Genomic DNA, 57,671 nt, shown 5'->3' on the forward strand with positions numbered 1-57,671 from the left:
CCCGCAGGTGCGCATGATTGAAATCAAGATGAGCCAGGGTGCCAAGCCCGGCCATGGCGGGATCCTGCCCAAGCACAAGGTCACCCAGGAAATCGCCGACACCCGCGGCATCATGATGGGCGAAGACTGCATCTCGCCGTCACGCCACAGTGCGTTTTCCACGCCCATCGAACTGATGCACTTCATCGCCCAATTGCGTGAACTGTCCGGCGGCAAACCCGTGGGTTTCAAGTTCTGTCTGGGCCACCCGTGGGAATTCATGGGCATCGCCAAGGCCATGCTCGAAACCGGCATCCTCCCCGACTTTATCGTGGTCGATGGCAAGGAAGGTGGCACCGGCGCAGCCCCCGTGGAGTTCACCGACCATATCGGCGTGCCGCTGCGTGAGGGTTTGCTGTTTGTGCACAACACCCTGGTGGGCCTGAACCTGCGCGACAAAATCAAACTCGGCGCCAGCGGCAAGATTGTCAGTGCGTTCGATATCGCCAGCGTCCTGGCCATCGGCGCCGACTGGGCCAACTCGGCACGTGGCTTCATGTTCGCCATTGGCTGCATCCAGTCCCAGTCATGCCACACCAACAAATGCCCGACCGGCGTGGCCACGCAAGACCCACTGCGCCAACGTGCCTTGGTCGTGCCGGACAAGGCCCAGCGTGTGTTCAACTTCCACCGCAACACGCTGCACGCCCTGGCCGAAATGCTTGCCGCCGCGGGCCTGGATCATCCGTCGCAGTTGTCGGCCAAGCACTTGGTGCGACGCATGTCGGCAACAGAGATCAAACTGTTCTCGCAGCTGCATGTGTTCTTGAAGCCCGGCGAATTGCTCACGGGAGACGTGAACGGCGAGTTCTATTCGCGCATGTGGCAGATGGCGCGAGCAGACAGTTTTGAGCCCCATGAAACCGCTGCTGCCTGAAGGACGCCTACCATGTTGAAAGTCATCGCTGAAGACTTTATCAAGCCCGAGCACCTGGAAACCGTGCGCCCGTGGTACGCCGAACTGGTGGAAAAAACCCGCCAGGAACCGCTGTGCGTTGCCTACGATCTGTTTGTCGATCAAAAAGACCCAGGGCATTTTATCTTTATCGAACAATGGCCTGATCAGGCGGCGCTGGATGCGCACTGCCAGACCGAGCACTTCAAACGGTTGGTGCCGCAGATCAACGCGTATCAGGCCAAGCCGTGCCGGGTTTTGCTGATGGCCCCTGTCTGAAAACAGCCCCGCACTGTCAACTCTGACAGTAGATGATCCTGCTCGGATGCAAAATACTTGAAGGCATACACCCTGCCCATGGACGGCGCAACCATGCCTTTAAGTTTAGCCTCATTACTACTCGTCTCCCTCCCGCTAGTGGCCGTAGCCCAGAATGATCCGGTCGAGGACCTACTAGCGAAAATGAGCCTTGAAGAAAAAATCGGCCAGCTCAGCCAACTCAGTATCCAGAGCACGCCTACCGGCCCCGTCATTGATCAAGGCGAACAGACGCAGATGCCAGTGGCCCTCGTGGGCTCGGTACTGGGGGCCAGCAGCGCGCAAGCTACCCGTCAGTTGCAGGAGCAGGTGGTTAACGGTTCCCGGCTGCATATCCCCTTGTTATTCGCTTATGACGTCGTGCACGGTTTTCGTACAGTGTTCCCGGTCTCCCTGGCGCTAGCCTCAGCCTGGGACCCGGACTTGGCCCAACGAACCGCTCGCGTGGCGGCCGTTGAGGCCACCGCCAGTGGCGTGCATTGGACCTTTGCGCCCATGGTCGATATTAGCCGTGACCCGCGTTGGGGCCGCGTGGTGGAAGGTGCTGGCGAAGATCCGTTCCTTGGCTCTGCATTGGCCGCCGCACTTGTGCACGGGTTCCAGGGTGCAGGTGCACCTGACATCTCATCCATGCTCGCTACGGCAAAACACTTTGTCGCCTACGGGGCTGCCGAAGGCGGTCGAGACTACAACGTCGCCGATCTGTCGGAGCGGACACTGAGAGAGGTTTACTTGCCTCCCTTCCAGGCAGCCGTCGCGGCCGGCGTCGATGCAATCATGCCGTCGTTCAACGAGCTGGCCGGCGTTCCCATGCACAGCCATACCGCCCTGCTGACCGGTCTGTTGCGCAAGCAGTGGGGGTTCGCCGGCTTGCTGGTCAGTGATTTCAATGCTGTCTGGGAACTGGGGCCACAAGGTATCGCCGGCACGCCAGCCGACACCGCACGACTGGCGTTCAATGCCGGGGTGGATATCGAGATGGCCAGTCAATCCTATCGCCTGCACCTGCCGACACTGGTGCGCAACGGCCAGGTGTCGCGTAAAAACCTGGATGACGCTGTGCGTCGCGTCCTCAAAGCCAAGCAGCGTCTGGGACTGTTCGATGATCCCTACCGGTACAGCGACGAAGCCCGCGAGCAGGCCAGCCAGCTAACGCCACAGCACCGTGCCCTGGCTCGAGAATCGGCACAGAAATCTATCGTCTTACTAAAAAACAACGACGCGCTGCTGCCGCTCTCCAAACAACCGGGCAAGGTCCTGGTGGTCGGCAGCCTCGCTTCGGACGCCAGCGCCACCATCGGCCCTTGGGCCGGGGCTGCCAACCCCGAAGACTCCGTCACGGTCTTGCAAGGCCTGCGCAATGCGGTAGCCCCTGGCACCGAGATTACTTACCTGCCCGGCGCTTCGCCCGTCAGCCCGCACCTCCAGGACATCACGCGGGTCGAAACAATCGCGCGTGACAGCGACCTGATAATCGCCGTACTCGGAGAAACCGCAGAACAGAGCGGCGAAGCCCATAGCCGCGCCGAACTCGGTCTACCGGGCGGGCAAAATGCGCTACTAAACTCATTACTGGAGACAGGGAAACCCTTGGTCATCGTCCTCATGAACGGCCGCCCCCTAGTGCTCGATGCTTCAGTGCAACAAGCCCATGCATTGCTCGAAACCTGGTTTTTGGGCAGCGAAACCGGAAATGCCGTGGCCGATGTGCTGTTTGGTGACGTCAACCCCAGCGGCAAGCTGCCAATGACCTTCCCTCGCCATGTGGGGCAGATACCCATTTACTACGCGCATAAAAATACAGGCCGCCCACCCAGCGGTGATGGCAGTTACGCATCCGCCTATATCGATGTGCCCTGGACACCGCTCTATCCATTTGGCTTCGGCCTGAGCTACACCTCGTTCAGCTACTCCTCCCCTCGCCTTAGTCACACTCGACTGGCGTCCACACAAACGCTGGGGGTTGAGGTCACCGTCACCAACACCGGCAAACGGGCAGGCGATGAAATCGTCCAGTTATACCTGCGCGATGACGTTGCCAGCGTCACCCGCCCAGTGCGCCGACTACGGGGTTTTCGCAAAATTCATTTGGCACCGGGCGAAAGTCGCAGCGTCAGTTTCTCCCTGGGCCAACAGGACTTTGCCTTGCTCGACGAGCATTTTTCACCGAAGGTCGAAGCTGGCGGTTTTACCGTCTTCGTCGGGCCGGATTCGACTACTGCCAACCAGGCGCATTTCGAGGTGAGCGATACGCGTCAGTTGCCTATCCGAGGCCAATCAGTCCCACCGGCGGTGCCAAACTGAATATGCCCACAGGTTGTTTCCTTACCCTCTCATCACTCACCGACAGCGCTCTTGGGACTGTGCTTGCTCGCCACTACAAATCACATAGAGCGCAAGCACATTATCTCCGGCAGCCTTACTCCAGAGGAGGCGCCAATCTGCAGGAATACGAGCTGCATCTGATTCAAATGCATGGTCAAAAGCCAACCACCATACTCGTTGCGCGCTCTTCAATGTTTGCAGGTTATCGAGATAAATTTCATCACTAAACTTCATTAAGGGCGCGTGAAAATCATTAAAGCCAGGACGGCCTGAGCGACCTTCCTTGAGCGGTGGCGTGTAAAACAGTACCGTTACTGACTTCCCGCTATAATATTCAGCGGCATAAAACAGGTAGACATCGCTTGCGACTAAGATGTCACCAGCGGCGACACCACTATTAAAATCTGCCATTAGTTCAGCTACCCTATTATCCGCCACACGCGAGGGGTTATTCATCGTATGAAAACCATTATAATTATTCCTCAACCCTGCAATTTCCAAACAAACACACACCCCTAAAACCACAGAAAAGACTAATTTATTTTTTATTCCCACTAGAGCAATAGCGATAACCATCGGCAACATCAGCGCAGCAAAAAACAGGTAGCGCTCAACAAATAGTGGGGTCCACAAAGATATTCCAATTGCCCCCAACAAGGTCGAAAACAGACATAGCACCATCAATAGACCAAATTTATGATGACTGCTATCCCCTCGCACGACCACTCCCCCCAAAAAAACTATGATTATCGGCAACAACCAATAAACTAATGAACTATACGTCAACCCATCATTCAGGGTGATAAATCGCCAGAACGCAGACGGCAGACTATAAACCGTCACCGGTTGAATCCAGCCCAGCGTTCCCTTGGCGATATGTTTCGTTAATGAGGGTACCCACGGCATGTAAAGCAATACGATCGCTATATTCGCCATCCACCAATCGAGGCGAAAAACGTAGCGCTGTCCTCCAAAAATACGGCAGCGTACTAGAAGGAGATATAACCAGTGGGACCCGACACAAAATATGGAAAAATAATGAGTATAAAATGCGGCCACTACGGCCAATACATAAACAATCAAATAACGTGCTCGCTCTGGATTACGCACCCAGTAAACCAAGGCCAGCGTGGCACTCGTCAGCTCCACGCCCAACAGACTATACATCCGGACGTCCTGACTATAACGTACAGCTATTGGCAAAAGTGCTAATAACAAACCGGCAACAATTGCGGCTCGCCCATTAGAAACCAAGCGCACCAACCAGATCCCCAACGCTACATTCAAGACCCCTAATGAAGCACTTAGACCACGCATCCAGACCAACTCATCCCCCCCCACCAACATGATCCATCCATGCAAGATCAAATGATAAAGTGGCGGATGAACGTCAAATCCGCTCAACAACCAAATATCCGACAACGAGCATGTAGCCAAAATCAAGCTAAACCCTTCATCTGACCAAATAGAGGCGTCCGTAAGATGATAAAACCGAACCAACCCAGCGACACACAGAACCGTAAACAGAAGCAATGCCCTGTACGTTATATTGCCTACATATTGCACACTCGCACTAGCGGATTTCATGGTTCCGTTCCCGTTGCACTGACGCATCCTGAAAGTTCAAACTGCGCACGGTATTTTTGACCACATACCGCGGCCGATGCTTCGCCTCTATATAAATCCGCCCTATATATTCCCCCAATATCCCAATCCCAATCAGTTGCACCCCGCCCAAAAACAAAATCGCAGTCATCAACGACGGATACCCCGGCACGTCATTGCCAAACAACACCTTGTCCACAATCAAAAACCCGGCATACACCAACGCCAATAACGAAATTGCGCCGCCGATATAACTCCACAACCGCAACGGCAAGGTACTGAACGAGGTAATCCCGTCCAGCGCCAGGTTCCACAGTTTCCAGCCGTTGAACTTGCTCTGCCCCGCAGCTCTGGGAGCACGATCGTATTCAACGATGGCCACCGTGAACCCCGCCCACGACAGCACGCCTTTCATGAACAGTTGCTGTTCCGGCAGCGCCTTGATCACGTCCACGACCTTGCGGTCCATCAACCGGAAGTCACCGACGTTTTCTTCGATATGGGTATAGGCGATAAGGTTGAGCAAACGGTAGAACAGCGACGCGGTGTTACGCTTGAGGTAACCGTCGCTGGAGCGGTCGCGCCGTTTGGCCAGCACCATATCGGCGCCCCGCTGCCACTCGGCGATCAGCCGTGGGACGACGTCCACCGGGTCCTGCAGGTCCACATCCATCGGTACCACCGCGTCGCCCGTGGCGTATTCCAGCCCGGCGAACAAGGCAGCTTCCTTACCGAAATTGCGTGAGAAGTTGATCAGCATTACGTCGTGATCAACCAACGCCAGCGTCTCGGCGGCTTCGGCAGTACCGTCGGTGCTGCCATCGTTGATAAATACGATTTCAACGGTGTGGGCCTGCAACGACGGTTCTTGCCGAACCGCACGGTAGAAATCGGCCACCGTCTGTTCCTCGTTGAACACCGGTACCACCAACGAGATCTTCATTGGCCACGCTCGCGAAACACCACCCACCGTGACAGCAGAAAACCGCACAGCAGGCTGACCAGTGAAAACACCAGCACAGTGATAAGCCCTGGCATGTGCAAATGATCACCCAGCCAACCTACCCCCAGGCTTAGCACTCCCATGCACGTCATGAACAGCAGGTAGCGGCCCAGGGAAACCGGCATGTCAAAGGTGAACAAGGCATTCACATAAAACGAGAAGGATGCCGCCACACAGAATGCCAGAAGATTGCTCAGCGCCTGGCTGAACTCAAACCCTGCCCGCAGCATAAAAAACAACTGCCAATGGATCACCGTATTGGCGACACCGATCACTGTGTAACGAGTGAAACCTTTCCATAGCCGGGCCATACCGTCGTCCTTTGCGGTTGCGTGTTAGCAAGCCACGGCGCGCCTTTTGCGTCTACTGTCAAGGTTGACAGGTGCCCTTATCTACAACTGAGACATTCAGTAATACCCAACCTTTGCAATTGCTTACAAATACCGCCAACCTGCGCCCGCTCGACGTGCCGCGTACGACAACGCGCGCGCTCACCTATCGTCATTCAACTACTTGTTCAAGAGCCCGCTGCCATGCTGAACGGACGCGACCCGCGCATCGATTTTTTTCGGGGCCTGGCGTTGATCTTCATTTTCTGGGATCACGTCCCCCACAACCCTCTTGGCCTGATCACTCTGCGCAACTTCGGCTTCAGCGACGCGGCGGAGGTCTTCGTGTTTCTCGCCGGGTTCGCCTCGGTGCTGGCCTACGGCAAGGTCATGCAGCGAGAAGGTTATTGGATGGCCTGCCTGAAAATCCTGCGCCGCACCTGGGTGTTGTATGTGGTGCATATTTTCCTGCTGGCCATGCTGATGGGTATCGTGTTCTTCGCCAACAACCATGTAGAAACTCGCGACCTGGTGGCGGAGATGGGCCTGACGCACTTCGTCACCCACCCGCAACAGGCACTGACCGACGAACTGCTGTTGCGCTTCAAGCCCAACCTGATGGATCCGTTGCCGTTGTACATCGTCTTGCTGGCTGGTTTGTCCGTGGTGCTGCCGCTGATGGTGCGCGCGCCCTGGGCCGTGGTGAGTGTCTCGCTGGTGGTATACCTGATGGCGCCGTGGATGGGCTGGAACCTGCGCGCCATTGCCGATGGCGTGTGGTATTTCAACCCTGTTACCTGGCAATTGCTGTTTGTGCTGGGGGGCGCCGCGGCGATTTACAGCCAGCGGCCCAGCGCGCCCGAGACACGCCCCTTACAGCGCCAGCCGCTGTTCGTCGCGGCGGCGCTGTATGTGGTGGTAGCCGGCGTGATCACGCTGTCGTGGCTCTGGCCTGAAATCCATGATGCGGTGATGCCCACCACGCTCAGCAACCTGCTGTACCCCATCAGCAAGACCAACCTGTCACCGGTGCGTCTCGTGCACTTTCTGGCGCTGGCCTATGTCACCGCCAAGCTGTTACCAAACCCGCAATGGACGCAAAACCGTCTGGCTGAACGGATTTGCCAGATGGGCCGTTATTCCCTGGAAGTGTTCTGCCTGGGCGTGGTGCTGGCGCCACTGGCGGACATGCTCAATGCCCAGGCGGATGACGCCGTGTTCATGCAACTACTCACCGCCTTGCTCGGTGTGGTGCTGATGTCAGCCCTCGCGGCCTGGATGGAGTTCAACAAACACCTCAACCAGACGCCACGCCCCTTGAAGCGAGACAAGCCAAATAGTTAATGCCCGCCTCGCTGCGCAGGAGCAAACGGCCCGGGCGATGATCTGACGTTGTAGTCATAAGCCAACAGGTTTCTCTTTTCGACGCCCCAATTGTGCAATCAGGTAGGCGACGGAGTCGGCGTTGTTAAGCACCGTAAGGATGCGTTTAAGCGGATCGGTACGGAAAACTCGCCGGGCATCGACGAGGGTCTGGGTGCCTGTGACGCTGAGCAGCCTGTCAAGCACATGCTGTGTTGACGTGCCCTGGGCAGGGTCTGATTTGAGGCCGGTTGCAACATCGACAACCTGGAACAACTCATGGGTCGGAGTATTGAGCGACAGTCTTGAAATATGGCGCTTTTCCAGGGCTGCTTTTGTGTTACTGCCCTCAGGGGTTTGCGGATCAATCAGGTCATCAAACGGATGGCCTGAATGCACGTAAGCCAAGTCCAACGTCGCACAGACATGATGAGTGACTTCGTGAATGAGGGTGGTCGCACGGGCGTGGGCGCTGACATAGAACGGCTTGGTCAACAAATGACTGTATTTCAGACCCGGGTTGAAAAACGTCTCGGTCAAGTACACCAGTTGAAGGGGGTCGGGGACAATCGTAAAGGCCATCAACGTGTGTCCACCCTGAGGAGCCGGCAACCGCGATCGGCCAATGACAAATCGCGTTGAGTCCGAGGAGGTCAGTGAGGGCTCCATCAACGCAGTGCAGACCGTATCGACGATCTCCTGAGTTTTTTCAAGGTGTTCGACCTCGAGCGTCTGCAAGCCGAAAAACGTTTTGATCTGTTTGACCAGCTCAGGGGCAGCAAGGGGAGTTTGTGTGATCAGGCGCAAATTTTCCTGGGCGTTCTTTGCATAAAACGTCGCCAAGGCAAGTGCATCGATGATAAGCCAGGATTCCCGAGCGTAAAGCGCTCGTATCTCGCGCATCCCGCTGGCCAATACATTCATACTCGAGCGCGCAAATGGCTCGGAGTAGAAGCGATTAAGCAATCGCGCAATTGTCCGTCGCCCCGTCAGCACTGGGCCAGCGCTACTGAGCATCCACTGTTGTCGAGGGTTGCGCTGTACCTCAGGACCGACTTCGCCATCACCGATGATGCGCCAACCCTGGCCATGCTTGATGACTTCGAACACCTTCCCTGCCACCGCCGCGTAGTAATGGTTGGAGGTCGATCGATAAAGGTTGAGTGAGGTGTCTTTGATCAGGCTGGCCAAGCTCGGCTCAAGGACTTCGAAACGCTGGAGCCGGGTGCGGGAAGCAGCGGTAATGTCCAGCGCGGGCCAGGACACCACAGAGGTCGCAGGTGTGGAAGGCGGCGGGATCGGCTCGGGTGCCGGGGGCATGCCGCCCTCTGATACGGGAGGCATGGAATCGCTCAAATCGGCCAGCGCGGCGACACCACCGATGAAATGACCCAGTGCCTCATGCCATTGGTGGCTTTGCAGCTCCTCGGCAGAAGCCTTGAACAGTTTATAGCTCTGCCAGACCACCAGGGGGTAGGCCAGTTTGCCGGCAAAAAATACAGTGGCCGCCTGCACGCCCTCAGAGAACACGGCCTTGGCCGTATCCCAGGCATTTCCTGCATCAGCGGCTTTTTGGCAGCCCAGCAGCGTTGTCAGCAGCTCGACATTGTCGGTGAACAGCTGTTTGAACAGCGGCGTGTTGATGGGGTTGCTTGCCAGCTGCAGGGTGGTGCTGGCCAGGGGTTGCTCCAGTGCGCTTGTCAGTGCCGCTTGGTCAACAGCCGGGCCCCCCAGCCGAACCCATCGCTGTAAGGCGCCGGCGGCTGTCAACTCAGCACGGAACGCGGCCTCAACGGTATATTCCTTGAGGGTGTAGCCTGGACTATAGGGGGCATAAAGGATTTGAGGCCCCTCGTCACCGGAGGCGGAGCCGATCAAATAAGCCCCGGGAATCTTGATGGTTTTCTTCCCGTCATCCACCAGCAGTTCCAGAGGGCGGATCATGGCGTTGGCATTCACTACTGTCGCACGGGCGATCGCATCGGGCATATCCATGATCTGTTGAATGAGCCCGAAGGCCGTTGGTGAAAGCTGGTCTTGCAACCTCATGCCGTGAGCGTATTGCATCAATTGCCACGGCAGTTGCTTGGCGAATCGCGTATAGCGTTGCTCGAAGCCCGGGCTGGCAGGGCCCAGGAAGGACTTGATGTATGTTTGGTAAGCCACGTTGATGTTCAACGCCTGTATCCGCGTTTTCAGCGTCTGCGCATCCAGGGTGGATGGCAACGGCGTTGTACCGGTGCTGGCGAAGAGGGGCACCTCATCCTTCCAGTACGACTGATGACTCAAGGCATAGTCCAGCAGCGACTGGTTGCGGGCAGGTGTACTGCCCTGCGCCGGTAGCCCGACTTCGACTTCATCAGGTGTGACGCTGTCCTGAACGTCAAGGTCCTTGAGTAACGTGCTGAGTTTCTTGAGCGTGAACTGAGCCAGTGAGTCGACCCCGTGCAGGTAATCCTGATGGTCGGTGACGTTGTTTCGATACTGCTCCAGCAATTCGACGTACAGCTGTTGATCCACAGCATGGGCTTTGCCCAACCATTGCAAACCCTGTTGCTGGATCATGGCCTGGACCATGTCCTTGGCACGCTGCACGTTGGTGGGCGCCAGGCTTTGTGTGGCTTGAACCTGCCAGAGCTTACGCAACTGATCGACCGATAGCTGCATGGACAGGATTTGCGCCAGTTCACGGTCTTTTTGTTGAGCGTAGGTTCGTTGCAAGTGCTCAACGAGGTTGTCTTCGATCAGTTCAAGGGAACTGAATGCATAGCTCGGTTGTGCCTCCCAGTCCGGTGGCGCCAGGTTCGCCAGGAAAGCCTGTCGCTCGTTCGGGATTGCCAGGCGTCGATCCATCTCTGCTTTGAAGTCATTCAATGAGCAGAAGCTTTCCAGGCCCAACGCGGGCGTCCACAGCAGCGTGCGGCCCGAATATCGAAGATCAAGCCCGCCGCGCTCGGTCAGCACGAAACAGTTATTGAGTACCAGCGGGGTATTCTGCCCAGTCGGTACGACCTGCAAAGAAAACGCATCAGGGCGGAACCCATTGACGCCAGGGCGTAAGTCTCTGGCGTAAATACCTAACACGGTCAAAAGCACTTCGTAGTCGAGGGGCAATAAAGCGTTGTTCCAAAGCCTGACTTGCACTTCCCCTGTCAAGCCCATCTCCATTGCCTTTCTCAGCAAGGGCTGCATGTTGGGGGACACGCTGTGGGTTCTACGCAGGTACTGTTTAAACCCACCGACTGCACTGTTGATCAGCGTATTGAACGTAGCGGCGTCCATACCTGAGACCTTGGTGGCGGGTTTGCCAGGAGGGGTTGAATAGACGTGAGTGTTAAGCGGATCGATGAGTGGACCCACTTCGCCACATAAGCGCGCCAGAAAATAGTCAACCATACTGCTCGATGAGAGCAGTTGAGGTTTGTCAGTGCCATTTGAAGGGTTGCTGTATTGGCGTACCGAGAGGCACGCGGCCTGCAACTCTTGCTGCTTGATAGCGTACAGTTTGGTATTGAGATAGGTGATAACGGAACGCTCCAGCGAGGGGCGAAACGATAGGTGTTGTTCGATTTCGGCAGTGACGTTTTCGAGTAAATGCACCGTTGTGCGCATTGCAGCAAGCGTTGGTGGAATCCTGGGTTCAGTCACCGTCGCCGTCCAGGTCTCTGTCAACTGGGTACTCCAACGCCCCATGGGTTCGAAGGTCAGTAATGTTGGATCAATCATTCCACGTACATCCAGCACATGATCAACCAGGGCATCGAGGTCCATCGTGCCCTGGCTCAGGCGATACTGATCGAGGGCGTATTCAAGGTTGCGACCTTGTTTTTCAATGATGCCCTCCATGATGCGTTGGAAAATAACCCCGGTGATGGGGCCTTTGGTGACTTCGCAGGCCAGCAGGTCGACTTCGTTATAGCGTTCCGGCCTGGACAGATGCTTTCTCCAGGCATCGGCATGCTGCCGGGGGTTGAGACTATCGAGAAGGTGGGTTTTCAGGGCGCTCAGATCGGTAAACGATCGCAGGCCCTGGAGGGGGGTATAGAGCAGCCAGGGCGAGCCATTGTCGCTTTTGTTACTACTGATGATAAGTGTGCCTGCCAGCTCGGCGGGGGTCTGTCCGGGCTCACTCAGCAGTGCCTTTTCAACATCGATCGCAGGAGCAAGCGTTGTCGCAGGCAGCGCAGCCTTGAGCGGCAAGGCCTGTAGTTGCAGACGCTGCTCAACCGTAATCGTAGTTTGCTGTTGTTGCTCCAGCGCCACCGTGAAAAAGGCATTGGCCATGGCGTTGGTAAAAAGTTGTAGCCGTGAGAACCCAGCGGCGGCCGGCAGCGTCCAAAATGTCTTGGGCTGTTGCTTCATATATGCTTTCAAGCCCTGGGCCAATCCCTGGACTGATACGTCCCAACGCAACTGATCATCAGCTTCCTGAGTAGGCTGCTGGGGGTTGTGGTAGCGCCGGGTTTCACCCACAGGCCAGCCATTGGCGACAAAATACCTGAGGACAGTTTCGCTCAAGGAGCGGGTGGTCGTGTGTCGGGACGTTGGCGAATCAGAATTGCCTGATTCGCTGGATGCGTCGATGACATAACTCTGCACTTGGATTTGGCGCTGATCGCCCCCCGTAAAAGACTGCGCCAACTTAGAGGAAATGTATTCATCCAGCAGAGAAGTGAAACTGGGCAGCTTGAGCAGCTCCTCGCGCATCAAACGAGCATTTTCGAGCAGGTTATTGGAGAGGGTCGCATGTTGTGCTTCGAAGACAGCGCCAGCCACGGTATGTTCGGTAATCGTCAGGGTTGCAGTAGGCGTCAGGGTGACTTGCTGGGAGATGGAAAGGTAATCAAGCAACGCTTGGCGCTGCGACGAGTCTTTGAGCCACGACTTCAGTTGCGTCTTGAGGATTTCATGGCTTTCCAGCTTTTCCAGACCACGAGCGGGTGTATAGAGAACAACCCCGCCTTCTGGGGCGGGGCTCATGACGAATGCACCCGCCAATTCAATAGCCGGTTGACCAAGCACATTCAGTTGCAGGGTTTGGACGTGCATCGGCGCTTTGTGCGCCCGCCGCAAAGCATCGGTGGCCAGATAGACCGAGTCGAACCAGTCAAGGTCCTTGAGGGTAAAGTTGCGTGAGCGTTGGCGCTCGCTTAGCTGCGTGCGATCTGTTTGGGTTTCGCTGAAAAAATACGATGGGGTGTCAGTGCTCATCGAGTGCTCTCCGTGCCGGATTGGCTGCTGAAGATCACTCTGGCGTTTCAAGTTTCAGCCGAGGGGCTACATATGCACCAGCGCTTCATGCCCCGGTGGAATGCCCGACACATCCCACGCCGTCCCCCCGAAAAAGCGCAAGTGCGCTCGACAGCGTACCGGTATCGCCCTCAGTAATGAACGCGTCTCGGAAGGCTTTCCCGGTCTCCGGGTTGAACAGGCCATCACGCTCAAACCGTTCAAAAGCCTGGCGGGCCAAGACACCAAACCACTTGTAGGAATACATCTTGGCCCCATAGCTACCCATCGGTTGTTCGAAACTGTTGATCGGGCGGGTGCCATCAGGCCACTGCAAATGCCCGATTTCACTGTTGGCATGGGTGAAAACCTCATGAGGTGTACGCCCGTCGCCGTAGGTACGGTGCAGCTCAAAGTCGACGAGACCCGTGAGCAAAATACTGGCGGTTTCCTGACTGGTCTGGGTGTGAGCAAATCGGCTCATTTGAGTGGCCATATCGTCAGGCAAGGGATCTCCTGTCTGGAAATGGCCGGATAGCCAGACCAGGAACGACGCAGTAAAGCAGAATTGCTCCAGCACCTGGCCGAAAAACTCCGTCGTATCATGGCCTAATTGGCCCATACCGGAAATCGCCCGGTAGGGGGCGGCGGTCAACAGGTGCTGCAGGCAGTGGCCGAATTCATGCAATAAGACCCTCAATTGCAAGTGATCCAGCAAGCAAGGCTGGGTCGCTGTCGGTCGCGGCAACTGGCTGCGCAGCACGGCTATAGGCCGTTGTGGACGCCCCTCGGCGGTCATCCGGTGATTGCGCAAACCTGAGGCGGCGCCAATCTCGCCGCCCGCCATGCGGCGATAAGGGTCAATGAACAAATACCCAATGGGCTCGGCGTACTCCCTGAGTTCGAATACCCGCACATCCGGGTGCCAGGTATCGACGGTGGTTTGTTCAATCAGCTCAACGCCGAACAGCGTTTTGGTGAACGCGCACAAGCGTTGCAGCACCGTTTCCAGTGGGAAGTATTTGCGCACGGCGTCTTGGGAGACACCCGCCACGTCCTGGCGAATCTTTTCCGCATAATAGTTGTAATCCCAGGGTTCGAGCGCATCGATTCCACGTTGCGCGGCATAGCGTTGCAGTTGTTGTGCCTCATGGGCAAATGTCGTGCGTGCCCGATCAATCTGCTGATAAAGAAATGCAGTGACCTCATCGGTCGTCTGCGCCATTTGCTCCACCAACGCCAGTTCGGCAAAGTTGTCATAGCCGAGCAATTGTGCTTTCTGGTGACGGCTGTCGAGCAACACTGTCAGAACCGGTTCATTGTCGGTGGCAATGTCGTCGCGACCGGTGCTCACGGCACGGCTGTAGTAAGCCACCATCATTTCCTGGCGCAAGGCTCGATGGTCGGCGTAGCTCATCACCTCCTGAAAGGACTGCTCGGAAAGGGTTAATAACCAGCCATCCAGGCCTGCGTCCCGAGCCGCAGCCTCCATGCGTGCCAGGGTCGCGCCAGGCAACCCACTGAGCATCGCCTTATCTTGAATGTGCTTACGCCATGCGTCGCCGGAGTCTTTCACACGCCGCAGGAACTCTTGGCTGAACTCCTCGATTTGCAGGTTCAACGTTTTGAGCCGTCGTTGATTCTCAGGCGAAAGATCAAGACCCGCCAACTGGTACTTGCGCAGTATTTTATGCAATGCACTGTGGCGCTGTTGATTGAAAAGGGCTGCGGGCGGGCTATCGGCAAGTTGTCGGTGAAGCTGGTACAGATCATTGTTCGCGGCCAGCTCGGCGCAATACTGCCTTGCAAGCTCATAACTGCGATGTGATGCCAGCTTCCATGTCGGCCCCTGGGGAACGGAGTCAAGCAACTCAATGATTTTGAGAAAGCCGTCCAGGCGTGCCTCCAGCTCTTCCACTACTTGCACCAGGTCGTCCCACGTGGGGAATAACGACTGGCTGGCAATGATCGTGGCGGTGGTGTTGCGGCTATCAGCGATGATTTGCTCAATGGCGGGAACCAAGTGTTCTGCTCTGATGGCAGAGAACGGTGGCAAGTCGTAGGGCAGTAGCAGAGGGTTTCTTTCAGGCATGAAGTCACTCTTCAAAGGTTGCTGTCGAAGCAGCCAGCCTAGGGAATGAATTATCGTTGGAGGGGTAGATAGATAAGGGCAAAGCGATAACGCGCGGAACCGGATGCCCCGCGTTATACACAGCCACAGTGCTCGCGATATCAGGCCCCAGGGGCGGCAGGCACCTCACCGCAAATAGAGGATCGTGCAGAAAATACGGCGGTCAGAAGCCCCACCCCGCGGTAGAGCGGGGTGGGGCTTTTTGTCACAAGACACACATCAGGACGCGGAACGCACCGTCCCTTGAGCGACGGTCTTTGGCTGCAACCTGAACACGTAGAACAGCACGGTCAACACCACCAGGAACACCGGGCCCACATACAGTGCCACACGGGTATCGGGGAAGTACGCCATCAGCCCCACCACCATCACCAGGAACGCCAGCGCCAGGTAGGAACTGACCGGGTACAACCACATGCGGTACTTGAGGCCAGCCGCTTCGGCCGGGCTCAGGCTTTTGCGGAACTTGAGCTGGGCCAGCAGGATCATCAGCCAGGTCCAGATCGCGCCGAACGTGGCAATGGAAGTGACCCACACAAAGACTTTTTCCGGGACCATGTAATTGAGCAGCACACCCAGCAACAGTACGAAGATCGACAACAGCAACGCCTTGCGCGGTACGCCGTTGCTCGACGTGGTGCCGAAGGTGGCAGGTGCCTGGCCGTTCTGCGCCAGGCTGTAGAGCATACGCCCGGTGCTGAAGATGCCGCCGTTGCAGGACGACAGCGCGGCGGTGATCACTACGAAGTTGATGATGCCCGCGGCGGTCTTGATGCCCAGACGCTCGAAGGTCATCACGAATGGGCTGCCCTGGGTGCCGATTTCATTCCATGGGTAGATCGACAGGATCACAAACAACGCCCCCACGTAGAACAGCAGGATGCGCCAGAACACCGAGCCGATGGCACTGGGAATGGTCTTCTGCGGGTTCTTCGCTTCACCAGCGGTCAGGCCGATCATCTCCACGCCCAGGTAGGCGAACATCACCATCTGCAAGGACATCAACACTCCCGTGATGCCATTGGGCATAAAGCCGCCGTGGGCCCACAGGTTGGAAATGCCCAGCGCCACGCCGTCATTGCCAAAACCAAACGCGATGATGCCGACGCCGCCGATGACCATGGCAATGATGGTGACGATCTTGATCAGCGCGAACCAGAACTCGAACTCACCGAACGCCTTGACCGCGATCAGGTTGATCGTGCCCATGCTGATCAACGCCGCCAGGGCCCAGATCCAGCGTGGGGTGTCGGGAAACCAGACGCCCATGTACACGGCCACGGCGGTGATTTCCGCCACGCAGGTCACCAGCCACAGGAACCAATAGTTCCAGCCGGTGAGAAAGCCCGCCAAGGGGCCGAGATAGTCTTGGGCGTAACGACTGAACGAGCCGGCGACAGGGTTGTGCACCGCCATTTCGCCTAGGGCGCGCATGATCACCAGGATCGCCAGGCCGCCAATGATGTACGAGAGCATGATCGCCGGGCCGGCCATTTCAATGGCCTTGGCCGAACCAAGGAACAGGCCGACACCGATACAGGCGCCAAGGGCCATCAGGCGAATATGCCGTTCACCGAGTTCGCGTTTGAGCGGGCCGCCTTGAGCGGTCTCGCCATGGGGCAGTGGGTTGCCGACTGGCATAAAGGTACAACCTCATTTTGTTATTGGATTGTCCGTCGAGTTTGCGGGGTGCAGGCCGGTAAGCCTGTGCCCTTGTCGAAACCGGGGCCGCCTCATGGACGGACCCTTCTTGCCGGGCAAGATCAGCGGGCCGTGCAGTATAAAAACCTCGACACAGGGCCTTTCACTATAAAACACGCCAATTTCAGCGGTACCTCGCGGGAAAAAGCCGGTTTATGGAGGGGCATTAGCTGATCCCGCGTGAAAGGCCACGGGGCGAAACGGCGGCGAGTATTGCACAGCCAGGGTGCATCGTCATGCCCCTACCATCGCCCAATGGTCACTGCAAGGGGCTCTATCTCAAGGCTTTCACGCCATAGCGATACAAACCATGGAAAAAGGCGAAAGGTCCCGGTGAAGACTGCGCCCGCAACCGGCACGCTCTGTCATTACCTTCAACGAGACTTCATGGATGACTGAATTGACCACCCGGCATGAGCAGCCGACTCCATCCCAGCGTCAGGACGGCGATCGGCAAATGCTGGACACCCTAATTGCACACCTCAAGACCGAACCCTACGCTGCCGCAGACTCACTCCCGGTGCCGACCCACTGTGCACTCGGCTGCTGGCTTGTGCTCTATCGCCAAGCCCTCGGCCACCCCTCTTTCGTGGCCTGGGCCGGGCAGCGGCGTTTCAACCCGATGGAAGTGAACGTGCGCAACGGCACTCTGTATGCCAACGGTGCCACCTTCACCTATGAGGACGCCAGCGGCTGGCAGCAGCTCGCGCCGCCCATTCGGGCCATCGCCCTGATCATCGACCCGGATGCCATCGGCCTGGCCTACCCTGCCGCAAACCTGTCACTGAGCGCCCGTCAGGTGCTGCGGTTCCACGGCTACCCCCAACCGACTACGCTTGCCCAACGCGGCGTGCTGATTGACGCACTGGGTAGGACCGAACCTGCGCTCGCGGACGCGTTCGAGCGACTGAATCAGGATCTGCACGCGGCAGCCAATGCACTGCATGCACAGATCATCGAAGACGACCTGAACGAACACACATTCAACCTGTTGAGTGTGTACCGCTGCCGTTTCCCGCTGGCTGGCGGCTCGTTCTGGGCCGTGACCATGCAGACCGCCGCAACGTTACTCGGGGAGATCACTGAGCATCCGCAGTTTCTCGCCTTGACTCGCCCCGATGCACTGACCCAAGGCCTGTACGAATTTGACCACCAGCAACACTCGATCAGAGGCGCCGGCCCCTGGGGTCAACGGCTAGACATCAGCCATGAACAACTGTCGCAGCTGCCGCTGGGCGATCGCCTTGAACGCTTGCAAGCCTGCGCTGCGGCCATGAACCTGTTCGTCCATCAGGACGGCCAATTCAGCCTCGCACAGTTGCTCAGCTTGCACGACCTGCCGTTGCCGGATAATCGCGAGGCGGCCTGGGAGCTGATGGAACAACTGCAGCGCAGCGAACCGGTGACGGTGCCGCCCGTGAGTGATCTGGCGCATTCCGACGTCGCCTTGCGCCAGTATCGACAACGCCTCGAAACCACCCGGCTCGCTAGCCCCCAGCAGGGCAATTACTGGGAAGCCCTGGGTATGCCACTACCGGGTGCGCTGACCCTTTCAACCGAACAACGCGCCAAGGTGATCCATATCAGCGCCACGTTTGTCCCACAACCCAGCTCCGGTTTGTTCAACCTGCTGGCCGCCGGTCTGCCGCCCGGGCCACCGGATGAACAACTGCAACAACTGCTTGCCGCTCCCCGTGCGCAGAAGCTGGCCGACTCATTGCTCGGCGCCGTGGGCTGGTTTGGACACGCCCCCGGTGAAACGACCAACAACACCAGTCGAGACGCATTGGTCCTTGCCGCGCTGATCCTCAGTCTCGACCCGCAGGCCGCACAATCGCGATACACCCTCGCCGGCCTGAACCTGAACCACAGCGATTACCATGGGCATCGTTATGCAGACCTGCGCCGCTCACTTGAGCTGCACCTGATTGCGGCTGGTGTTGCTACTCCCCAAACCACGGGGTTGGCCGCACACCTGTTGCTGGCGGGTGTCGCACCGGAGTTTTTGGTGCAAGGCATCCCTGATTCGCTGTACTTCATGACTTCCCACGCCTGGATGCTGTTCAAACAAGGCGTGATGCTGGCAGAAGAGCTCGCCTGCGGGTCAACACGACAGCTGGCGTTCAGCGACATCATCGCGCTTGCCATCCAGGAGCCGGCGACGGACCAGGAACGCTTGTGGCGCGAGCATTACGCCACCGCCACTCTGATCGACTGGGCAATCGTCCACGGCGAACTGCGACCTGCACAGACCTATCGAACCGATGAACTCGACGCCATCAAAGAACGCCTGAAGGCCCGTATAAAGACTTTGCACGACGCAGCCGAAACCTTGCGCAGCAGGCTCATCACGCGCCGCAGCCTGGCCTTGAGGGACCTTAAACGCGTCTTCCCCAACCACCGCTGGCTGAAGAAAAAATGCCTGCAAGAAGGACAAGGCCCCTTTCGGCTCCCCTCCTACAGACCGACCACGGGCGTAAAGCTTCAGTCGTTGGCGGATCTGCATATGGGCGGCCACCTGCAACCCATTGACGATAAATGGCGCTCAACCGACCCCGAACTCGACCTCGCCCTGCTGAAAAAAAACTTTGGCCAGTTGCGCGATGTCAACGCGCTGTTCAGCGAGGCCGCTGGTGCTTACACGCAAAGACTCAAGGAGGCGTTTATCCGAGCGATCAGTTACCTGCTGTCGCAGTTACCACTGGCCGACCGCAAGCGCTTGCACGAGGGGGCGGTACAACTGCTCGTGGTGAGGCAAGCAGCCAGCAAGCCGCAGATCGAGGAAGGGCCCGGAGAGAAAATGGCCCGTACCGGCCGGTTCGGCTTCATCCTGCGTAGTACGGCAGTCAACACCGTCCATGACTACGAACTGTTTCCCCTGCTCAATCAAGTGCAACAAAACATCCGCCTTCCCGCCATCCTGGAACTGGGAGGCCGCCCGCTCAAAGTCACCACCGGCTCCCCCCACAGCACACGACCGATCGCGTATTTGCATGAGGGCAGTCGCCTGGCCATTGATGAGGATGCCTACTTCAAAGGCACCCCACCCACATCTGGAAGGTATTGCACCGTTATCGTGGATCAACTCTGGCATTTCGAGGGGCTCCCGGCCATTGCTAGTCCGCTGGTGTTCGACTCGCCAAGAAACCTCACATTGGCGAGCACCATCGTCAATCACCACTTTTTCATCGATATCGATACCTGGGTGGCCCAGGCCAAAGGCTTGACCACCCTTGAAGAGCGAAAAAAAAACAGCGAGCAGTTGTTAGAGGCGCTGCTGGGCTTCATACCCTTCTGGACCTGCGGCCATGACCTCGCCTCCGGGGAAATCAAACGCGTGCTCGATGGCACACTGGGCTGTTTCTTCGACATGCTTGGCCTGATCATGCCGACCAAAGGCTTCATTACCAGCGGCTGGGGCCGCCTGATCAAGCCCGCACCGGCCTACTTGAAACTGCTGCAACTGACCAGACTCAGCGCCACCTTTATCAATGAGTTGCTCAACCCACTGGAGGCGGTGCCATCGTTGGTGCGCCTGACGGCCTATGGCCTGGCCAGGTTAAACCACTCAGGCCAGCGGGCACTGGCGGGCGCACTGCGTCATGCCCAGCAACGTCTGGCCCATGGGACGCCGATGGATTACGCCCGGCTGATCAACCGCGCCGACGTCAGGCCTGGCGTTCTGATGCACCCTGAGGGGCTGACGCCTCTGTTGGCGATCAGGCGCGCCAACGCCTGGCATGCCTTTGACCCCTTCAGTGCAAGGCCGTACGGTCCCGCGCTGGAAGGTTTGCAACTGGACACCACGATGGCCGTCACACCGGTCAGCTTCGCCGACGGCTACAAGGTGCTCGTTGTAGAGCCCTTTTTTGACACGGCGCCCCTGCTCATTCAACGCGCCGACGCGACCGACTTGTTGGACCAAGGCCGCGTCTGGCGTTTGTCCCATAAACACCCCAGCCAGCTGGACGAACTCACCTCAGAGGCCCATGCCAAGCTCACCGACCACTTCGACTCGGTCTGCCCCGTCGGCAGAGCAAAGCGCAGCCCGGGGGTGCCCCTCATCTGTTTCACCAAAAGGCTGTACGCCTTTAAGGATTCGATTCATAAACGTCGAGTCCAGGCGCTCGACCATATTCGCATCCAGCCGGCGCCGATGATCGGCGGCAACAAACGCCAGTTGGTTTATTACCGAAACGTGCATGATGTCACCCCGGACTTCGACGGCTTCGAGCTGACCCCTCACCCCCAACCTTCAGCGTTGATCTACCAACAGCAGGTCAGCGGCAGGCGCATTGACAGCGAGCCGCAGTTCGGCTTGCCCGAAGACGACCTGGACAACCTGCTCACCCGTAAAACCCAAGTCGTTGAAATCGATGGGCTGGTGAACCTCATCAATGACCGCAGAACCCTTCGGGCGCTGGAGATCACCCTACCCAACACGACAACACCTTACTGGGTGGCCGAGCCCGATGTGGGTGTTTTTTACCGGACAAACGCAACGCCCAGCGGCGCCGACACCTTGCAATTCCAGCAATTGGATTTCAGCCAAGGCGGCGACGATACAGCGCTGATCAGGGCCTACTGCGACACCAAAATGCAGTTCTTGCAAGCCGGCGGGATGATTCCCGACCAACCGCTGGTCACACTGCCGACCCTCGAAGTCCTGTACCGACAGTTGAGCAAGCGCGGGTTTTTGCCGAAAAAAATCGAAAATATCCGCAAAAAGGCCAGCACCCTGAGGGTCATCAAGCAGCGGGAACTGCTGCTTAACGCCTCGGACGAGGGAAGGCGCCTGGATATCAATGTGGTCTCGCGGCCGGTGCAACTGGACATCTGGCCACCCAGCTCCGCCACGGGTAGCCCGCTCAATAAATACCTCGCAGAGCAAGCCAACGTCAGCACCCAGGCAGTGGTGGATAGAACCGGCCTGAGATCAAACAACGTCGTCGGGGCGACCCCGGCTGAAATCCTGCGACTGCAAGAAGCTGAACCCGTTGTGATGTGGGAATACAGCAAGATCGGCCACCCGAACTACACCGAGGTCATTCTCAAGACCGGTGCGGGCAATTGTGACCAGATGGCCCATGTGGCGTGTGAAATGATCCGAACCAATGGTGGCGTCGCTCACGTGTGGTACTGCCGGGGTCATACCTTTGTGGTGGTGGGTACGGTCCCTTCGGGCTTGACCCAGACTCTGGATTTCCAGGGTGCCGACTGGGCGAACCTGTCTATCTGCGACCCCTGGGCATCCATTACGTGTCCGGCGCAGGACTATATACGGCAACTGAAGATAAAAATGACCGTCTGGTACCTGGAGGACAAGATGGTGTTTTTCCATGATGGCGTGAGCCGTCGCTGGGCACCGGCCAATGACCCGACCTGGCTGAACATACTGGAGACCAGCATTAAATATCCGATGCCATGAACACATTTTTTCCCCAACCGGCTACCCGCGACTAAGCTTCAGGCAAGTCCGATCAATCTGCGTGCAGGGGTCAATCGACTATGGGCGCACTGTGGCAAACCGAATCAAGCAAGGCTGCGAAACTACAAGGCAGTCCGGACCCAGCGCCTTTACCCAAAAATAAACCCCAGCCCCGTTATGTACGGCGGCTGTTCTGGTTGATCGTGCTGATGGCGCTGGTGGCCTTGGGGTTTGCCGCCACCAAAGAGATGCGCACGTCACGCCTGCAGGCCCAGGAACTCAGCCGCCTGGCCCGTACCCTCACCTACCAGGTACAACCCGGCCCCAGCGATGCCATCGCCTATCCCGGTGCCGGCCCGTTCGACCGGCGCCTGGGTTACAGCGACCTCGGCACCTTCCTGCCGCGCTTGCTCAAACGCGGCTATGTAATCGAGGCCCAGGCACGCTTTTCGCCCCAATTGATGGACTATAGCGCCAAGGGCCTGTTCGTGCCCTACACGGAAAAGATCCAGGCCGGGCTGTCCATCACCGATTGCCGAGCCGTGCCGCTCTACCAGTACAAGTACCCGCAACAGTTGTATGAGAGCTTCGACGCCATTCCGCCTCTGGTGATCAGCAGCCTGCTGTTCATTGAAAACCGCGACTTGCTCGACCCCAGTCAACCCCAGGCCAACCCTGCCGTTGACTGGCCGCGCTTTGCCAACGCCGCGTGGTCGCAAGTGGCAAAGGCGCTGCATCTGCCGGGACAGAGTGCCGGCGGCAGCACCTTGGCCACGCAGCTGGAAAAATACCGCCACTCTCCGGATGGCCTGACCGTGTCGGGCACCGAGAAACTGCGACAGATGTTTTCTGCCGCCGTGCGGGCCTATCGCAATGGGCCACAAACCTTACCGGCGCGGCAGAATATCCTGCGTGACTACCTCAACAGCGTGCCGCTGTCGGCAGTGCCCGGCCATGGCGAAGTGCACGGTTTGGCCGAGGGGCTGCGAGTGTGGTACGGCGCCGACTTCAACCAGGTCAACCAGGCGCTGGTCGGCCCGGTGAATAGCGAGCAAGGTCTGGCCCTGCGTCAGGTGTTGTCGTTGATCATTGCCCAACGCCGCCCTTCTCACTACCTGGCCAAAGGTCGTGAAGAGCTGGCCCAACTCACCGACAGCCATCTGCGGCTGCTGGCCCACAACGGTGTGATTGCCCCTGCGCTGTTGCAGGCAGCGCTGACGTCCAAGGTCAGTTATCGCGACTGGGTGCAACAACCTACAATGCAACCCATCGAGACGACCAAAGGCATCAGCATGGCCCGCGCCCGCCTCGCCGCCCTGCTCGACCGCCCCCTGTACGATCTGGACCGCCTCGATCTCTCGGCCACCAGCACTCTGCAAGCGCCGTTGCAGGCCCAGGTCAGCGATTACCTCAAACGCCTCGCCGAGCCGGACTACGCACGCCAGGTCGGCCTGCTCGGCGATCGCCTGCTGACCCCAACCAGTACCGCGCAAGTACGTTACAGCTTCACCCTGTTCGAGCTGACACCGGACGGCTCACGGGTACGTGTACAAACCGACAATACCGACCAGCCCTTCGATATCAACGAAGGCAGCAAACTCGAGCTAGGCTCCACGGCCAAGTTGCGAGTGCTGACCACCTACCTGCAAATCATCACCGAGCTGCACGACAAGTACGCCACCCAAACGAGCGCCGCACTGAAGAAAGTCGACATCGCCGAACAGGACCGCATCAGCCGCTGGGCCGTCGACTATCTGATCCAGACACCGGATAAATCCTTGGCCAACATGCTCGACGCCGCCCTCGACCGCACTTACTCGGCCAGCCCCAACGAAGGTTTTTTCACCGGCGGCGGTATGCATCGCTTCCACAATTTTCGCAACGAAGACAACGGCCGCAGCCCGACCCTGCGCGACGCCCTGCGCGAGTCGATCAACCTGCCGTTCATTCGCCTGATGCGTGACCTGGTGCGTTTCAGCACCTATGCGGGCGCCAACAACAGCGCCGAGTTGCTCAAGGACGACAGTGACCCGCGCCGCCAGGAATATCTTGCCGACTTCGCCGACCGCGAGGGCACGACGTTCCTGCGCAAGTTCTGGAAGAAATACCAGAAGAAAGACACCCAGGACCGCCTCGACACCTTTCTCGACGGCCTGCGCCCCACGCCGATCCGCCTGGCCGCCGTGCACCGTTACTTGTTGCCCAACGCCAGCCAAGGCAGCTTCGACCTGTTCGTGCGTGCGCACCTGAACGGCATCAAAACCAATGAGAAACTCACCGATGAGCGCCTGCAAAATCTCTACAAAGCTTACGGCCCCGGCAACTATGACCTGCCCGACCAGGGCTATATCGCCAAGGTGCACCCTCTGGACCTGTGGCTGATGGGCTACCTGCTCAATCATCCCGAGGCAACCTTCAGTGAGGTGGTCAAAGCCAGCCAGTTCGAGCGCCAGGAGGTCTACAGCTGGCTGTTCAAGAGCCGTCATCAGAGCGCCCGCGACAGTCGTATCCGGACCATGCTCGAGGTCGAAGCCTTCCTCGATATTCATCAGCGCTGGCAGGCGGTGGGCTATCCGTTCGACCATCTGGTGCCCTCCCTGGCCACGGCCATCGGCAGCTCCGGCGATCGCCCGGCGGCGCTCGCGGAATTGATGGGGATCATCCTCAACGATGGCGTGCGTGCGCGGGTGGTGCGTATCGACAGCCTGCACTTTGCCGCTGATACACCGTATGAAACCCAAGTGATCAACGACCCCGCCGAAGGCAAACGGGTGATGCCGCTCGAAGTGGCGCGAGCACTGCGCGGGGCCTTGTCCCAAGTGGTGGATGCCGGTACGGCCAAACGCGTGGCCGGCAGTTTCAAGCTGGACGACGGTACACCGCTGGCCATGGGCGGCAAGACCGGCACCGGTGACAACCGTATCGAAGCCATCGGCGCCGGCGGCCGGGTACTCAGTTCCAAGGCGATCAACCGCACTGCCACCTTTGTGTTCTATATCGGTGACCGGCACTTCGGCACGCTCACTGCCTTCGTCCCAGGCAGTTCGGCCCAAACCTTCAAGTTCACCTCGGCGCTGCCCGTGCAGGTGCTCAAAGGCATGGCGCCAATTCTGCTGCCGTACCTAAACCCAGGCAGCCACACGCTGTGCCAGCCCGTGGTCAGTACACACTGATAGGCAACGATAGACAATTACTGCCAGGACAGCCCCGGCGCAGGCCAGTCTGAGGGCCCGATTGACTACACCCAAAAACCACCATGACCGCGACTGCTTCCTCTGCCCCCGAAGATAAAGGCCAACACTACTCACTCATCCGAGACGCGCTCCCCAACTGGGTCAAAACGCTGTCGACGTCACGCGCCAGCGCCTTGAAGTCCAGCCGCAAAACTATTGCGCCCTGGTATAAAAGTGCCTCGCCCCACCAGCATCAATTATTGAAAACCGCGATTGCCGAACATTGGCAAACCCAAACCCTTGTCGACCAGAAACTCGCCGCGGTCACCGACCTCAAAGGCTTTGCCGAGCCGTTGTTGAAAGCCGCGCTGAAACAGCAATACAACCTCGACGTCGATGTCCGCAGCACTTGCCTGCGGCTCTATGCCCCAGCCAACCAGGCATGGTGGGTCGGAGATTTTAGCGGTGGTGTGCAAAGCCGCACGGTGTCGCTGCTGGACGCGGCACTGCACAACTTTGCCGACAGCGAGGCGTTTACCGCCGATTCGCAATTCATCACCCAGCCCGACGCCCGGGGCCATTTCGATGTCATCCCTCTGAAAGCCCGGCTGTCGATCCAGCAGTTCAAAACGCTGGTTCGCGGCCTGGACATCGGCGCCCAGTACCAACAGCACCTTGAGAACTATCTCGGCCGCACCGCCCCGGTGGTCGAAGGCGTGCTGCGAGCCCGGGTGATGCTCAATCAGCAGGCCGCCCTCAAGGTGGCTGCGCGCATGGCATTAATCAGGGGCGATATCCAGGCGTTGGATCATGCGTTGATCACAGGCTTGGTCAGGGGCCAGCAAAACCTCACGCTCGACGGCAAGGCCGCGCACTGTCATGACCTGAGCCTGATGGATGCCACCTTGACCGGCGTGGTACTGATTGCCGCCGACCTGGAAGTCAGTCGCCAGGCATCGCCCGTGATCGCCTATATCCCGAATGACCCGCAGCACCCACTCAAACGCTATGCCTCGACGGTGGAGTTCATGCAGGCACTGACCGGGCAACTGCGGCAAACCGACTACCAGCAATTCTTCAGCCGGTTTGTCGAGCATCAGTACCAGGGGCATTTTTTCAACCAGTTGGGCACGCGTTTGAGCCAGGTGAAATGGCATCAACACGCGCCCGGCGATCCACAGCCGACCTGGCGTGAAACACCCCGCGACAACCCCAACCTGCAGTTCAGCGTGACGCGTGTACGCACGCCACTGTGGGAGCACCTGTATCAGCAAAGTCTCAATAAAATCCTCAACGATGCCCGTGAACTGGCGATCGCAACCGCCTACGCCGACCGCATGGCACGTTGGGCCTGGTGGGACAATCTAGAAAAAGTCCTCTCGGACATTCTCAACGCGGCGCTATTAGTGGTGACCCCCTTCGTTCCGTTTTTGGGCGAATTGATGCTGGCCTATACCGCTTACCAACTCGCCGACGAGGTGTTCGAAGGATTGTTGGATTGGGCCGAAGGCCAGGGCATAGAGGCCATTGAACATGTGGCAGGGGTGACGCAGAACGTGGTGCAACTGATCGCGTTCGGCGCCGCCGGGCAACTGGCCCATCTTAAGCTGTCCCCCTTTGTCGAGGGTTTGAAGCCTGTGATGCTGGCTGACGGCAAAACCCGTTTATGGAATGCGGACTTGAGCCCCTATGAACAAGAAGCCGTAACCCTGGCCCCCGGTTCGAAACCCGATGCCCATGGGTTTCACTCGCACGCAGGCAAAAAAATCCTGCGCCTGGAGAACAAGCACTACGAGGTCAGCCAGGAACCCGACACCGGCCGGCACCGGATCATCCACCCACAACGCCCGCACGCCTATCGTCCCGAGGTGGTGCTTAACGGTCAGGGGGCCGTGGTGCTGGAGGGCGAAGAACCCAGGGCCTGGGACGACTCACAACTGCTCCAGCGCCTGAGCCCCATCACCGCCACCTGGCCACCTGCACGCCTGCAACAGTTATACGATATCAGTGGCACCGAACCCGGCGCGTTGAGGCATATGTACGCCGAAAACCAGGCCCCGCCGCCGCTATTGACCGATACCCTGAATCGCTTGGAACTGCGGCAGCAGATCGACGCTCTCAGCGAACCCTCCGCCGACAACGGTGAAGCCGCCTATTGGTCCGCCGACATGGTAACGCGAATGCCTGGCTGGCCGGCCGATAAAGCCGTCGCGGTGTTCGAAGCCGCCGACCTGAGCGGCGAGCCGATGCACCATGGCGCAATGCAGGCAACTCAGGAGTCGACGCTGGCCATCAGCCGTGAAGCGTTATTGGCAGGCCGGCTAATCCCACGAGTCGTAGACTTTCTGGACACAACCGAGCTTACCGCTCTACTCGACAAGCCCTTGCCCGCCGACAATGACGCGCGGGTGCAAATCCTGCGTGAACAGCTGAGCCGCTACATCACCACACGCAAGGAGGACATCTTCGAGCACCTGTACGGTTTCAAACGCCAGTCAAAAAGCGCCCACGGGTTACTGCTGCAACGCCAGTTCCCCGAGCTGCCCGACACCCTGGCCCAAGTGATACTGAACCAGGCCCGCCCGGCGGAAGTGCAGTTGATGAATGACGAGAAGCGTTTGCCGCTACGGCTCAAGCATCAGGCCCGGGAATTACAGTTCGAAGCGCGAACCACCCACGCCTACGAAGGTTTCTACCCGGGCAACGCGCCCACACCCGATACCGAACGGCTGCTGCTCAACGCGCTGAGAATCCACAGTGACGCGTTCGCCGACCTGCGCCTGAGTATCCGCGAGCAAGTACCCAACGGGCACCTGCGTTGCCATGTCGGTCCGGACGAGGCAGCGACCGAGACGCTGCTGGTACGCACAGCACCAGGGCGATATGCAGTTCACAAAGCCGGCGTCGAGAATACCTGGGACCTGTATGAAGCCGTGCTGCAAGCCGTCCCCGCTGGCACCCTGGGTTTTGCGCCGGGTGATGGCGAGGCGTTGCGCCAGTGGCTCACACGCACCTTGCAACCACCCGCCGAACGCCGCACCGTGTTGGCCGAACCGCCGGTCTTCACAGTCGCCCCCCTGGAGACCCAACATCTGCTGCAAAAGCCAATGTTCAGCGCCCTGCGCCGTAGGCTGGGGCGCGCCAGCGTAGACGAGCGCCTCAAGTCGCTTTATCCGACGCTTTGCGAAGAAGATGTAGCGGCCTACGCCCTGTCGCTGGACTCGGCCGAGGGACAGCGTCTACTCACGGAGCTTGAAACCCAGAAAAAAGACCTGCTCCGCGCCCTCAAAAATTGGCAGGACCTACCGGCTGCCGGCACCCAAAGACGTCGCGCAACACTCCCGGAGCAGTTGTTCAGGAAGCGAGTGACTGCGCTCATACAAAGCAGTTGGGAGCAATCGTCCAAGGGCTACGAAACGGATTTCGGCGAGCGTCGAGTGGGTAGCGAACTGGACCTGCGTGGAGAAACCATCTACGGGTTTTTGCAAAACTTCCCTCGATTGGACACCGCGTTGAACCACATCACCAACCTCAACCTGGCAGGCACCGACTTCACTGACGCCGACAGCCCGTTCCTGCACAACTTCCCTAACCTGCGTATGCTGGATATCACCGGCAAACACCTGAAGACTTTTCCATCGGCCCTCAGCGGTATGCGTCGACTCACCCATCTGGGCCTGTCCGAAAACCCGATTCGCTGGCGTGCGCAGAACCTGGAACACCTCAGGCAATTGCACCACCTGAGGGTATTGATCCTCTCGCACAATGAACACCTGGTCACACCGGCGGACATTAGCCGCATGCCGGAGCTGCGTATACTGGCGCTCAACAACACGCAAATCCGCGATTGGCCCATAGGGCTGTTCGAGCTGCCGCGCTCGCCCGACTTCAACCTGAATTTGTTGAATACGCCGATCACCCAAGTACCGATCGTCGAACCCGGCTCGGTGCAAGCCGAACTCGTGACACGCGCACGCCTGGACAACAACAAGCTGGAGCGCGACGCCGAGGATCGACTGGTCAGTTACCGGCGCGCCGCGGGTCTGGATCCTTATCGCACCTATCCCCCCCGAGGCGAGCTGGACAGTCAATTCTGGCTCGAACACCTGACACCCGAAATACGCCAGGGATGGCAGGAAATCTGGGACGATCTCGAACGGGAACATGGCTCACAGGGTTTTTTTGAAGTCATCAGAAGCCAGCGACAACCCACCCCCGACATCGTCCACGACCCAGCCGACCTTCTGCGCTACAACCAAAACCTCAGACAATTGCGCACCAATGTCTTGCGTCTGCTAAGGGCCGCCGACAGCGACGAACAAACCCGCACGGCGCTGTTCAACCTGAGCGCCATGCCGACCCACTGCGCCGATGCGGGCGCCCAGCTGTTCAACGCCATGGGTATCGAAGCCATGAAGCTGGAGGCATGGCGCGAGCCTACCCCTCAAGCCCGGACCGGTGCGCTGGTAAGGCTGGCCAAGCAAAAGGCCCGGCTGGACAAGGTCAACCAGATCGCCAGGAAAGACATCCAGACTCGCCTCAACACCCCCACACTCAATGAGGATGGCAGCGAAGGCCCCTCTTTGCGGCTGACCACCGATGTCGTCGACGGTGTTCCGGGCACTCTGGATGAAGTCGAAGTGTACAGCGCCTACCAGACCGGACTGAAGGAACGCCTGGATCTGCCTTGGTTGGCGGACCACATGCTGTACCGCGATGCCGGCAATGTCGCAGACTGGCAGCTGGCCAATGCTTACGACAAGGTCATCGAGGAGGAGCAAGGCGACGGGCTGGTGAACCAGATGCTTGAGCAGTCTTTCTGGAGCGACTACTTGCTCAATACCCGTCCCGAGGCGTTCCGACAGATCAAATGCCAGCATGAACAGGCCAGCGAAAGCATCGACGACTTGCGCCTGGCTCAAAACGCTTGGGCCGCCCATGAACAACTGCCACCGGAGCGCAAGAGTTCGACCACCAGTACCCAACTCCGGCAGCGTCTGCTCGACCTGGCAGACGCGCTGAATGTCCCCCATGAGCAAGTCCTGACCGGCAAGCCTATGACGGAAGAACGGTACTTGAGCCTGTTTTTCAAGAGTTTCTACGACGAACAGGAACTGGGCCGCCGCTTGACCCGCGAGGCCATGGTTGCCGCCGGTTTTTAACCCTCACTCCCATTGCACAATGGCTCATCCTTCAGCATGAGCGTTGAGGGGCATATCGGTCCTCCATCGCAACCCGGCACCACCGACCTCTGACGGTGCGTCAGCAGCAAGGGCGATGTAGTGGTTATGTAGGCCTGCCCTCCTCGTGAGGGTGATTAGTGTAGATCGGGTTGATCATCCGACTGTTCACTTAAAGGCATCAAAACCATGTTACTCGAACGCCCCTACCTACACGCTGCGAGCCACGCCAGCCAGGGTATTCATTTTGACTTTATCCAGCGTGCAATTCCGGATTGGCTCCGCACTGCCACGCTGACACGCGTTCGCGCAGTGCGGGGCGCCAGCCCTTATGTCTATACCCGCCTCAAGGCTGTGGACGCGCCTGCAGACCCTGCCCCCAGAGAAGCGATGGCCGAACATTGGGCAGCCAGGAACGCCTTGGATGAACAACTCAAATACATGAAGGACGTGTATTCATTCGCCGAGCGCCTGCTCAAAAAAGCCTTACGGGAATACGGCAACATTGATGTGAGAAACACCTTTATCCGTCTTTATGCCCCCGCCAAGAAAAGCTGGTGGGTCATTGGGGTGCACAAAGGTGTGACCAGCCGAACCGTGTCGTTGCTGGATGCCGCACTGCATAACTTCTGCGCCAGTGAGCAGTTTGCCGACTATGCGTTCTTGTCCCGCGTCGACGCTCGTGGCCAGCAAAACATCCTGACGCTGACCTCCGGCACCAGTGGTCAACCCTTGACGGCACTGGGTTTCAAAAACCTGTGCCGCTCGCTCGATATCGGCCGGCAATACCAGACACGGTTATTGAGTACCCTGGGCTTCAGCAATCCGGTCCAGGCCGATTCCTTACGGCTCAAAGTGATTGCCTGCGACAAAGCCTCGCTTAAAAATGCAGCCTGCATCGCCTTTGCACAGCAGCACATCAAAGCCGATGCGAGGCGTTTGCTCTTTGATATCGTCGAAGGCAAGCCCACCCCATCCCTGGGTGGCATACCGGTGGATTACTACAACCTGAGCCTGCTGGATGCCCGGTTGAGCGGTGTCCTATTGATTGCTGCGCCCCAAGGCCGCGACAAACACATCGAACGCTTGATTGCCTATATCCCCGAGGACCCCGAGCATCCGTTGAAGGAATACGCCTCGCCGGTCGCGTTCATGAACGAGTTGACGCGCCAATTGCGCGACAACCCCTCGCCCCTCGATGCAACAGGCCAAACGCCGAACAAGGCGACCTACCGCCAGTTCTTCAGTCAATTTATCGACCACAAACAACGCGGACATTTTTTCGCTGAATTGCAAAGCCGCCTGTACAAAGTGCAGTGGCACCAAAAGGCACGCACCGACAACGGCCCCAGTTGGCAAACCCTTGCGGTGGACACGCCGCAGTTGCACTTCAGCGTGCAAAACATCTTTGACGATTACCAGAACCGCCCGCCCTCGGGCCGCTCCGAGCCCGATACGCTGTGGCATTACCTGTACCGGGTCAAACTCAACAAGATCGTCAATGATACCCGGGAAATTGCTATCACCACCGCCTATGCAGACCTGATGGCACGCTGGGCCTGGTGGGACAACCTGAGCAAGATCCTGTCGGACATCTTTAATGCCGCGCTACTGGTGGTCACCCCATTCGTGCCATTCCTGGGGGAGCTGATGCTCGCCTACACCGCCTACCAGGTGGCCAACGATGTGTTCGAAGGCATCGTTGACTGGGCACAGGGCAAAGGGCTGGAAGCCATCGGTCACGTCATGGAGGTAGTGGAGGCGGTGGTGCAGTTGGGGGCTTGGGCGGCGGCAGGAACTGTCGGCCAGACCCTCACCCTCAAGCTATCGCCATTCGTCGAGAGCCTGCGCCCAGTGGAACTTGCCAGCGGCGAACAACGCTTGTGGAACCCGGATATTTCGCCTTACCAGCAGAGCATCAGCTTGCCCAAAGGCATTGAGCCAGACGCACAAGGCCTGTATCAGCATGCTCAAAAACACTGGCTGGTACATGCTGACAAACACTATCAGGTCAAGCCGGACCCGCACCTGACCCACCACCGGATTGTGCACCCCAACCGGCCGCAAGCCTACCGACCGAAAGTACGCTTCAATGGCAACGGTGCCTGGGTGCATGAAGGCGAACAACCGCGCAGCTGGAACGAGCACACGCTGATGCGCCGTATCAGCTCCGCCACCCATGCGTTCACCACCGAACAGCTCGAACAGATCCGCATCATCAGTGGCAGCGAGCCCGACCATCTACGCTATATGTATGTGCGCAACCAACCGTCTCCGCCGTTGCTGGTCGATACCCTCGAACGCTTTCGCGCCGGCCGATTTGCCGAAGAATCGGCCGGCAGGATACGCACAGGTCAGGTACTTGAGCCGTATTCCTACTGGTTCGAACAGGCCGTCACAGAACTCCCCGGCTGGCCGCCAAGCAAAGCCCTGGAGGTGTTTCACAACAGCGACCTGAGCGGCGACTCGCGCAAGTATGGCGATGCCACCGCCCTGCCGGCCAATACCCTGAGCATCAGCCTGGCCGACGTGATGGCGGCAAAACTGCCGGAGCGTGTGCTGGGTTTTCTCGAAGAACAGCAGGTCAATACGTTGCTGGGCGAAACCTTGCCCAAACCACAACGGGCCCAGGCACTGCGCAACAAATTAGCCAGTTACGTCGATGGCTTTGGCGGCCACATCGCCAGCAGTCACTATCAATTGGGCCAAGCCAGCAGCGATCCGCACATAGCCCTGCTACGCCAGACCTTTCCCGAGCTGCCGCTGAGCAGCGCCAACGCCTTGCTCAAACAGGCATGGCCTGAAGAATTAAAGGCAATGACGGACGAACAGCGCCTGCCCTTGCGCCTCAAGGGCCTGGCTCGAGAACTGTCCTTCGACAACAAGGCCTGCCGTGCAGTCGAAGGGCTTTACCCTCCCCTGCAACCGTCAGCGCAAAGCGAACGGTTGGTGCTCAACACCCTGCGCTTGCATAGCGACTCATTCAGCGGCCTGAAAATCGATATACGTGACAACAGCCCCAGTGGGTCCCTGCGCTGTAGTGTCGGTGAACACGATGCACCCCAGGTACGTACCCTGGTGCGTAACGCTCAAGGGGCTTATGAAGTATTCGATGCCGAACCCAAGTCGCTGAATCACACAGCCGATCTGTACGAGTCTGTACTCTGGACCCTGGCGCAGGTTCCGCAGCGCACCCCGCCCTATGCCGTCGGCGAAGGTGAACGGTTCAGGCAATGGGTGATAGAGCACAATCAGACACCGTCCGAGCGACGCCAGGCGTTGGCCGAACCGCCTGTGAGCAGGCAGCCCGCCCCAGAGGTCGAGGTACTTCTGGGTGGAGGCGCATCGTGCAAAATGAGCCGCACCGACAGCTACGACATGCAACCAAAAACCATTGAGGAGCGCATCAAACAGCTACTTCCCGCCATGAGCAGAGAGGGTATTCGCCGCTTATCAAACACGCTGGGAACAATTGAAGGCGAGCAAACGCTGACGCAAATGGAGGCACAAAAACAACAGTTATTCCATCAGCTCGATACCTACATCAAAGGCCCGACCCGCTGGGAAGGCACGCCATTGGAGTCAGAAGCACGCAAGCGTCGGGCCGTAGTAGCCATCCGTCTCTACGACGGCTGGAGCAATGGCCTGACTGTTCACCTGGACGAGAGTTTCGAACACCGAGGTGGCATCGCCCTCGATTTATTCAACACCAACATGCCCGATGAGCTACCTACCCTTAGCGTGCCGCTGAACCACATCAGCGACGTGGACCTGCGCGGTTGCGATTTTGCAGACAGTCACGCCGCCTTCCTGAACAACTTCCCTCATCTGCGCGACCTCGACCTGAGCCATAACCGCATCACCCAGTTACCCGAGACTCTCGGCAACCTCAAACGCCTGCGGCGATTACACTTGGAAAAAAATGCTCTGGTGCTGGATGACTCGGCCATTGCCACGCTCAAACGCCTCAAGCGCCTCAAACAACTTGAGATGGCCGGCAACCCATTGGGGCAACCGCCGGATATCAGCCAGATGCCAAACTTGACCTTGCTGAACCTGCGCGACACACAAATCAAGGATTGGCCCGCCGGGCTGGTGGGCCAATCCCGGCCACGGGGGTTCCAATTGGACCTGAGCGAGAACCCGATTACACAGTTACCCCATGTGGCGCCAGGCTCGGATGATGCCGACATCATTGCTCGTACACGCCTGGACCAGGGCAAGCTCACCTCGGACTTTCAAGACTTGCTCGCCGAATACCGCGAGTCCGTGGGGTTGGACCCGCTGCGCTTCTACGCCCCCAAAGGCGAGAGCACGCCCTGGCTCACCTACATCAAGCCTGAAGAGGTTGAACGCCACCGGCAACTCTGGGATGAGATTGAAAAAGAGCCGGGCTCCCAGGGCTTGTTTGAAGTGATCAAGTCCCTTGAGGAGCCGGATGCGTTTCAAGCCGAGGAGGACCGCTTGGCCTACCAGAGCAATCACCCTGAACTGAGCCAGAGAGTCTGGCGCCTGCTCAGAGCAGTGGAAGCCGACAGCGAATTGCGCGACCGCGTGTTCAAGGATACCCGCTACCCTGGATTGTGCCCCGATGCGGGCGCGCTGATCTTTCAGAAACTGGGCATCGAAGTACTCGCCAGCGAAGCCTATCGGACCAGCACATCGCCACAGGAACTGGAGGCCAGGCTGGTGGTACTGGCCCGTGGAGCCGCGCGCGATGCTTACATGGGCAAGGCCATTGGTGAAGATATCGCCCAGCGCCTCAAACCCAAAGAACAGGGGGGGAAGGGGCAGCGGCTATGGTCGCAGGTCGTCGACGGCGAGCATGGAGAGGTCGATGAGGCCGGCATTCATCTGGCCTATCGCAGCACACTGGCAGACCGACTGGACCTACCGTGGTTATCGACCCATATGACCTATCGTACCCTGGCTGACGTGACACCCGAACAGATCGAGAAAGTTGCCAACGCAGTCGCCAGGCTTGAAGAAGGTGACGGGTTGGTGAATCAGATGCTGCTGGACAACGGCTGGGAGCGTTACCTTGAGCAGCACAACCCCACCGCCAAATGGAACAATGACACCGCCTTCGACCTGAAATATGCTCAACTCGACGAACTGCAAGCGCTGCAACAGCAATACGCAGACTCGCAAGACCTGCCCGAGGCCGATCAGGAACCCCGGCGGGAAAAACTGCGCAGCTTGGCACAGGCGCTGGAGCTGGACGAAAGCAGCGTGTTATCCGGTGATCCCATGAGCTCAACCCTGTTCGATACGACACTCAACGAGTTGGGCTACCGTCACACACAGTGGCTGCGGGACCTGACCCGCGAGGCCTTGAACCGCGCGGGGACCCGCAGGAACCGGACTTGATCAAGGCGCCGGAAAATCAAACAACAGGTGCACCGTGCCGTAATACTCGCCGCCCTTGTAACCGTCCGCCGGTTCGATGGCGGCAATTTCCAGCTCGGCGCGGCGGCCGGCACGTGCCTCGTCGGCGCTGAGGACCAGGGTCGAATCCAGCGTCAGCGGCACCCGGTTGAACAACACCTGCAGTTCGATACGGTTGCGGCCACTCAACAGGTAAGGCGTATCCCCCAGGCGCGCGGCCACCCCGCCATTGATGTTCTTCACGTCGAAGTTCTTGCGCAGGCGTCCCAGCCGGGCAGTCGCCAGGTCCCAGGCCAGCACCTGGTCCTGCCCCATCCAGTCGGGCTCGGAGGGCAGCACATAGGCTTCATGGATCGGGATGGTCACCGACACATCAAACGTGTGGCGCTCCTGGAACGCCAGCGCCCGTTCGCCCATCAGCACAGGCGCCATCAGTACCGCCAGTACCGTTAGTTGCTTGAACATAGTCATCACCCGTTACTGCTGACCGACATCGGTTTTTTGTTGCGGCCTTCGATCATCTGGAAGTTGAACTGGCGCTCCGGCTTTTTCTCGAGCACCAACTGGCGACCGGGCAGGATGTGGTGCTTGGTGGTGGCCTCACAGTCGGTCTTTTTCGCCACCGAACAATCGCGGAACTCATCGAGCACCACCACGCTGTTGCCCGCATTACGCAGGGTGTACTGGCTGCTGGTCTCGCTGATTTGCGTATCGAAACGGGTGTCCTTGGGCCTGACGAAAAACACCGTGCCGTAGCCCGCCATGACATTAACCCCGGCCGCCAGCGCGTCTTTGTACTCGGCACGCTCTTGATCGGTCACGGCAAAGTCATCTTCCTTTTCCGGTACCACCGGGATGAAGCGCACACGAAAGTAACGTTCGGTGTCGCGTTCGCCCATGTACAGCAACCGTGTGCCCTGACGCCCACCGGCCGGTACGATCAGGCGCGCCGGGCTGGCCATCAGGCCGTCGCGATTGGTGGTGCTGCCTTTGGCGTCGGTCATCGACGCGACGGGCACTTCCCGGGACGTGCCGTCGGCGTTGTAGACGATCTCCAGCACATTGACCTTGATAAACGCGGTACTGGTGCCGCCGTTGTAGACCCGCTTGAGGTAAGAGCTGCGGTCGCCATCCAGATAGTCATAGACCACCCCAACGTTGATCGCCGGCCCCGCATAAGCGCCCAACGACATCAGGAACAGCCCCACCGCTAACACTGCATGTTTCATGTTTGATTACGCCTTATAGATTGAACCCAGCCAACGGCTGATATACGGCCAGTGCCCACTCAGACTTCTGAATCCCAGATCACCGTGACCACGCCCGAATAGGTGCTGCCCGGATGCTCGAGCATGTCTTTGACGTCGCCGCTTTCGACTTCAAAGTGCAGTTTTCCGGAGCGGTTGTTCACATAAAATACCGGCTGGAACAGCTCGGTGCCCACGCCATCCAGGCGCAGGGGCAGCTTGTTGACGGCTTGCCCGGCCTGGTCCTGCATGCCAAATGGCAGGCTGACAGCCACCTGCAACGGCACCTGGTCCCCCGCGCCGTTGCGCAAGCCACAGGTGTTGCCCACCGCAAGGCTGCATTCGAGCTGCATCTTGAAACGCCCACTGGCGGAAATGACGAAGGTCTGGTCACGGAACAACCGCGCTGGCTGGCGCCCACGGTTGAGCCAGGCTTGCCAACCGCCTTCGGGTAGCAACTCGATGCGGTTGCCGCCCGGCGGGAGATCAACCTTGAGCTCGTGCTCCACCGACAATTGAAAATTGAAAGTCAGGGCGCTTTCAGTCGACGCCATCACGTCACCGAAATCAAAATCCCCGCCCGGCCCGATGCTGTAAGTCAGGGAGCCCCGGTATTCGCCGCTGGCCATGCCTAGCGGGTTAGGGGTTTTGAGTTCGTAGCCGTACTCCAAGTGGTTGTAGGCCAAGCGCGGAAAAGTGGTGCCCGGGTTTACCGTACAAGCCCCCACGCCCTCCGGGACGATCCAGAAAAACAGTGCGAAATTGGCGGATGCCGCCAAGTAGTTAACCCCCTGGCAGGGAGGCGCACCGTACGTCCATAGGTAGCTCCAACCGGTCCCTCCATTGGCCCACCCGCTGACGCCAGGAGGACGCGGCACATCCCAACGTGTACCAATACCCGCAATGCGCATTTGAACGGTTTCAACCTCACCCGTCCCGACATGGGTCACCTGCACATCACGCCAAGATGAAGGCACTTTGAAATAGGCGCCTTTTCGCGGATCTTCATGGTTGGCCTCGATCGGCTCTACCGAGTTTGCCCTGAATGCCGGATCACGAATACTGAAGGTATTCAGCGCCTCACACCTGGCTGGTACGTGCCACGCACACACGCCACTGTGGGGCGTGGTGTTCTGAAACTTGTTGACCATCGGGTTCGACGGGTCAGGACGAAACACCGCCGTGATGTTTTGCACCAGCGCATGCGCAGGCAGGCTCATACTGACCAGCGCGAGCGCGAACGCACACTGCTTCAAGCCTGTTCTTGTTGCGTTTTTCACGTTCATAAAAATCCAGTCCATGCCATCAACCAGCGGTTTCGGCGTTGTGGGTCGCTTCTGCGAGCGTGTCCTTGGTGCAGCGCAAATCGCCGATCATCAACACGTCACTTTCATTCGGTGCGTTAGCAGGATCCAGGCGGAACTGACAGAGCAACTGGTTTTGGTAGCGCACTTGCAAGGTGGGTGCGCTGGAACTCATTTCCATCGAGAAGAACCCGTCCACTTCGCTGACTCCACGGCTGGCATGGTTGATCACGTGATGGCCCTTGAGCGGTGCACCACGTTCATCCAACAAGCGGCCGAGCACGGTGACGGTTTTCATCACGGTGATTTTCCGGTAGTCCACGCCGCCTTTGTTCAGGTGATAGCTGGCGCGGGTCGGCTGGATATTGGCGGCGGGCGGGTGATTGCCTTCAAAATCGAAGCTCACGCTGCTGCTCTTGTAGGCCGAGACCGGCACGTAGTTGCGCCCGGGCCGCAAGATGGCGCCGCCACCGCCCAGGTCGTCGGCGCGCAGAGCGATTTCATCGAGGTCGGTTTCCACGTCGATGATCATCCCGGCACCGTTACCCTGGTATTGGCTGCTCAGCAGCATCTTGCCGGCACCGGCGACAAAGGTGCTGTTGAGGTTCAAACCACCACTCAGGTCGCCATTGAAGGAGCTGCGCTGCACAAAGCCGTCGCCACTGAACGCGTCTGTATTGAAGCTGGCCATGCCCGACAGGCCGACACCATAGGTATCGGTGATCGCTGTCGCCGAGACGCTTTGCAGCGCGTGGTCGGTGAGGTCCTGGCGCAGGGTCACCGAAGCGTTATTGTCGCGCCCGCCATCACGGGCGGTACGGGTGCCAATGCTGCCGGAAATCTGCCGGCCATCGCGGCCCAGGTTCATGCTGACGCTCACGTCCACGCCGCGATTGCGCGCATCGTTGGTGCCAGCGCTACCGGGCCGATCGAACACCGAGAAGCGCCAGTTGGCATCGCTGCCGAACAGGTTGTCGTGGCGGCTCCAGCCCAGGTCCAACCCCGCGCCCTCGATATTGCCCTCACTGTGGGACAGGCGCATGTTCAGGGTGTTTTTCGCGTCGAGGCGGTGGTTGACCGACAACGCGGTGTTGCTGGCCTCGCCCACGAAGGTATTGCGGCGCAGACGCGTACCGTCCGGCAGTGTTTCGTAGGTGTCACGCGTGTCTAGCCAGCTGCGGTTATGGCTGAACACCAGGTTGGTTGAGCCCAAGGTGTAGAGCCCTTGCAGGTCCATGCCGGTGCCATGTTCCTGGGTCTGGTACAGGTTGGCATAGACGCTGGTGTTGTTGGCCACCGTCCAGTCCATCGACCCGCCGTACTGGAGTTGCTCGCGCACCTGGCGGGCCGACAGGCCAAGGATCACGCGCGGGTGTACCAGATAGTTGAGCGACGCACCGGCCGTCATTGCACCCGAAGCCTGTTCGTCCCAGTTGCTGAACAACTTGGTCTCGCGCCCGGCGAACAGGTTGTAGCGCCAGCGGTCTTCCGCGTTGCGCCAGTTGCTGGGCTTGTACACCAGCTCCTGGGTGGTGCTGGTGGTGAGGCCGTCTTCCACCAGGCGCACTTCCACTTCATAGATGCCGCCGGGCAGTGGCCGTGTATCGAGGGTTTGCAGGCCCGCCGCTACCGCCTGGGTATTGATCAGCAAGCCGTTGCGGTAGATCTCCACCGCCGCTTGACGGTTGGCGGTAACGTAGATCGGATACACGCTGGGCTTGGAATTGTTAATGGCCAGGCTGTCGGAGCTGCCGTACATCAGGCCCAACGCCGTATCGGGGCTGGCGCCGAAGCTGCGCAGTTGACGGGTCAGGCCGTCGGAATTGGGGGTGAAGTGACCCAGGCGGAAAAATTGCCCTTCGAGTTCGCGCTGGGTGTACAGCTCGTGAATCGCGTGGCGCATGGGTTCGTTGTCGCCACTCTGACGCGCCAGTTGCAGGTTGAATACCTGGCTCCAGTTACCCACGCTGGAACTGGCTTGCAAGCCATAGCGACCGCCCAGGCTGTCTTCCTGGCTGCCGTTGAGGTTGAGCTGGTTGTTAATGATCAGCCCCAGGCTGCCGCCTTCGGGCTGGTCATAGAAACGCGGAATGTCGTCACTGCGTTCGACGTCCTGGGTCAGGATCGACAACTGGGAGTTTTCCAGGTTGTAGAACGCCGAGATCATTTTTTCCGGGCAGGCCTGGGTGCAGGCGCCCAGGGCCACGCCTTTTTCCAACAGGGCTTGCCAGGTATCACGGGCAGCGGCCGGGACTTTGCTGTCGCCGGTGTCGGTGAATTCGAGCAAGGTCACGCGATCATCCCGTGACAGCACAATCAGAGCCTCGCCCAGCGGTTGCTGGTCAAGGTCCACACGCACCGCCAACGGCACGTCGAAAAAGTGATCACTGAAACCTGCGGGCAGGCCTTGGGCCTGGGTAATCAAGCTGCCAGGGGTTGCAGCGCGGGAGGCAGCGGGTGCAGCCAGCGCACTCGTACACATCAACAGCGCAAGCGCAACCGCGATAGGCGTCATCGGAAACATGAACGGATACCCTGAATGCCAAGAGATAAAAAAATCAGGTCGGCGGACAGAGAAGGGAATCAGCCGACCTGCAAGTGAATGCCCGTGATTAACAGGCACTCATTGGCATCACAGGGCTGGCAGTACGGCGTCGAATACCACCGGAATGGTGGTGGTGTAGGCACCGCGCTGAGTCGCCGTAGGCTTGGCGGCAGCGATGCGCATTTCCGCACCCACGCCTGGGGTGGAGTCGGCTTCGTTGACCACTTCCTGTGGCGTGCCGGTGAGGGTCACCCCGTTGAGGGTGGTGGTAACCGGGATGTTCTGCGCGGCATCACCGTTGAACAGCACCGCCGGGCCACCTTCGATGTAGGCGGCAACCGAACCGTTGGTGTTCTTGATGTCGTAGATGGCGCTCAGGGGAGCCAATTCACCGCTGACCAGGTTGTAGGTCATGGTCTCGTCACGGCCCCAGTTCGGATCACGCGGCTGGGCGTGGAACACGGTGGTCGGGATGTTTGCCTTGAGGTTGACGGTGTGGCTGGCTTCACCGGCAGCGATAGCGGTTACCGAGGAAGACAGCGCCAGAACAGCCAGGGGAACAGCAACAGCAAACTTCTTGAACATGGTCAATACCTGTAGTTGACAACATTGATTGGTTCATTGCCAAGGAGATCCCCAACAACGAATTACATTGCCGATTAGTTGGAACAAGCAATGCCAAACAATGATCAATCGAAACTATAGGCAGGTATGCAGGCGCATTCCAAAATGAGCGTAGCCCTTGTAAACAGCGGTTGAGCGAAAAAGATGGCATTTCGCCAAAACTTTAAAATTATCCGTAGGAAACAGGCTACACACTTAAAAACACGATAAAGAAGTTACTGTAAGACACAGACCACACCAACTCAAAAGCACCTCCACAACCACGGGCCAGATAAGAATTCGAGTCATGACTCTAATTAAAGTTATAACTCTATAAATAGAAAAGATCCAATCGGACTTGTTTCACTTATGACCGAAACCCGTGCCTACCCCGTTGACCGTTGGTCGCCAAGGACTACCATTTCAGCAAAGATATATCTTAAGTTATATCTAAACCTGTTCAGAGGACTTGCGCATGAAACACGAGCATCGCGGCGAATTTGAAAAACGCGACGGCCGCGGCCCACGGGTATTCGCCCCCGGCGACCTGAAGCTGCTGCTGTTGTCATTGATCGCCGAGCAACCTTGCCATGGCTACGACCTGATCCGCCGCATCGAGAGCCTGTTCGACGGCGCCTACAGCCCCAGTCCCGGTGTGATCTACCCCACCCTGACCTTTCTTGAAGAGAGCGAGCTGATCAGCGGCGACGCCGATGGTGGAAAAAAACGCTACACAATCACCGACGCCGGTCGTCTCTTCTTAAGCGAACAAGCCGTTGCCCTGGATGGCGTGCGCATGCGCCTGGATGTCAGCAAGCGCTCGCTGCGTGGCCACGACCGCCCACCCCAGATCCATGAGGCGGTGCACAACCTGCGCCACGCCTTGCATTCGCACAACGGGCACTGGAGCCCGGAAGAAATCATTCGTGTCGCGGCGCTGCTCAATCGCACCGCTCAAGCCATTGCCGACGGGACAGACCAATGAACACACAAGCCATTCATCGCGTGACCCACGAAATCAAACGCCGCCGCCTGGAAGTTCTGCGGGTGGTGGACATCACCCCGCGCATGCGCCGCATCACACTGGGCGGGCCTGAGCTGGAGGGCTTTATCAGCCTGGGCAGCGACGATCACATCAAACTGCTGTTCCCGCAGAACGCCGCCGAGCAAGCAGCGCTTGAAAGCCCGACGTTCGCCATCAAGGGCGACGGCCCGCAACCGGCCATGCGCGACTACACGCCACGGCGCTACGACCTGGAAACCGGCGAGCTGGATATCGACTTCGTGCTGCATGGCGATGGCCCTGCGTCCACCTGGGCCGAGCAGGCGCAGGTCGGGCAGCACCTGTATATCGGTGGGCCACGGGGCTCGATGATCGTGCCGGACATTTTCGACAGCTACCTGCTGATCGGCGACGAAACTGCCCTGCCCGCCATTGCGCGGCGTCTGGAGGAGTTGCCCGCTGGGCGCAAGGTGCTTGCGGTGATTGAAATCGCCGATGCGGCGGAGCAACAGACGCTGCAAAGTGCGGCCGATGTGGAGGTGATCTGGGCGCTGCGTGGCCACGATGACCTGCTTGAGGTGGTGCAAAACCTGACGCTGCCCGACGGCACGCTGTACAGCTTCGTGGCGACCGAAACCAGGTTGTCGCGCCAAGTACGGCGGGTGCTGCTGGACACCCACAAAGTCAATGAGGAATACCTCAAGGCCGTGGGTTACTGGCGCGCCGACGGCAGCCCGCAAGAGTGAGTCAGAGCCGGGGCTTGATGAATTTATCCAGCCCCACCATCACCAACGCTATCGCCACAAACCCCGCCAGAATCCCCCCGGCATTCACAAACACTTGTGGATAACCGAGGCGGTCCACATCGATGAACGGGTACTGATATTGCCCAAGCAAATGCCCACGCATCAGCACATACGCGAAGTACATCAATGGGTAAATCACCCAGGCGCCGATGTGCTTGAGGCGCAAAAAACCCTTGGGCACATAGCGCCACCAATAAATCAGAAACAGCAACGGCATCACGTCGTGCAGCAATTCATCGGCGATAAATTGAAAGCCTTCAGGGCTCCACAAATGCCGCAGCAGCAGGTTGTAGGCCAGGCTTACCACCACAATGCTCACGGCGACTCCACTGCTGATGTGAGGTGCCAGGAAAAACCGTTTGCCGGCTGACTCCCGGTTGACCCAGGCATAGCTCAACACCACCACCACCAGGGTGTTGGTCAACACGGTGAAGAAACTGAAAAAACTCACCAGCCCACCCAGCAGGCTGGCTTCAATGGACCAGCGTGAATAAAGGATCAGGTACTGCTGGATCGCCAACCCCACCCAGCCGGCAAGCGCCGCCGTCGCGACAAAACGCTTCATGGGTTCAGTCCAGCGGGCGTTTGGTGCGCATCAGCTTGACGTACAACCCTTCGACTTTTTCCCGCGCCCAAGGCGTCTTGCGCAGGAAGGTCAGGCTCGACTTGATGCTCGGGTCGCTCTTGAAGCAGCGGATATCAATACGTTCGGCCAAGCCGCTCCATTCGTAATGCTCCACCAGGGTGGTGAGCACGTGTTGCAGGGTCACGCCGTGGAGCGGGTCGTTGCTTGTCGCGGTCATGCCGGGCCTTTTGCAAAAAGAGGAAACACAGCCGCGCACCTTAGCCGACGAGGCGTGCAGGTGGAAGCATCGCATTGAATATAGCCCGCCAGGAAAAGTTCCCCTTCCAGACGAAAAAAGAGATGTTATATTGTAACTATATCTATCAGACGTTTTGCCTAGGAATATCCGATGTCCCTGCCTTCTCTCTGGCGCTTGTCCCCTCTCGCCGCCGCCTTGTTGATCAGCTCACAAGCCTATGCCCTGGAACTGCCCCCCCAAGTCGTTACTGGCAACCCGCTGGGTAGCGAACAATTGGCCTCGCCCACCACTGTGCTGGAAGGTGATGAGCTGACCCTGCAACAAAAAGGCAGCCTTGGCGAAACCCTGAACAAGCAGCCCGGGGTGTCATCGTCGTATTTCGGCCCAGGCGCCAGCCGCCCGATCATTCGCGGCCAGGATGGCGACCGTATTCGCATCCTGCGCAACGGCGTGGGGGCGCTGGATGCGTCGTCGCTGTCCTATGACCACGCGGTGCCGCTGGACCCGATCAATGTCGACCGTATCGAAATCGTGCGCGGCCCCGCAGCACTGCTGTACGGCGGCAGTGCCATCGGTGGCGTGGTCAACACCTTCGACAACCGCATCCCCACCGAGGCCATCGAAGGCATCCACGGTGCGGGGGAACTGCGCTACGGCGGCGCCGACACCACCCGCAGCAGCGCGGGCAAGCTGGAGGCCGGCAACGGCACATTCGCCTTGCACCTGGACGCCAATGCGCGGGAATTCAATGACCTGAAAATCCCCGGTTATGCGCGCAGCCGCCACGCGCCGGAGAGCGAAAACGGCCCCGGCAAAAACGGCCGCCTGGGTAACAGCAACGGGCGTCAGGACGGCGGTGCGGTGGGTGGTTCCTACACCTGGGATGATGGTTACGCGGGCCTGTCCTACAGCAACTACGACAGTGTTTATGGCTCCCCCGCCGAGCAGGATGTACGCATCCGCATGAAGCAGGATCATTACGCCTTTGCCTCCGAAATCCGCAACCTGCAGGGCCCGTTTACCTCGGTGAAGATCGACGCGGGCTACACCGAGTATCAGCACCGCGAAATTGAAGGCGGCGAAACCGGCACCACCTTCAAGAACAAAGGCTATGAAGCCCGAGTGGAGGCGCGTCACCAGCCCATCGGCCCGTTCGACGGCGTGGTCGGCGCCCAAGTGACCCGCAATGAATTTTCGGCCCTGGGTGAGGAAGCGTTCGTACCGCAGACCGATACCAACGCTGGCGCCCTGTTTATTCTGGAAGAGATGCAAGCCACCGAGCGCTTGAAACTCAGCCTGGGTGCGCGCCTTGAGCACACCAACGTCGACCCGGATGGCAAGGGCAATGCGCGCTTTGCCACTGCGGATAAATCCAACGACTTCACCGCAGGCAGCCTGTCGTCGGGTGCGGTCTACACGCTTACGCCAATCTGGTCGGTGGCCGCGACGCTGGGCTACACCGAGCGCGCCCCGACCTTCTACGAGCTGTATGCCAACGGTGCCCACGTCGCCACCGGCACCTATGAATTGGGCGACGCCAACCTGTCGAAAGAAAAGGCCGTGTCCAGCGACCTGGCCCTGCGTTTTGACAATGGCACCCATAAGGGCAGCTTTGGCGTGTTCTACAGCCGCTTCTCCAACTACATCGGTTTGCTCGGCACTGGCCGCACTTTGAACGACGAGGGTGAAGAGGATGCTGGTGGTATTCCCGAGTACGGCTACTCCGGCGTACGTGCGCGTTTCGCCGGTTTCGAAGCCCAGGATCACTGGAAGCTCGGCGAAGGCGCCTACGGCAAGTTCGCTCTGGAACTGTCGGGCGACTACACCCGCGCCACCAACCTGGACAGCGGCGAAGCCTTGCCGCGCATTGCGCCCCTGCGTTTGAACAGCGGCTTGCTGTGGGAACTGGATCGCTGGCAGGCACGTATCGATGTGGAACATGCTGCGGGCCAAGGGCGCGTGCCGGATAACGAGAGCGGCACCGATGGCTACACCACTTTGGGAGCAAGCGCGGGGTATCGCTTCAACGTCGGTGGCAGCCAGTGGCTGGCGTTCGTCAACGGTGAAAACCTGACCAACCAGACCGTGCGCTACGCCAGCTCGATCCTGCGCGACATCGCACCGGCACCGGGGCGCAGTGTGCAGTTCGGCATCCGCACCACCTTCTGACCAACACCGAAAACCCTTTGTGGGAGCAAGCCCCCTCCCACATTATTAGCCAGCGACTATCTGTCACTGTTACCAAAACTGAAATGATGCATCTTGCGATTCACCCTTTCTCAAAACGCCCCGCCGCATTATCCTTCGCAACAATCTGAAACGCTTCACCTCCCGGTCGCCCCATTTGCCGAATCTCTTCCTGCACAAAGACAGCGCTGTCTTGAATCGACCAGCGCCGGGGGGTTTATTGCCCGCCTGTGGATAACCGAGTTATCCACAGAAAAAACCAAAAATAACGATGAACCAAGCCCGAGCCGAATCGTCATCTACAGTGAGTGAAGCACGGGGTTACATAATTCCAACGTAACGGAGAAACACACTATGAGCACTGATGGTGCCTCAAGCCCAAGCCGCCTGTTGCCCAGGCTGCTGGGGGTCTTGCTGCTGATCATGGGGCTGGCCTTGCTGGCCGGCGGCGTCAAGCTGAGTATGCTCGGCGGGTCGCTGTACTACCTGCTGGCCGGTATCGGCATTGCCCTGACCGGCGTGTTGCTGCTGGCTACCCGCCGCGCTGCGCTGGGCCTGTATGCACTGGTGTTATTCGCCAGCACCGTGTGGGCCCTGTGGGAAGTGGGCCTGGACTGGTGGCAGCTGGTGCCGCGCCTGGCCCTGCTGTTCGCCCTGGGCATCGTCATGCTGCTGCCGTGGTTTCGCCGGCCATTGCTGCGTGGCCAAGCCGCGCCGCTGGGCACTGGCGCGCTGAGCGTGGCCGTGGTGCTGGCGGGCGCAACCGCCCTGGCCAGCCAGTTCACCAACCCAGGTGAAATGGTCAAGACCGGCCAACTGGACCGCGACGCGGTACCCGGCATGGCCAACGCCGCACCCTCCCAAGCCGATGGCGACTGGAACTCCTATGGCCGTTCGGCCTTCGGCGACCGTTACTCGCCACTGGCACAGATCACTCCGGAAAACGCCCACAAACTGGTGCCGGCGTGGACCTATCGCACCGGCGATATCCCGGGGCCGAACGATCCGGGTGAAACCACCGCGGAAAACACCCCGCTGAAAGTCAACGGCATGCTCTACGTGTGCACGCCGCACAGCCAGGTGATCGCGCTGGACCCGGACACCGGCAAGGAAATCTGGCGCTTCGATCCGAAGATCAGCAGCCAGGGCGCCGAGAACTTCAAGGGTTGGGCGCACATGACCTGCCGTGGCGTGTCGTATCACGATGACGCCGCCTACGCTTCCGAACAGAGCCCGACTGGCAGCGCTAGCCCGGCTGCGGCACCGACTGCCTGCCCGAAACGCATCTTTGTGCCGACTGCCGACACCCGTCTGATCGCCCTGAACGCCGACACCGGCAAGATGTGTGAAGACTTCGGTGACAAAGGCCAGGTCGACCTGCGCGCCAACATCGGCAGCTTCGCCCCAGGCGGCTACTACTCCACTTCGCCACCGGCCGTGACCAAGAACCTGGTGGTGATCGGCGGTCATGTGACCGATAACGTTTCCATCGACGAGCCTAGCGGTGTGATCCGCGCGTTCGACGTGCACACCGGCAAGCTGGTGTGGAACTGGGACAGCGGCAACCCGGGCGACACCACCCCGTTGGCCGAGGGCAAGACCTACACCCGCAACTCGCCGAACATGTGGTCCATGTTCGCCGTGGATGAAAAACTCGGCATGTTGTACCTGCCGATGGGCAACCAGATGCCCGACCAGTACGGCGGCGACCGTACCGATGATTCCGAGAAATACGCAGCGGGCCTGACCGCTCTGGACATCGACACCGGCCACGTGAAGTGGACCTTCCAGTTCACCCACCATGACCTGTGGGACATGGACGTGGGCGGCCAGCCTTCGCTGATCGACATCAAGACTGCTGACGGCGTCAAGCAAGCGGTGATGGCATCGACCAAGCAAGGCAGCATCTACGTGCTGGATCGCAGCAACGGTCAGCCAGTGGTTCCGATCAACGAAATCCCTGTACCGCAAGGCGCAGTGGCTGGTGATCGCACCTCCCCGACCCAACCCAAGTCCGACCTGAACTTCATGCCGCCGCCCCTCAAGGAGCGTGACATGTGGGGCGTGACGCCGTTCGACCAACTGATCTGCCGGATCGACTTCAAGTCGATGCGCTACGACGGCCCATTCACCCCGCCGTCGCTGCAAGGCTCGATCGTGTACCCAGGCAACTTCGGCGTGTTCGACTGGGGCGGCATCTCGGTTGACCCGGTGCGTCAGATCGCGTTCGTGAACCCAAGCTACATGGCGTTCAAATCGAAACTGATCCCGGCCGCCGACATCGCCAAGCAAGGCCCGCGCGTCAGCGAAACCGAAGGCGTACAGCCGAACAAAGGCGCACCGTACGGTGTGATCCTTGAGGCACTGCTGTCGCCGATGGGCCTGCCGTGCCAGGCGCCAGCGTGGGGCTACGTGGCAGCGGTCGACCTGACCAACCACCAGACCATCTGGATGCACAAGAACGGCACCGTGCGTGACAGCTCGCCGGTCCCGATCCCGCTGACCATGGGCGTGCCTAGCCTGGGCGGTACGTTCACCACCGCCGGTGGCGTCGCGTTCCTCAGCGGCACCCTGGACCAGTACCTGCGTGCCTATGACGTGAAGAACGGCAAGCAACTGTGGGAAGGCCGCCTGCCAGCAGGCGCGCAAACCACCCCGATGACCTACACCGGCAAGGACGGCAAGCAATACGTGCTGGTCATGGCCGGGGGTCACGGCTCACTGGGCACCAAGCAGGGTGACTATGTGATGGCGTTCAAACTGCCGGATTAAGCAGCACCGGCGATATAAGCAAAGGCGGCTACCTCACAGTAGCCGCCTTTTTTTATATCCGTGTCCTGTACATCAGCCACAGGATGCTAGCGGGTATGGCAAATATCTATCCAAACCTGTCATGGTTGACAGGTTTTAACTGCGCAAAAATGATTTAGCCTCCCGCTCGAGATTGCTTTAGCTCGCGAACCGCTTACGCAATACCTGGGCGCACGGATGAAATTTTAAATGGAGCTTTTCACTATGACGGACCATAGCGCTGTACAACCAAACCTTTGTATCTCGACAAAAATCCTGGAACTGGAACAACTCGACAGTCCAAGTTTAAGAAAGCTGATCAGCGGGCAAGTGCTTGCCATTCGAGTGCCCGACTTCGCCAACGAAAAAACCAGCGCACGGCTGATTCAGAGCATCAGCGAAACCGCCACGCTGGAACAATACAGCCACGAAACCTACGAGGGCGGGCACGTCGTACAGCACTTCTATGGCGTGCATCGCTGGGGCACGCCGTTCAATTCCACCTATGGCAAGGTTGCGGGCAGTGATGCCCAACGCAAGTATTACGCTGACGCTGCCCATATGCGCAGCCTGATCGACCGTATTTGCGCCCCGCAACAACCGCCCATTCAAGACTTGATGGAGCAGTTCCAGAGCATTTGGCCGCAAGGCGCACAAGCCGCTGCATTCCAGGGCCAACCGATGTTCTGCGGGATTATCCGCGCCATGTTTCCCGAGACGGCGCACCTCTCGGAAACGGTTCCCCATGTTGATTGCCTGCCCCTGTCGATCGCGGAACTGGAACACCAATTCAGCGCCAATATTTATCTGGAAACGCCGCCATCAGGCGGAGAGTTGATCATCTGGGATACCGAGGCCTTTGCCTATGCCGAGGTCAAGCGTTTCGAAGGTGCGCAGCTACCCGAGGAGCGCTTGCAAAAGCCGTTGCGTATCCAGCCGCGCAAGAACGAATTGGTGATCATCAATACTCGCCGTCCCCATGCCATTTGCGGATTCGAATCGGGCAAACGTATCAGCATGCAGTCGTTTATCGGCTATACCGCTGGCAAACCGTTTTATTTCTGGTGCTGATACTTTTAACCCTCTTGCAAATGGACATCTTTTTATGACCCCCGAAGAATTCCGTCGCCATGGCTACGCCATGATCGACCTGATCGCAGACTATCGAGAAAACATCGAGCAACGCGGCGTGCAGCCCACCACGGTGCCCGGCGAAATCAAGGCCGCCCTGCCAGCGAGCCCGCCTGACAGCGCCGAACCGTTCGAACAGATCATGGGCGATGTCGAAAAGCTGATCATGCCCGGGCTGCTGCATTGGCAGCATCCGAGTTTTTTCGGCTTCTTCCCTTCCAACGTGGAGCTGTCTTCGGTGCTGGGCGATTGCCTGAGCACTGGCCTGGGTGTGGTGGGCTTGTCCTGGCAATCCAGCCCGGCCCTCACCGAAATCGAAGAAGTGACCACCGATTGGCTGCGCGACATGCTCGGCCTGAGCAGCGCCTGGAGCGGCGTGATCCAGGACTCCGCGTCCACCTCCACCCTGGTGGCCCTCATCAGCGCCAGGGAGCGCAGCTCCGATTACGCGCTGATGCATGACGGCCTGCAAAACAGCGGCGCCCCCCTGATCGTCTACACCTCAGCCCACGCCCATAGCTCGGTCAACAAGGCGGCGATCCTGGCCGGATTCGGCCAGAACCATATCCGCACCATCGCCACCGACCAACACAATGCAATGTCGCCCCAGGCATTGGCGCACGCCATCGAACAGGACCTGGCCGCCGGCAATCGCCCCTGCGTAGTAATTGCTACCACCGGGACCACAGCCGCCATGGCGATCGACCCTCTGGATGCGATTGGCGACCTGACACAACGCCACGGTGTGTGGCTGCATGTGGACTCGGCCATGGCCGGCGCTGCGATGATCCTGCCGGAATGCCGAGCACTGTGGCAGGGCATCGAAAAAGCCGACTCCCTGGTGCTCAACCCGCACAAATGGCTGGGCGCGGCCTTCGATTGCTCGGTGTACTTCGTGCGCGACCCCGAGCATTTGATTCGCATCATGACCACCAACCCGAGCTACTTGCAGTCCAGTGCCGACGGCCAAGTCAGAAACTACCGCGACTGGCGGATTTCATTGGGCAGCCGCTTCCGCGCCCTGAAGCTGTGGTTTCTGATACGCGAACAAGGCGTCAGCGGCTTACAGGCGCGGCTGAGGCGCGACCTGGCCAATGCACGCTGGCTGGCTGAACAGATCGAAAGCAGCGCGCAATGGAAACTGGTGGCCGCGCCAGCCCTGCAAACCCTGTGTATTCGCCATGAACCGCCAGGGCTGAACGGTGAGGCGCTGGATCAGCACACGCGGGCCTGGGCAGAAAAACTCAACCAGTCCGGTCATGCCTATGTCACCCCCGCCCTCCTCGAAGAGCGCTGGATGGTGCGGGTGTCCATCGGTGCATTGGGCACCGAGCGCCAGCATGTCGAACGGTTATGGACGCGGCTGCAAAGCCTGGTCGCTGAAACGCTGCCAAAGTAGCTCCCTCGCCACGGTTTAATGCTCGTCTGCTGTGTCTAAACAGACACCCGCGCACGGCGCATCCAGCGCTCGAACGCCATGGCATTCAGTGGCCGGCTGATCAGGTAGCCCTGGGCCGTGTCGCACTGCCAGTGCTTGAGCAGGGTGAGGCTGTGCTCGAACTCCACCCCCTCGGCCACGACCTTGAGGCCCAGGTTGTGGCTCATCTCGATGGTGGAGCGCACGATCACGCCGTCGCCGCTGGTGCTGTCGAGGTTGCGTATGAACGACTGGTCGATCTTCAACTCCTGTACCGGCAGGCGCTGCAACTGCGCCAGTGATGAGTAACCGGTACCGAAGTCGTCCACCGACAGGCTGATGCCGCAGCCGCGCAGTTGTTCCAGCACGCTGAGGGCTTGCTGTGGATTGTGCATGATGGCGCTTTCGGTGATTTCGAAAAGCAAATGCTCGGCGCTCACCTCGTATTGGATCAATAGCGCAGTGACGCGAATGGCCAAGTCGTCATCGACCAGGTCGTTCACCGAGATATTCACCGACAGTTGAATCACCAGGCCACGCAGCGCCCATTCGGCAATCTGGCGGATGGCCTCTTCAATCACCCATAAGGTCAGGGGCCCCATGCTGCCGGTGCGTTCGGCCAGGGGAATGAATTCTGTGGGCGACACTTGCCCAAGGGTCGGGTGTTGCCAACGCAACAAGGCTTCCGCCTGGCCCACATGGCCGTGCTTGAGGTCAAGCTTGGGCTGATAGCACAGGAACAACTCGCCTTCGACCACCGCCCGGCGCAGATCGCGGATCAGGGTAATCTGGCGTTGGTGAGCGAGGTCGCGATCAGGCTGGTAGATCTGCAAATGCCCCGGCATGGTGGCCGCGTCATGTCGAGCGATGGCGGCGCGGTTGATCAGTTCCTCGACCTGCTGACCGTCTGCGGGATACGCGGCAATACCGATGCTCACTTCATGACGCACTTCATCGTTACCGATGCGCTGGGGTTCGGTCAGCAGCCCGTACACGCGGTCGGCACGGGCGACGGCGGAGTCGATTTCGGTGTTTTCCAGCAACAGCAGAAACTCACTGCCGGCAATGCGCGCGGCGGTGTCGCTGGCCAGCAGGCTCATGGACAGGCAGCGGCTGGCTTCGCACAACATTTCTTCCACACCCTGGGGGCCGAAGCCTTCGTTGATGACCCGATAGTTTTCAATCCCCAGGTACAGCAACACCACCGGCCGCCGCGCACTGATCGCACTGCCCAGACGCTCCATGGCCAGGGCGCGATTGGGCAGGCCGGTGAGCGCATCATGCAAAGCGTTATGGGCCAACTGTCGTTCGCGCACGGCGATGCCGCTTTGCATGGCATTGAAAGCGCGGGCCAAGAGGCCGAACTCATCGTGGCTGCGCACCCGCACCGGCGTGTGGTAGTCACCGGCGCCGATCCGCTCAGCGGCCCGCACCAATGCATTGAGCGGGCGTGATACACGCCGCGCAAGAAATAACGCCGCCCCCAGCGAGACCAACAGCACCGCCACGGCAATCACCAGAAACTGCCGGTCCAGCGGTGCGAAGGATTCCAGGGCGTGGTCCAGCGGGCTTTGCAGCAACACGCGCACTTCATCGCCTTCGCCGCTATTGGCCAAGGGCAACACCTGGCTGAGCACGCGCTGGCCATGGAACCCTTGGACCCGCGCCTGCGGATCGATTGACGTACCCAGCAGCAGGTCGATAACGCTCGGGCGCAAACTGCCCGGCTGGGTCGTGAAGAGCTGGCCGACATGGCCGCCTTGTACGCTGAGAAACGACACCTCAAGGTTGCTCATGGAGCGCAACTCATGGGCAAATTGCGTATCCATGGGAAAGCCCATGATCACTCGGGCGATGGGCGCGGGTTCAAGGACTTCCTTCTGCACCAGCAAGTAGGGGCGCCCAGCCATGGCGACGATCAGCATTTGCTGGCCGCTGCGGCGCGCGCTGCGCAATGCATTGGCATAAGGGAACGCCTCCCCTTGCTTCATCGCCAGCAAGGTACTGACCATGACCCTGTCATCCAGGCCCAACACGAACACTTCGCTGGAGTTGACCCCAGTACCATGGCGTCCCAGGGCCTCCAGGATCGGCACAGTTGCGCCACCGGCCACGGCCTGCTTGAACGGGCCATCGATGGTGAGCCAGTCCAACCCATATTGCAGGCGGCGGCCGCGCAGGTCCAACAAGCGCTCGAACACCTGCCGCCCAGTGTCCAACTGCACCTGGGCCTGGTTCTCCACGGCGCGGGTAGTAGCGGCCTTGACGGCGAAATACGTGGCCGCCACGACCACCAGCAACAACAGCGCCAGTACTCCGGCAATCCGGGTTTGAAAGGTGTGACGCCACTGCAATGCCGCACCCGCCGGCCGCGCTCGGCGTTCTGTGCGGTGCGTTGCGTCTCTCATATGCATCCCTGCCGGTTGCTGAGCTGGCGTCAAAAAAACGTCCATCCTTAAAGAGAATTTTGTTTAGGCTAGATTAGCTTGGACAAGGCATAAGTAAACCCAATAAATACGGCACCGTTAGCGTCATATTATTGACTAAAGCACTGAGACAGCGTCATTTTGGTAATTTCATGCAATATGTTGCTATCTCACCCCCACCATTGAAACCACCGCTCCCCCGCCCCATCTAACCTGCATACTCCCTTATGCAGGTGCCCCATGAGCGACCAGCAAGACGTCCCTGATTACGACCTCAACGATTACGCCGACCCCGAAAACGCAGAAACCTCCTCGTCCAACACCGGCCTGGCGCTTCCTGGGCAGAACCTGCCGGACAAGGTCTATATCATCCCGATCCACAACCGGCCGTTTTTCCCGGCGCAAGTGCTGCCGGTGATCGTCAATGAAGAGCCGTGGGCCGAGACCCTGGAGCTGGTGAGCAAATCCGACCACCACTCCCTTGCCCTGTTTTTCATGGACACGCCGCCTGAAGATCCGCGGCACTTCGACACCTCGGCCCTGCCGCTGTACGGCACCCTGGTCAAGGTGCACCACGCCAGCCGCGAGAACGGCAAGCTGCAATTCGTGGCCCAGGGCCTGACCCGTGTGCGCATCAAAACCTGGCTCAAGCACCATCGCCCACCGTACCTGGTGGAGGTCGAATACCCGCATCAGCCCAGCGAGCCCACCGACGAGGTCAAGGCCTACGGCATGGCGTTGATCAATGCGATCAAGGAACTGCTGCCGCTCAACCCGCTGTACAGCGAAGAGTTGAAGAACTACCTCAACCGCTTCAGCCCCAACGACCCGTCGCCGCTCACCGACTTCGCCGCCGCCCTCACCTCGGCGACAGGTAATGAGCTGCAGGAAGTGCTGGACTGCGTACCCATGCTCAAGCGCATGGAAAAAGTGCTGCCGATGCTGCGCAAAGAGGTCGAAGTGGCGCGGCTGCAAAAAGAACTGTCTGCCGAAGTGAACCGCAAGATCGGCGAGCACCAGCGCGAATTCTTCCTCAAGGAACAGCTCAAGGTCATCCAGCAGGAGCTGGGCCTGACCAAGGACGACCGCAGTGCGGACGTCGAGCAGTTCGAGCAGCGCCTGGAAGGCAAGGTGCTGCCGGCCCAGGCGAAAAAACGCATTGATGAAGAATTGAACAAACTGTCGATCCTGGAGACCGGCTCGCCGGAATACGCCGTCACGCGCAACTACCTGGACTGGGCTACCTCGGTGCCGTGGGGCGTGTACGGCGCAGATAAGCTCGACCTCAAACACGCGCGCAAGGTGCTGGACAAACACCATGCGGGCCTGGATGACATCAAGAGTCGCATCCTCGAATTCCTCGCGGTGGGCGCCTATAAAGGCGAAGTCGCCGGTTCCATCGTGCTGCTGGTAGGCCCGCCGGGCGTGGGCAAGACCAGCGTGGGCAAATCCATTGCCGAGTCCCTGGGCCGACCGTTCTACCGTTTCAGCGTCGGCGGTATGCGCGATGAGGCCGAGATCAAGGGCCATCGCCGCACCTACATCGGCGCCCTGCCCGGCAAGCTGGTGCAGGCACTGAAAGACGTGGAAGTCATGAACCCGGTGATCATGCTCGACGAGATCGACAAGATGGGCCAGAGCTTCCAGGGCGATCCGGCATCGGCGTTGCTGGAAACCCTGGACCCGGAGCAGAACGTCGAATTCCTCGACCACTACCTGGACCTGCGCCTGGACCTGTCCAAAGTGCTGTTCGTGTGCACCGCCAACACCCTGGACTCGATTCCGGGCCCGTTGCTGGACCGCATGGAAGTGATTCGCCTGTCGGGCTATATCACCGAAGAAAAAGTCGCCATCGCCAAGCGCCACCTGTGGCCCAAACAGTTGGAAAAAGCCGGCGTTGCGAAAAACAGCCTGACCATCAGCGACGGCGCGCTGCGCGCGTTGATCGACGGTTATGCGCGGGAAGCCGGGGTGCGTCAGTTGGAGAAGCAACTGGGCAAACTGGTGCGCAAGGCGGTGGTCAAGCTGCTGGATGAGCCCGACAGCGTGATCAAGATCGGCAACAAGGACCTGGAAAGCTCCCTGGGGATGCCGGTATTCCGTAACGAGCAGGTACTGTCCGGCACCGGCGTGATCACCGGCCTGGCCTGGACCAGCATGGGCGGCGCCACATTGCCGATTGAAGCAACGCGTATCCACACGCTCAATCGCGGCTTCAAGCTCACCGGGCAGTTGGGTGAAGTGATGAAGGAATCCGCCGAAATCGCCTACAGCTACATCAGCTCGAACCTGAAGTCGTTTGGCGGTGATCCGAAGTTCTTCGACGAAGCCTTCGTTCACTTGCACGTGCCGGAAGGCGCCACGCCGAAAGACGGCCCGAGTGCGGGTGTGACCATGGCCAGTGCGCTGCTGTCGCTGGCACGCAACCAGCCGCCAAAGAAAGGCGTGGCCATGACCGGCGAACTGACCTTGACCGGGCATGTACTGCCGATTGGCGGGGTGCGTGAAAAGGTAATTGCAGCGCGGCGCCAGAAGATCCACGAGCTGATCCTGCCGGAGCCCAACCGTGGCAGCTTTGAAGAGTTGCCGGAGTACCTGAAGGAAGGCATGACCGTGCACTTCGCCAAGCGCTTTGCGGATGTGGCGAAGGTGCTGTTCTGATAGAGCTCTAGCGCCTGAACCGGCCTCATCGGGGGCAAGCCCCCTCCCACAGGGAACCGGCGTCGTGAATGACAACGCGGTCAAATGTGGGAGGGGGCTTGCCCCCGATGGCGTGAGTGGCCGCGACACATACCCTGCTTGTCACACCCTGCCTCATCTTCGGTTATGCTCGCCCTTCGTCGTGTATAAACGGAGCCTCCATGACCGCTGCCCGCCTGCTTCTCCCCTTGAGCCTTGCCCTGTTGGCCGCGTGCGCCAGTGCACCGAAGCAAAACGTTACCGTGGACAACCAGAGCGCCTGCCCGCTCCAGCTTAAAACCAATCAGAACCTGATCCTCACCTTGCCCAGCAATCCCACCACCGGCTACCGCTGGGCCATCCAGGACTCCGCTGGCGGTGTTCTGCGCGCATTGAGCCCCGAGGTCTATAGCAGCGCCGAATCCGGTGTAATCGGCGGCGGTGGTCAATCGACCTGGCGCTTCCAGGCATTCGCCCCAGGGCAAGGCCGTTTGCGCCTGACCTCCCAGCAACCCTGGGAGCCGGAAGCCGAACCTGTCGAAACCTTTGACTGCGCCATTACGGTGAACTGATATGCCCTGGCTGATCCTTGCCTTGATGGGC

General features: G+C 59.2%; 31 protein-coding genes (2 of these 31 only partly in view). 17 read left to right on the forward strand and 14 right to left on the reverse strand.

From position 1 onward, the window contains the following. The 3 genes from E4O98_RS06080 to E4O98_RS06090 all read left to right on the forward strand — a co-directional run. Positions 1-916: the 3' portion of an FMN-binding glutamate synthase family protein gene (locus tag E4O98_RS06080; RefSeq protein ID WP_248134404.1), read on the forward strand. The gene continues 704 nt to the left of window position 1, outside the view; only the last 916 of its 1,620 coding nucleotides appear in the window; the start codon falls outside the window, past its left edge; the stop codon is at positions 914-916. 12 nt (positions 917-928) lie between these two features. Continuing rightward, entirely contained in the window at positions 929-1,213 is a 285-nt protein-coding gene (locus E4O98_RS06085) for a putative quinol monooxygenase (protein ID WP_032877566.1), read from the forward strand. A gap of 93 nt (positions 1,214-1,306) precedes the next feature. Continuing rightward, positions 1,307-3,556 (forward strand): glycoside hydrolase family 3 N-terminal domain-containing protein, encoded by a 2,250-nt coding sequence (locus E4O98_RS06090; RefSeq protein ID WP_248134405.1) that lies wholly within the window; start codon positions 1,307-1,309, stop codon positions 3,554-3,556. A gap of 36 nt (positions 3,557-3,592) precedes the next feature. Here the strand turns inward: E4O98_RS06090 and E4O98_RS06095 are convergent, their stop codons facing one another. Genes E4O98_RS06095 through E4O98_RS06105 form a run of 3 tightly spaced genes read right to left on the reverse strand, consistent with a single transcriptional unit; the run spans position 3,593 to position 6,496 of the window. After that, complete coding sequence (locus E4O98_RS06095; protein ID WP_164699509.1) at positions 3,593-5,164, reverse strand: glycosyltransferase family 39 protein; 1,572 nt, start codon at positions 5,162-5,164, stop codon at positions 3,593-3,595. Continuing rightward, positions 5,151-6,125 (reverse strand): glycosyltransferase family 2 protein, encoded by a 975-nt coding sequence (locus tag E4O98_RS06100; RefSeq protein WP_032877569.1) that lies wholly within the window; start codon positions 6,123-6,125, stop codon positions 5,151-5,153. Before E4O98_RS06100 ends, E4O98_RS06095 begins: the two co-directional genes overlap by 14 nt. After that, a complete protein-coding gene (locus E4O98_RS06105; protein WP_103733397.1) occupies positions 6,122-6,496 on the reverse strand; it encodes a GtrA family protein in 375 nt (124 codons plus the stop codon). The genes E4O98_RS06100 and E4O98_RS06105 overlap by 4 nt, the downstream gene beginning before the upstream one ends. Positions 6,497-6,718: 222 nt before the next feature. Here E4O98_RS06105 and E4O98_RS06110 point away from each other — a divergent pair, with 222 nt between their 5' ends. After that, positions 6,719-7,858, forward strand: a complete 1,140-nt coding sequence (locus E4O98_RS06110) for an OpgC domain-containing protein (protein WP_148853368.1) — start codon at positions 6,719-6,721, stop codon at positions 7,856-7,858. 54 nt (positions 7,859-7,912) lie between these two features. Here the strand turns inward: E4O98_RS06110 and E4O98_RS06115 are convergent, their stop codons facing one another. The 3 genes from E4O98_RS06115 to E4O98_RS06125 form a co-directional block, all read right to left on the reverse strand. Beyond that, complete coding sequence (locus E4O98_RS06115; protein ID WP_248134407.1) at positions 7,913-13,087, reverse strand: DUF6543 domain-containing protein; 5,175 nt, start codon at positions 13,085-13,087, stop codon at positions 7,913-7,915. Between the two features lie 85 nt (positions 13,088-13,172). Beyond that, entirely contained in the window at positions 13,173-15,197 is a 2,025-nt protein-coding gene (locus E4O98_RS06120; protein ID WP_248134409.1) for a M3 family metallopeptidase, read from the reverse strand. A gap of 258 nt (positions 15,198-15,455) precedes the next feature. Next, positions 15,456-16,877: an amino acid permease gene (locus E4O98_RS06125; protein WP_078820379.1), complete on the reverse strand. Its 1,422-nt coding sequence runs from the start codon at positions 16,875-16,877 to the stop codon at positions 15,456-15,458. A 451-nt stretch (positions 16,878-17,328) separates the two neighbouring features. On the opposite strand from E4O98_RS06125, the gene E4O98_RS06130 reads away from it, so the two are divergent. From E4O98_RS06130 to E4O98_RS06145, 4 genes are all read left to right on the forward strand, one after another. Then, on the forward strand, positions 17,329-22,365 hold the full coding sequence (locus E4O98_RS06130) for a hypothetical protein (RefSeq protein ID WP_248134411.1): 5,037 nt from the start codon (positions 17,329-17,331) through the stop codon (positions 22,363-22,365). Positions 22,366-22,445: 80 nt separating this feature from the next. Then, entirely contained in the window at positions 22,446-25,538 is a 3,093-nt protein-coding gene (locus tag E4O98_RS06135; RefSeq protein ID WP_248134413.1) for a transglycosylase domain-containing protein, read from the forward strand. 83 nt (positions 25,539-25,621) lie between these two features. Next, positions 25,622-30,700: a DUF6543 domain-containing protein gene (locus E4O98_RS06140; RefSeq protein ID WP_248134415.1), complete on the forward strand. Its 5,079-nt coding sequence runs from the start codon at positions 25,622-25,624 to the stop codon at positions 30,698-30,700. 207 nt (positions 30,701-30,907) lie between these two features. Then, on the forward strand, positions 30,908-36,088 hold the full coding sequence (locus E4O98_RS06145) for a DUF6543 domain-containing protein (RefSeq protein ID WP_248134416.1): 5,181 nt from the start codon (positions 30,908-30,910) through the stop codon (positions 36,086-36,088). Here the strand turns inward: E4O98_RS06145 and E4O98_RS06150 are convergent, their stop codons facing one another. The 5 genes from E4O98_RS06150 to E4O98_RS06170 all read right to left on the reverse strand — a co-directional run bounded on the left by E4O98_RS06150 (position 36,089) and on the right by E4O98_RS06170 (position 41,787). After that, the gene (locus tag E4O98_RS06150) at positions 36,089-36,571 is read right to left on the reverse strand and encodes a CS1 type fimbrial major subunit (protein ID WP_032881089.1); all 483 of its coding nucleotides are present in this window, start codon (positions 36,569-36,571) and stop codon (positions 36,089-36,091) included. 5 nt (positions 36,572-36,576) lie between these two features. Then, entirely contained in the window at positions 36,577-37,335 is a 759-nt protein-coding gene (locus tag E4O98_RS06155; protein ID WP_032877587.1) for a pilus assembly protein, read from the reverse strand. Positions 37,336-37,394: 59 nt separating this feature from the next. Beyond that, positions 37,395-38,573, reverse strand: a complete 1,179-nt coding sequence (locus E4O98_RS06160; protein WP_248091116.1) for a hypothetical protein — start codon at positions 38,571-38,573, stop codon at positions 37,395-37,397. An 85-nt stretch (positions 38,574-38,658) separates the two neighbouring features. Further along, complete coding sequence (locus E4O98_RS06165; RefSeq protein WP_248134418.1) at positions 38,659-41,181, reverse strand: CS1-pili formation C-terminal domain-containing protein; 2,523 nt, start codon at positions 41,179-41,181, stop codon at positions 38,659-38,661. 108 nt (positions 41,182-41,289) lie between these two features. Next, positions 41,290-41,787: a CS1 type fimbrial major subunit gene (locus tag E4O98_RS06170; RefSeq protein WP_032877593.1), complete on the reverse strand. Its 498-nt coding sequence runs from the start codon at positions 41,785-41,787 to the stop codon at positions 41,290-41,292. A gap of 493 nt (positions 41,788-42,280) precedes the next feature. Here E4O98_RS06170 and E4O98_RS06175 point away from each other — a divergent pair, with 493 nt between their 5' ends. Both E4O98_RS06175 and E4O98_RS06180 read left to right on the forward strand, forming a co-directional pair. Further along, positions 42,281-42,790, forward strand: coding sequence for a PadR family transcriptional regulator (locus E4O98_RS06175; RefSeq protein ID WP_248134420.1), 510 nt, complete (start codon positions 42,281-42,283; stop codon positions 42,788-42,790). Next, a complete protein-coding gene (locus tag E4O98_RS06180) occupies positions 42,787-43,554 on the forward strand; it encodes a siderophore-interacting protein (protein WP_103733390.1) in 768 nt (255 codons plus the stop codon). The genes E4O98_RS06175 and E4O98_RS06180 overlap by 4 nt, the downstream gene beginning before the upstream one ends. A 1-nt stretch (position 43,555) precedes the next feature. Here E4O98_RS06180 and E4O98_RS06185 read toward each other — a convergent pair whose 3' ends face one another. Both E4O98_RS06185 and E4O98_RS06190 read right to left on the reverse strand, forming a co-directional pair. Next, positions 43,556-44,179: a Pr6Pr family membrane protein gene (locus tag E4O98_RS06185; RefSeq protein ID WP_248134422.1), complete on the reverse strand. Its 624-nt coding sequence runs from the start codon at positions 44,177-44,179 to the stop codon at positions 43,556-43,558. Between the two features lie 4 nt (positions 44,180-44,183). Continuing rightward, complete coding sequence (locus tag E4O98_RS06190; RefSeq protein ID WP_003188882.1) at positions 44,184-44,417, reverse strand: VF530 family protein; 234 nt, start codon at positions 44,415-44,417, stop codon at positions 44,184-44,186. 171 nt (positions 44,418-44,588) lie between these two features. Here E4O98_RS06190 and E4O98_RS06195 point away from each other — a divergent pair, with 171 nt between their 5' ends. The 4 genes from E4O98_RS06195 (at position 44,589) to E4O98_RS06210 (ending at position 51,945) form a co-directional block, all read left to right on the forward strand. After that, complete coding sequence (locus tag E4O98_RS06195) at positions 44,589-46,607, forward strand: TonB-dependent receptor (RefSeq protein ID WP_248134424.1); 2,019 nt, start codon at positions 44,589-44,591, stop codon at positions 46,605-46,607. Positions 46,608-46,979: 372 nt separating this feature from the next. Next, positions 46,980-49,397: a glucose/quinate/shikimate family membrane-bound PQQ-dependent dehydrogenase gene (locus E4O98_RS06200; RefSeq protein ID WP_248134425.1), complete on the forward strand. Its 2,418-nt coding sequence runs from the start codon at positions 46,980-46,982 to the stop codon at positions 49,395-49,397. Between the two features lie 243 nt (positions 49,398-49,640). Then, positions 49,641-50,486, forward strand: a complete 846-nt coding sequence (locus E4O98_RS06205) for a 2OG-Fe(II) oxygenase (protein WP_032877604.1) — start codon at positions 49,641-49,643, stop codon at positions 50,484-50,486. A gap of 34 nt (positions 50,487-50,520) precedes the next feature. Beyond that, positions 50,521-51,945, forward strand: a complete 1,425-nt coding sequence (locus tag E4O98_RS06210; RefSeq protein ID WP_248134427.1) for a pyridoxal-dependent decarboxylase — start codon at positions 50,521-50,523, stop codon at positions 51,943-51,945. Positions 51,946-51,980: 35 nt separating this feature from the next. On the opposite strand, the gene E4O98_RS06215 is transcribed toward E4O98_RS06210, so the two are convergent. Continuing rightward, on the reverse strand, positions 51,981-54,317 hold the full coding sequence (locus E4O98_RS06215; RefSeq protein ID WP_248134490.1) for a GGDEF domain-containing phosphodiesterase: 2,337 nt from the start codon (positions 54,315-54,317) through the stop codon (positions 51,981-51,983). 312 nt (positions 54,318-54,629) lie between these two features. Here E4O98_RS06215 and lon point away from each other — a divergent pair, with 312 nt between their 5' ends. From lon to E4O98_RS06230, 3 genes are all read left to right on the forward strand, one after another. Then, the gene (gene lon / locus E4O98_RS06220; RefSeq protein ID WP_032877610.1) at positions 54,630-57,050 is read left to right on the forward strand and encodes an endopeptidase La; all 2,421 of its coding nucleotides are present in this window, start codon (positions 54,630-54,632) and stop codon (positions 57,048-57,050) included. Between the two features lie 200 nt (positions 57,051-57,250). Further along, on the forward strand, positions 57,251-57,640 hold the full coding sequence (locus E4O98_RS06225) for a protease inhibitor I42 family protein (RefSeq protein WP_032877611.1): 390 nt from the start codon (positions 57,251-57,253) through the stop codon (positions 57,638-57,640). A 1-nt stretch (position 57,641) separates the two neighbouring features. Further along, positions 57,642-57,671, forward strand: the 5' portion of a protein-coding gene (locus E4O98_RS06230) for a lysoplasmalogenase (RefSeq protein ID WP_078820364.1). 627 nt of this gene lie beyond the right edge of the window; 30 of the gene's 657 nt are visible here — the first part of the coding sequence; its start codon is at positions 57,642-57,644; the stop codon falls past the right edge of the window.

It is taken from the genome of Pseudomonas sp. W2Jun17 (genome assembly GCF_023127795.1).
GTDB classification, from domain to species: domain Bacteria; phylum Pseudomonadota; class Gammaproteobacteria; order Pseudomonadales; family Pseudomonadaceae; genus Aquipseudomonas; species Aquipseudomonas synxantha_A.

Coding starts and splice junctions, on each gene's coding strand:
- E4O98_RS06085 (WP_032877566.1), top strand. CDS start 929: ATGTTGAAAGTCATCGCTGAAGACTTTATCAAGCCCGAGCACCTGGAA.
- E4O98_RS06090 (WP_248134405.1), top strand. CDS start 1,307: ATGCCTTTAAGTTTAGCCTCATTACTACTCGTCTCCCTCCCGCTAGTG.
- E4O98_RS06095 (WP_164699509.1), bottom strand. CDS start 5,164: ATGAAATCCGCTAGTGCGAGTGTGCAATATGTAGGCAATATAACGTAC.
- E4O98_RS06100 (WP_032877569.1), bottom strand. CDS start 6,125: ATGAAGATCTCGTTGGTGGTACCGGTGTTCAACGAGGAACAGACGGTG.
- E4O98_RS06105 (WP_103733397.1), bottom strand. CDS start 6,496: ATGGCCCGGCTATGGAAAGGTTTCACTCGTTACACAGTGATCGGTGTC.
- E4O98_RS06110 (WP_148853368.1), top strand. CDS start 6,719: ATGCTGAACGGACGCGACCCGCGCATCGATTTTTTTCGGGGCCTGGCG.
- E4O98_RS06115 (WP_248134407.1), bottom strand. CDS start 13,087: ATGAGCACTGACACCCCATCGTATTTTTTCAGCGAAACCCAAACAGAT.
- E4O98_RS06120 (WP_248134409.1), bottom strand. CDS start 15,197: ATGCCTGAAAGAAACCCTCTGCTACTGCCCTACGACTTGCCACCGTTC.
- E4O98_RS06125 (WP_078820379.1), bottom strand. CDS start 16,877: ATGCCAGTCGGCAACCCACTGCCCCATGGCGAGACCGCTCAAGGCGGC.
- E4O98_RS06130 (WP_248134411.1), top strand. CDS start 17,329: ATGACTGAATTGACCACCCGGCATGAGCAGCCGACTCCATCCCAGCGT.
- E4O98_RS06135 (WP_248134413.1), top strand. CDS start 22,446: ATGGGCGCACTGTGGCAAACCGAATCAAGCAAGGCTGCGAAACTACAA.
- E4O98_RS06140 (WP_248134415.1), top strand. CDS start 25,622: ATGACCGCGACTGCTTCCTCTGCCCCCGAAGATAAAGGCCAACACTAC.
- E4O98_RS06145 (WP_248134416.1), top strand. CDS start 30,908: ATGTTACTCGAACGCCCCTACCTACACGCTGCGAGCCACGCCAGCCAG.
- E4O98_RS06150 (WP_032881089.1), bottom strand. CDS start 36,571: ATGTTCAAGCAACTAACGGTACTGGCGGTACTGATGGCGCCTGTGCTG.
- E4O98_RS06155 (WP_032877587.1), bottom strand. CDS start 37,335: ATGAAACATGCAGTGTTAGCGGTGGGGCTGTTCCTGATGTCGTTGGGC.
- E4O98_RS06160 (WP_248091116.1), bottom strand. CDS start 38,573: ATGAGCCTGCCTGCGCATGCGCTGGTGCAAAACATCACGGCGGTGTTT.
- E4O98_RS06165 (WP_248134418.1), bottom strand. CDS start 41,181: ATGTTTCCGATGACGCCTATCGCGGTTGCGCTTGCGCTGTTGATGTGT.
- E4O98_RS06170 (WP_032877593.1), bottom strand. CDS start 41,787: ATGTTCAAGAAGTTTGCTGTTGCTGTTCCCCTGGCTGTTCTGGCGCTG.
- E4O98_RS06175 (WP_248134420.1), top strand. CDS start 42,281: ATGAAACACGAGCATCGCGGCGAATTTGAAAAACGCGACGGCCGCGGC.
- E4O98_RS06180 (WP_103733390.1), top strand. CDS start 42,787: ATGAACACACAAGCCATTCATCGCGTGACCCACGAAATCAAACGCCGC.
- E4O98_RS06185 (WP_248134422.1), bottom strand. CDS start 44,179: ATGAAGCGTTTTGTCGCGACGGCGGCGCTTGCCGGCTGGGTGGGGTTG.
- E4O98_RS06190 (WP_003188882.1), bottom strand. CDS start 44,417: ATGACCGCGACAAGCAACGACCCGCTCCACGGCGTGACCCTGCAACAC.
- E4O98_RS06195 (WP_248134424.1), top strand. CDS start 44,589: ATGTCCCTGCCTTCTCTCTGGCGCTTGTCCCCTCTCGCCGCCGCCTTG.
- E4O98_RS06200 (WP_248134425.1), top strand. CDS start 46,980: ATGAGCACTGATGGTGCCTCAAGCCCAAGCCGCCTGTTGCCCAGGCTG.
- E4O98_RS06205 (WP_032877604.1), top strand. CDS start 49,641: ATGACGGACCATAGCGCTGTACAACCAAACCTTTGTATCTCGACAAAA.
- E4O98_RS06210 (WP_248134427.1), top strand. CDS start 50,521: ATGACCCCCGAAGAATTCCGTCGCCATGGCTACGCCATGATCGACCTG.
- lon (WP_032877610.1), top strand. CDS start 54,630: ATGAGCGACCAGCAAGACGTCCCTGATTACGACCTCAACGATTACGCC.
- E4O98_RS06225 (WP_032877611.1), top strand. CDS start 57,251: ATGACCGCTGCCCGCCTGCTTCTCCCCTTGAGCCTTGCCCTGTTGGCC.